50 protein-coding genes (2 of these 50 running past the window's edge) are annotated in these 55,589 nt (G+C 71.3%); 31 read left to right on the top strand and 19 right to left on the bottom strand.

Annotated elements, in window-relative coordinates:
- Together ACGFWE_RS24395 and ACGFWE_RS24390 are read right to left on the bottom strand one after the other, a co-directional pair.
- Nucleotides 1-1,548: the 5' portion of an FAD-binding dehydrogenase gene (locus tag ACGFWE_RS24395; protein ID WP_393601688.1), read on the bottom strand. 126 nt of this gene lie to the left of the window's left edge; the window shows 1,548 of its 1,674 coding nt (coding positions 1-1,548); the start codon lies at nt 1,546-1,548; its stop codon lies beyond the left edge, outside the window.
- Nucleotides 1,549-1,565: 17 nt separating this feature from the next.
- The gene (locus ACGFWE_RS24390; protein ID WP_352385886.1) at nt 1,566-2,192 is read right to left on the bottom strand and encodes a TetR/AcrR family transcriptional regulator; all 627 of its coding nucleotides are present in this window, start codon (nt 2,190-2,192) and stop codon (nt 1,566-1,568) included.
- Between the two features lie 120 nt (nt 2,193-2,312).
- Here ACGFWE_RS24390 and ACGFWE_RS24385 point away from each other — a divergent pair, with 120 nt between their 5' ends.
- The 3 genes from ACGFWE_RS24385 to ACGFWE_RS24375 all read left to right on the top strand — a co-directional run bounded on the left by ACGFWE_RS24385 (nt 2,313) and on the right by ACGFWE_RS24375 (nt 5,146).
- Complete coding sequence (locus ACGFWE_RS24385; protein WP_352385888.1) at nt 2,313-2,942, top strand: alpha-ketoglutarate-dependent dioxygenase AlkB; 630 nt, start codon at nt 2,313-2,315, stop codon at nt 2,940-2,942.
- Nucleotides 2,943-3,117: 175 nt separating this feature from the next.
- Complete coding sequence (locus tag ACGFWE_RS24380; RefSeq protein WP_393601686.1) at nt 3,118-3,864, top strand: MBL fold metallo-hydrolase; 747 nt, start codon at nt 3,118-3,120, stop codon at nt 3,862-3,864.
- 40 nt (nt 3,865-3,904) lie between these two features.
- Nucleotides 3,905-5,146 carry a DUF4032 domain-containing protein gene (locus tag ACGFWE_RS24375; protein ID WP_352385892.1) on the top strand — a complete coding sequence of 414 codons (1,242 nt, stop codon included), beginning with the start codon at nt 3,905-3,907 and terminating at the stop codon, nt 5,144-5,146.
- Nucleotides 5,147-5,148: 2 nt separating this feature from the next.
- Here ACGFWE_RS24375 and ACGFWE_RS24370 read toward each other — a convergent pair whose 3' ends face one another.
- The gene (locus ACGFWE_RS24370; protein WP_352385894.1) at nt 5,149-6,021 is read right to left on the bottom strand and encodes a universal stress protein; all 873 of its coding nucleotides are present in this window, start codon (nt 6,019-6,021) and stop codon (nt 5,149-5,151) included.
- A gap of 59 nt (nt 6,022-6,080) precedes the next feature.
- On the opposite strand from ACGFWE_RS24370, the gene ACGFWE_RS24365 reads away from it, so the two are divergent.
- From ACGFWE_RS24365 to ACGFWE_RS24345, 5 genes are all read left to right on the top strand, one after another.
- Complete coding sequence (locus tag ACGFWE_RS24365) at nt 6,081-6,434, top strand: VOC family protein (RefSeq protein ID WP_352385896.1); 354 nt, start codon at nt 6,081-6,083, stop codon at nt 6,432-6,434.
- Between the two features lie 119 nt (nt 6,435-6,553).
- On the top strand, nt 6,554-8,230 hold the full coding sequence (locus ACGFWE_RS24360; protein ID WP_393601683.1) for an FAD-dependent oxidoreductase: 1,677 nt from the start codon (nt 6,554-6,556) through the stop codon (nt 8,228-8,230).
- A complete protein-coding gene (locus tag ACGFWE_RS24355; protein ID WP_393601681.1) occupies nt 8,227-9,684 on the top strand; it encodes an ATP-binding protein in 1,458 nt (485 codons plus the stop codon). Before ACGFWE_RS24360 ends, ACGFWE_RS24355 begins: the two co-directional genes overlap by 4 nt.
- A complete protein-coding gene (locus ACGFWE_RS24350) occupies nt 9,681-10,034 on the top strand; it encodes a UBP-type zinc finger domain-containing protein (RefSeq protein ID WP_352385902.1) in 354 nt (117 codons plus the stop codon). The genes ACGFWE_RS24355 and ACGFWE_RS24350 overlap by 4 nt, the downstream gene beginning before the upstream one ends.
- A gap of 129 nt (nt 10,035-10,163) precedes the next feature.
- A complete protein-coding gene (locus ACGFWE_RS24345; RefSeq protein ID WP_393601679.1) occupies nt 10,164-13,109 on the top strand; it encodes a helix-turn-helix transcriptional regulator in 2,946 nt (981 codons plus the stop codon).
- Nucleotides 13,110-13,116: 7 nt separating this feature from the next.
- On the opposite strand, the gene ACGFWE_RS24340 is transcribed toward ACGFWE_RS24345, so the two are convergent.
- From ACGFWE_RS24340 to ACGFWE_RS24325, 4 genes are read right to left on the bottom strand one after another with little or no spacing between them, the layout of a single operon-like run.
- Entirely contained in the window at nt 13,117-14,322 is a 1,206-nt protein-coding gene (locus ACGFWE_RS24340) for an SGNH/GDSL hydrolase family protein (protein WP_393601677.1), read from the bottom strand.
- Nucleotides 14,319-16,661, bottom strand: a complete 2,343-nt coding sequence (locus tag ACGFWE_RS24335) for a glycoside hydrolase N-terminal domain-containing protein (protein ID WP_393601675.1) — start codon at nt 16,659-16,661, stop codon at nt 14,319-14,321. The genes ACGFWE_RS24340 and ACGFWE_RS24335 overlap by 4 nt, the downstream gene beginning before the upstream one ends.
- A gap of 49 nt (nt 16,662-16,710) precedes the next feature.
- Complete coding sequence (locus tag ACGFWE_RS24330; RefSeq protein ID WP_393601673.1) at nt 16,711-18,489, bottom strand: alpha-galactosidase D; 1,779 nt, start codon at nt 18,487-18,489, stop codon at nt 16,711-16,713.
- A 40-nt stretch (nt 18,490-18,529) separates the two neighbouring features.
- Nucleotides 18,530-19,708, bottom strand: coding sequence for an ROK family protein (locus tag ACGFWE_RS24325; RefSeq protein ID WP_393601671.1), 1,179 nt, complete (start codon nt 19,706-19,708; stop codon nt 18,530-18,532).
- A gap of 92 nt (nt 19,709-19,800) precedes the next feature.
- Between ACGFWE_RS24325 and ACGFWE_RS24320 the strand changes: the two genes are divergently transcribed.
- From ACGFWE_RS24320 to ACGFWE_RS24290, 7 genes are all read left to right on the top strand, one after another.
- Nucleotides 19,801-21,006, top strand: coding sequence for a serine hydrolase domain-containing protein (locus ACGFWE_RS24320; RefSeq protein WP_393601669.1), 1,206 nt, complete (start codon nt 19,801-19,803; stop codon nt 21,004-21,006).
- A 68-nt stretch (nt 21,007-21,074) separates the two neighbouring features.
- The gene (locus ACGFWE_RS24315; protein ID WP_393601667.1) at nt 21,075-22,538 is read left to right on the top strand and encodes a CAP domain-containing protein; all 1,464 of its coding nucleotides are present in this window, start codon (nt 21,075-21,077) and stop codon (nt 22,536-22,538) included.
- Nucleotides 22,539-22,594: 56 nt separating this feature from the next.
- Nucleotides 22,595-23,272 (top strand): AIM24 family protein, encoded by a 678-nt coding sequence (locus ACGFWE_RS24310; protein ID WP_352385918.1) that lies wholly within the window; start codon nt 22,595-22,597, stop codon nt 23,270-23,272.
- Between the two features lie 170 nt (nt 23,273-23,442).
- Complete coding sequence (locus ACGFWE_RS24305; protein WP_393601665.1) at nt 23,443-24,483, top strand: tetratricopeptide repeat protein; 1,041 nt, start codon at nt 23,443-23,445, stop codon at nt 24,481-24,483.
- Nucleotides 24,480-25,454, top strand: coding sequence for a polyprenyl synthetase family protein (locus tag ACGFWE_RS24300; RefSeq protein WP_393601663.1), 975 nt, complete (start codon nt 24,480-24,482; stop codon nt 25,452-25,454). Before ACGFWE_RS24305 ends, ACGFWE_RS24300 begins: the two co-directional genes overlap by 4 nt.
- Nucleotides 25,455-25,524: 70 nt before the next feature.
- Nucleotides 25,525-26,484 carry a threonine/serine dehydratase gene (locus ACGFWE_RS24295; RefSeq protein ID WP_393601661.1) on the top strand — a complete coding sequence of 320 codons (960 nt, stop codon included), beginning with the start codon at nt 25,525-25,527 and terminating at the stop codon, nt 26,482-26,484.
- 171 nt (nt 26,485-26,655) lie between these two features.
- Nucleotides 26,656-28,290, top strand: coding sequence for a serine/threonine-protein kinase (locus ACGFWE_RS24290; RefSeq protein WP_352385925.1), 1,635 nt, complete (start codon nt 26,656-26,658; stop codon nt 28,288-28,290).
- Here the strand turns inward: ACGFWE_RS24290 and ACGFWE_RS24285 are convergent.
- Nucleotides 28,282-29,700 (bottom strand): serine hydrolase domain-containing protein, encoded by a 1,419-nt coding sequence (locus ACGFWE_RS24285; protein WP_393601659.1) that lies wholly within the window; start codon nt 29,698-29,700, stop codon nt 28,282-28,284. The two genes, ACGFWE_RS24290 and ACGFWE_RS24285, sit on opposite strands and share 9 nt — an antisense overlap.
- 87 nt (nt 29,701-29,787) lie before the next feature.
- Here ACGFWE_RS24285 and ACGFWE_RS24280 point away from each other — a divergent pair, with 87 nt between their 5' ends.
- From ACGFWE_RS24280 to ACGFWE_RS24270, 3 genes are all read left to right on the top strand, one after another.
- Nucleotides 29,788-30,759, top strand: a complete 972-nt coding sequence (locus ACGFWE_RS24280; RefSeq protein WP_393601657.1) for an LLM class F420-dependent oxidoreductase — start codon at nt 29,788-29,790, stop codon at nt 30,757-30,759.
- Between the two features lie 94 nt (nt 30,760-30,853).
- Nucleotides 30,854-31,909, top strand: a complete 1,056-nt coding sequence (locus ACGFWE_RS24275) for a hypothetical protein (protein WP_352385931.1) — start codon at nt 30,854-30,856, stop codon at nt 31,907-31,909.
- Nucleotides 31,910-31,970: 61 nt separating this feature from the next.
- Nucleotides 31,971-32,408: an SsgA family sporulation/cell division regulator gene (locus ACGFWE_RS24270; protein ID WP_352385932.1), complete on the top strand. Its 438-nt coding sequence runs from the start codon at nt 31,971-31,973 to the stop codon at nt 32,406-32,408.
- Nucleotides 32,409-32,470: 62 nt separating this feature from the next.
- Here the strand turns inward: ACGFWE_RS24270 and ACGFWE_RS24265 are convergent, their stop codons facing one another.
- The gene (locus tag ACGFWE_RS24265) at nt 32,471-32,956 is read right to left on the bottom strand and encodes a DUF6328 family protein (RefSeq protein ID WP_352385934.1); all 486 of its coding nucleotides are present in this window, start codon (nt 32,954-32,956) and stop codon (nt 32,471-32,473) included.
- Nucleotides 32,957-33,039: 83 nt separating this feature from the next.
- Nucleotides 33,040-34,023, bottom strand: coding sequence for an aldo/keto reductase (locus tag ACGFWE_RS24260; protein ID WP_352385936.1), 984 nt, complete (start codon nt 34,021-34,023; stop codon nt 33,040-33,042).
- A 136-nt stretch (nt 34,024-34,159) separates the two neighbouring features.
- Between ACGFWE_RS24260 and ACGFWE_RS24255 the strand changes: the two genes are divergently transcribed.
- Nucleotides 34,160-35,881, top strand: coding sequence for a cholesterol oxidase substrate-binding domain-containing protein (locus ACGFWE_RS24255; protein ID WP_393601654.1), 1,722 nt, complete (start codon nt 34,160-34,162; stop codon nt 35,879-35,881).
- Here ACGFWE_RS24255 and ACGFWE_RS24250 read toward each other — a convergent pair.
- From ACGFWE_RS24250 to ACGFWE_RS24240, 3 genes are all read right to left on the bottom strand, one after another.
- Nucleotides 35,878-36,471 (bottom strand): TetR family transcriptional regulator, encoded by a 594-nt coding sequence (locus tag ACGFWE_RS24250; protein WP_352385940.1) that lies wholly within the window; start codon nt 36,469-36,471, stop codon nt 35,878-35,880. The genes ACGFWE_RS24255 and ACGFWE_RS24250 overlap by 4 nt on opposite strands.
- Nucleotides 36,468-37,958 carry an MFS transporter gene (locus ACGFWE_RS24245; protein ID WP_393601652.1) on the bottom strand — a complete coding sequence of 497 codons (1,491 nt, stop codon included), beginning with the start codon at nt 37,956-37,958 and terminating at the stop codon, nt 36,468-36,470. Before ACGFWE_RS24245 ends, ACGFWE_RS24250 begins: the two co-directional genes overlap by 4 nt.
- Nucleotides 37,959-38,051: 93 nt before the next feature.
- Nucleotides 38,052-39,269 carry an FAD-dependent monooxygenase gene (locus ACGFWE_RS24240; RefSeq protein WP_393601650.1) on the bottom strand — a complete coding sequence of 406 codons (1,218 nt, stop codon included), beginning with the start codon at nt 39,267-39,269 and terminating at the stop codon, nt 38,052-38,054.
- Nucleotides 39,270-39,603: 334 nt separating this feature from the next.
- On the opposite strand from ACGFWE_RS24240, the gene ACGFWE_RS24235 reads away from it, so the two are divergent.
- The 3 genes from ACGFWE_RS24235 to ACGFWE_RS24225 all read left to right on the top strand — a co-directional run bounded on the left by ACGFWE_RS24235 (nt 39,604) and on the right by ACGFWE_RS24225 (nt 41,352).
- Nucleotides 39,604-39,948, top strand: a complete 345-nt coding sequence (locus ACGFWE_RS24235) for a tyrosinase cofactor (protein WP_352385946.1) — start codon at nt 39,604-39,606, stop codon at nt 39,946-39,948.
- 44 nt (nt 39,949-39,992) lie between these two features.
- Entirely contained in the window at nt 39,993-40,817 is an 825-nt protein-coding gene (locus ACGFWE_RS24230; protein ID WP_393601648.1) for a tyrosinase family protein, read from the top strand.
- A gap of 82 nt (nt 40,818-40,899) precedes the next feature.
- Entirely contained in the window at nt 40,900-41,352 is a 453-nt protein-coding gene (locus ACGFWE_RS24225; protein ID WP_007379788.1) for an SRPBCC family protein, read from the top strand.
- Nucleotides 41,353-41,373: 21 nt separating this feature from the next.
- Here the strand turns inward: ACGFWE_RS24225 and ACGFWE_RS24220 are convergent, their stop codons facing one another.
- Nucleotides 41,374-42,072 (bottom strand): ribonuclease H, encoded by a 699-nt coding sequence (locus ACGFWE_RS24220; RefSeq protein WP_393601646.1) that lies wholly within the window; start codon nt 42,070-42,072, stop codon nt 41,374-41,376.
- A gap of 405 nt (nt 42,073-42,477) precedes the next feature.
- Nucleotides 42,478-43,278, bottom strand: a complete 801-nt coding sequence (locus ACGFWE_RS24215; protein WP_352385953.1) for a VOC family protein — start codon at nt 43,276-43,278, stop codon at nt 42,478-42,480.
- Between the two features lie 597 nt (nt 43,279-43,875).
- Here ACGFWE_RS24215 and ACGFWE_RS24210 point away from each other — a divergent pair.
- From ACGFWE_RS24210 to ACGFWE_RS24195, 4 genes are all read left to right on the top strand, one after another.
- Nucleotides 43,876-45,312, top strand: a complete 1,437-nt coding sequence (locus ACGFWE_RS24210; protein WP_393601643.1) for a family 2B encapsulin nanocompartment shell protein — start codon at nt 43,876-43,878, stop codon at nt 45,310-45,312.
- Nucleotides 45,309-46,358, top strand: coding sequence for a family 2 encapsulin nanocompartment cargo protein terpene cyclase (locus ACGFWE_RS24205; RefSeq protein WP_393601641.1), 1,050 nt, complete (start codon nt 45,309-45,311; stop codon nt 46,356-46,358). Before ACGFWE_RS24210 ends, ACGFWE_RS24205 begins: the two co-directional genes overlap by 4 nt.
- 49 nt (nt 46,359-46,407) lie before the next feature.
- A complete protein-coding gene (locus ACGFWE_RS24200; protein WP_393601639.1) occupies nt 46,408-47,283 on the top strand; it encodes a geranyl diphosphate 2-C-methyltransferase in 876 nt (291 codons plus the stop codon).
- A 124-nt stretch (nt 47,284-47,407) separates the two neighbouring features.
- Entirely contained in the window at nt 47,408-48,307 is a 900-nt protein-coding gene (locus tag ACGFWE_RS24195; protein WP_393601637.1) for an SGNH/GDSL hydrolase family protein, read from the top strand.
- A 39-nt stretch (nt 48,308-48,346) separates the two neighbouring features.
- Here the strand turns inward: ACGFWE_RS24195 and ACGFWE_RS24190 are convergent, their stop codons facing one another.
- Nucleotides 48,347-48,826 carry a VOC family protein gene (locus ACGFWE_RS24190; protein ID WP_393601636.1) on the bottom strand — a complete coding sequence of 160 codons (480 nt, stop codon included), beginning with the start codon at nt 48,824-48,826 and terminating at the stop codon, nt 48,347-48,349.
- A 124-nt stretch (nt 48,827-48,950) separates the two neighbouring features.
- Here ACGFWE_RS24190 and ACGFWE_RS24185 point away from each other — a divergent pair, with 124 nt between their 5' ends.
- The 3 genes from ACGFWE_RS24185 to ACGFWE_RS24175 all read left to right on the top strand — a co-directional run bounded on the left by ACGFWE_RS24185 (nt 48,951) and on the right by ACGFWE_RS24175 (nt 51,536).
- Nucleotides 48,951-50,162 carry an epoxide hydrolase family protein gene (locus ACGFWE_RS24185; RefSeq protein ID WP_393601634.1) on the top strand — a complete coding sequence of 404 codons (1,212 nt, stop codon included), beginning with the start codon at nt 48,951-48,953 and terminating at the stop codon, nt 50,160-50,162.
- 146 nt (nt 50,163-50,308) lie between these two features.
- Entirely contained in the window at nt 50,309-50,932 is a 624-nt protein-coding gene (locus ACGFWE_RS24180; RefSeq protein WP_352385966.1) for an ATP-dependent Clp protease proteolytic subunit, read from the top strand.
- 1 nt (nt 50,933) lies between these two features.
- Complete coding sequence (locus tag ACGFWE_RS24175) at nt 50,934-51,536, top strand: ATP-dependent Clp protease proteolytic subunit (RefSeq protein WP_352385968.1); 603 nt, start codon at nt 50,934-50,936, stop codon at nt 51,534-51,536.
- A gap of 18 nt (nt 51,537-51,554) precedes the next feature.
- On the opposite strand, the gene ACGFWE_RS24170 is transcribed toward ACGFWE_RS24175, so the two are convergent.
- On the bottom strand, nt 51,555-51,992 hold the full coding sequence (locus tag ACGFWE_RS24170) for a helix-turn-helix domain-containing protein (RefSeq protein ID WP_393601631.1): 438 nt from the start codon (nt 51,990-51,992) through the stop codon (nt 51,555-51,557).
- Nucleotides 51,993-52,056: 64 nt separating this feature from the next.
- On the opposite strand from ACGFWE_RS24170, the gene ACGFWE_RS24165 reads away from it, so the two are divergent.
- Both ACGFWE_RS24165 and ACGFWE_RS24160 read left to right on the top strand, forming a co-directional pair.
- Nucleotides 52,057-52,857, top strand: a complete 801-nt coding sequence (locus tag ACGFWE_RS24165) for a class I SAM-dependent methyltransferase (RefSeq protein WP_393601629.1) — start codon at nt 52,057-52,059, stop codon at nt 52,855-52,857.
- Between the two features lie 218 nt (nt 52,858-53,075).
- Nucleotides 53,076-53,972, top strand: coding sequence for an RNA polymerase sigma factor SigF (locus ACGFWE_RS24160; RefSeq protein WP_352385974.1), 897 nt, complete (start codon nt 53,076-53,078; stop codon nt 53,970-53,972).
- A 72-nt stretch (nt 53,973-54,044) separates the two neighbouring features.
- Here ACGFWE_RS24160 and ACGFWE_RS24155 read toward each other — a convergent pair whose 3' ends face one another.
- Nucleotides 54,045-54,503, bottom strand: a complete 459-nt coding sequence (locus ACGFWE_RS24155; RefSeq protein ID WP_352385976.1) for an ATP-binding protein — start codon at nt 54,501-54,503, stop codon at nt 54,045-54,047.
- An 87-nt stretch (nt 54,504-54,590) separates the two neighbouring features.
- Nucleotides 54,591-55,589, bottom strand: partial view of a DUF6777 domain-containing protein gene (locus tag ACGFWE_RS24150; RefSeq protein ID WP_393601627.1) — the 3' portion only. The gene runs 240 nt beyond the window's last position; only the last 999 of its 1,239 coding nucleotides appear in the window; its start codon lies beyond the right edge, outside the window; it ends in the stop codon at nt 54,591-54,593.

The raw sequence follows: 55,589 nt of genomic DNA, 5'->3' as shown, positions 1-55,589 counted from the left end.
CGCCGCGTACAGCCCTTCGAGGGGTTTGCCGTCGGTGCCCAGGGCGCGGGAGTCGAGGTCGGTCTGGATGCCGCCGAGGGTCTTGCGGGTCAGGATGTGCAGCTTGACGCCGATCAGGGGTCCTGCGGCCGGGTCGAGGAGGCGGTGCGGGGTGGCGACCCGGCTCAGGCGGTCGCCGATGTAGCGGCGGGCGTTGCGGATGCCCTGCACTTGGGCGTCCTTGCTGTAGGAGTTGGCGATCTGGAGGTCGCGGGCCTCGATCTGGCGGCGGAGCGAGGCGGCGTCCAGGAGGGGCTTGTCGGTGAGCCCGTTCATCTTCTCGACGAGCTGCTCCAGGTTCGGGGCGCTCACGAAGTCCGCGCCCTTGCGCAGGAACGCGTCCACCGGTCCGGGCGCGCCCTTGCCGAGGAGGCGCTCCTTGAGGAAGCCCACGCGGTCCTTGGCGGTGATGTCGGGGTTCTGCTCGGAGCCCGAGAGCGCGAACTCCTTCTCGATGATCTTCTGGGTGAGGATGAACCAGGAGTGGTCGTGCTCCGCGATGTCCTCGGTGGTGCGCAGGTGCTCAAGGGTGCCGAGGGTGTCGTAGCCGGGCAGGTACGGCTCGGGCAGCCGGCGGCCGAGGGCGTCGAACCACATGGAGGACGGGCCGGCCAGGATGCGGATGCCGTGGCCGGGCCAGATCGGGTCCCAGTTCTGGATGCCCTCGGTGTAGTGCCACATGCGGTCGCGGTTGACCAGGCGGACGCCCGCGTCCGCGCTGATGTCGAGCATCCGGCCGTCGACGTAGGCGGGGACCCCGCTGATCATCTCGGCGGGCGGGGTGCCGAGCCGCTCGGGCCAGTAGCGGCGGACGATGTCGTGGTTGGCGCCGATGCCGCCGGTAGTGACGACGACGGCGTGGGCGGTGAGCTCGAAGTCGCCGATCCGGTCCCGGTTGGAGGCGACACCGCGCGCGGAGTTGTCCTCGGCAAGGACCGTGCCGCGCACCCCGCGGGCAGCCCCCTCCTCGACGACCAGTTCGTCGACCTGGTGGCGGTGGTAGAAGGTCAGCAGTCCGTCCCGCGCGGCCTGCTTGGCGTATCCGACGAAGGGCTCGACCACTCCGGTGCCGGTGCCCCAGGCGATATGGAAGCGGGGCACGGAGTTGCCGTGTCCGTGGGCGGTGAGGTCGCCGCGCTCGGGCCAGCCCACGGTGGGCAGGAACTTGATGCCGTGCCCCTCCAGCCAGGACCGCTTCTCGCCCGCCGCGAACTCGACGTAGGCGCGCGCCCAGCGCACCGCCCAGGAGTCCTCGTCCTCGACGCGGTCGAACTGCGCGCTGCCCTGCCAGTCGCTCCAGGCAAGGTCGAAGGAGTCCTTGATGCCGAGGCGGCGCTGCTCCGGGGAGTCGACCAGGAAGAGCCCGCCGAAGGACCAGAAGGCCTGGCCGCCGAGATTGGCGGCGTTCTCCTGGTCGACCAGCGCGACCCTTTTGCCGCGGCTGGTGAGCTCGTGCGCGGCGACCAGGCCCGCGAGCCCCGCTCCGACGACGATGACGTCTGCATCCATGGCGACCGTCTCTTCCCTCATGCGGTGGTGTCGCTGCCGTCGGTGAGCAGCGCGGTGAGCAGTTGCTTGAGCCAGACACGGGCGCGCTCGACGTCCGCGTCCAGCAGCAGTTGGACGGTGACCCCGTCGTACGCGGCGACCACGGCGTGGGCGGCGCCCTCGACGTCGACCAGCACGGCGGGCAGCTCGGCGTGTCCACGCGCGCGTGCCAGCCGGTCGGCGACGGCGCGCCTGAGCCGGGCCCGGTGTTCGAGCAGGGTCCGGGCGACCTCGGGCGTGCGGGCGGCGTACACCAGGAAGTCGGTCTTGACGAGGAGCCAGTCCCGGTCCAGGAGCAGCACCTCGGTGACGCGGTCGACGGCGGCCGGTACGTCGAGGCCGGGTCCGTCGAGAGCGAGGGCCCCGGCGACCTGGTCCGCGATCAGGTCGGCGCGCTGCCGGTAGAGCGCGAAGAAGAGCTCGTCGAGGCTGTCGAAGTTCGAGTAGAAGGCGCCCCGGCTGTATCCGGCGGCCTCGCAGACCTCCTCGATCGACACCCGTCCGAAGCCCTTGGCGGCGAACACCGCGAAGGCCGCGTCCAGGAGGTTGGCACGCGTGCGGACCCGGCGCCTGGTCACACGCCTGGTCGTCTCCTCCACCGCCATGTCGGCCCTCCGTTCGATACAGGAATGTATCCGATACAGCGATGTATCGAAAGGTCGAACCTTTCGACAGATCCCCCTTCTCAATGGAACATATTTTCGATTAGGGAGTACGCTGGATCCATGACCGCGCACCTCCAGGGCTCCCTCTTCGACCAGACCGACCAGCTCCGGCTCGGCCCGCTCGACGGGATCCGCCGTACCGAGCTGGCCTTCGGCGCCTGGATCGACGTACTGCCCGGCTGGCTCGGCGGCTCGGACGCCCTGTTCGAAGAGCTGGCCACCGAGGTTCCCTGGCGTGCCGAGCGCCGCAAGATGTACGACCACGTCGTCGACGTCCCGCGTCTGCTCGCCTTCTACGGCGTGGACGACGCGCTGCCGCATCCCGTGCTCACCGAGGCCCGCGAGGCGCTCACCGCGCACTACGCCGACGAGCTCGGCGAGCCGTTCACCACGGCGGGGCTCTGTTACTACCGCGACGGCCGGGACAGCGTCGCCTGGCACGGCGACCGGGGCGGGCGAGGGGGCAGCCACGACACCATGGTCGCGATCCTCTCCGTGGGCGCCCCGCGCGACCTCGTACTGCGGCCGGCGCACGGCCACGCGGAGACGGTCCGGCGGCCGCTGGGCCACGGCGACCTGATCGTGATGGGCGGCTCCTGTCAGCGCACTTGGGAGCACGCCGTACCGAAGTCCACGCGCGCGACAGGACCGCGCATCAGCATCCAGTTCCGCCCGCACGGCGTGCACTGAGACAGAGAGGCGGCTGCCCCGGCTGCACGCGTGGGCTGCCTCCGGCGGACGGCGCCGGAGGCAGCCTGTCACCACGGAAGTTGACCGCTGGAGGACCGGTACCCGCCGCTCCGGATCGCCTGAGCGTCTGCTTTGCTGTGTGCCGTCGGGCAGGGACTCACCGGGTGGGGCGATCATGAGCGCAGGCGTGCAGCAAGTCGCGGACGGCACCTACCTGGTGCACGGCAGCAACACCAACTGGGTGATCCTGACCGAGGGGAGCTCGGCGACGCTCGTGGACACCGGCTACCCCGGGGACCGGGAGCAGGTGCTCGCCTCCCTCGCCGAGGTGGGGAGCGCACCGGAGGCGGTGACCGCCGTGCTCATCACGCACGCCCACAACGACCACCTCGGGTCCGCCGAGTACCTGCGCTCCGCCTACGGCACGCCGGTCTATCTGCACGAGGCCGAAGTGCCGCACGCGCGGCGGGAGTTCCTGCACCAGGTCTCCGTCGGCACGGTCCTGAAGAACGGCTGGCGGCCCGGTGTGCTGCCGTGGGCGGTGCACGCGATCCGGGTGGGCGGCACGGCCCATGTGCCGGTCGCCTCCCCGCAGCCGTTCCCGGCCGCGGGCGCCCTCGATCTGCCGGGCCGCCCCGTGCCCGTGTTCACGCCGGGCCACACCGACGGGCACTGCGCCTTCCACCTCCCCGAGCGCGGTGTGGTGATCTCGGGCGACGGCCTGGTGAGCGGTCACCCCACCTCGCGGGTGAAGGGGCCCCAGCTGCTGCCGGACATGTTCCACCACGAGCGCGCGCGTGCCGTGGCGTCACTGGACGTGTTCACGGAACTGGAGGGCGAGGTGCTGCTGCCGGGGCACGGGCCGGTGCACCGCGGTCCGGTCCGTGAAGCGGCACTTCAGGCCAAAGGCCGCGCGCTCTAAGGTGAGGTGACGATCACCGACCAGGCGAGGACAGAGCACGATGGCACTGCAGATCAGCGCGACGAATCCGGAGCATCCCGCGCTCCTGCTCGAACTGCCGTGGCACCTGCCGCTGGAGCAGTGGCCGGAGGAGGTCCTGGTCCCGCTGCCGCGCGGCATATCCCGCCACGTGGTCCGCTACGCCCGCGCCGGTGACGAGGTCATCGCCGTGAAGGAGCTCGCCGAGCGCCCGGCGCTGCGCGAGTACGAGCTGCTGCGCGACCTGGACCGGCTCGGCATCCCCGCCGTCGACCCGCTCGCCGTGGTCACCGGGCGCACCGACGCCGAGGAGGCCCCGCTGGAGCCGGTGCTGGTCACCCGGCATCTGGGCGGCTCGATGCCGTACCGCTCGATGTTCGAGACCACCATGCGGCCCGCCACCATGCACCGCCTGATGGACGCCCTGGCCGTCCTCCTGGTACGGCTGCACCTGGCCGGGTTCGCCTGGGGCGACTGCTCCCTGTCCAACACCCTGTTCCGGCGCGACGCGGGCGCCTACGCCGCCTACCTCGTCGACGCCGAGACCGGCGACCTGCATCCGCAGCTCAGCCCCGGGCAGCGGGACTACGACCTCGACCTCGCCCGCGTGAACATCAGCGGCGAACTGCTCGACCTGGAGGCCTCCGGGGCGCTGCACCCCTCGGTGGACGCGATCGAGTTCGGCATGGAGATCTGCTCGCGCTACGGCAGCCTGTGGGAGGAACTGACCCGCAGGTCCGTCTACCCGGCGGGCAAGTACCACTACATCGAGCGCCGGATACGCCGGCTCAACGACCTCGGTTTCGACGTGGCCGAGATGCAGATCGAGCACGCGCCGAACGGCGACGAGGTCACGTTCGTCCCGAAGGTCGTGGACGCCGGTCACCACCAGCGTCAGCTCCTGCGCCTGACGGGCCTGGACGCCGAGGAGAACCAGGCCCGGCGGCTGCTGAACGACCTGGAGAGCTGGATGGCCACCCAGGAGGACTACGCTCCGGGCGATCCGCTCGGCGCCCGCCCGGAGGTGCTCGCCCACCGCTGGGTGCGGGACGTCTTCCGGCCCACGGTGCGGGCCGTGCCGCTGGAGATGCGCGGGTCGATGGACCCGGCCGAGATCTACCACGAGCTCCTCGAGCACCGCTGGTACCTGTCGGAGCGGGCCCAGCACGACATCGGCCTGGACACGGCGGTGGACGACTACATCACGAACATCCTCCCCAAGGCGCGGGAGACGCTCCAGCCCACTCCGGCCACCGCCGACTGACCTCAGGCGTGCGGCACCACGGCCACCGGGCAGTCCGCGTGGTGCAGCACGCCGTGCGCGACCGAGCCGATCCGGGCACCCACGGCGGTACGACGGGCCCGACGGCCCACGACCATCAGCTGAGCCCGGGCGGTCATCGACAGCAGCACCTCGCCCGCGCTGCCCATCTCCACGTGCTCGGCGACCGGCACGTCCGGGAAGCGCTCCCGCCACGGCTGGAGCGCCGAGGCCAGGGCCTTCTTCTCGTACGGCTCCAGCCCGCCGGCCTCGTCGAGGAGCTTCAGCGAACCCGGGCTGTACGCGAACACCGGCGGCAGCGTCCAGGCCCGTACGGCACGCACGGCCGCTCCCCGTGCCGCCGCCGTCTCGAAGGCGAACCTCAGGACCTCGGCGCTGTCCTCCGGGTCCCCCTCCTGGCCCACCACGATCTCGCGCCCGGAGACCTCCGCGGTGGCCTGGTCCCCGGCACGCACCAGGATCACGGGGCGCGTCGCCTCGGCGATCACCTGCTGGCCCACCGAGCCCAGCAGGAAGCCCACCACCGGACCGTGCCCGCGGGAGCCCAGGACCAGCGACTCGGAGTCGGCGGCCGCCGCGATCAGCACGTCGACGCTGCCGCCCTCCACCAGGTCGGTGTCCACGTCGAGCCCGATGTGCCGCCCGGTGACGGTCCGGACAGCCTCGGCCATGGCCTCCCGCGCCCAGCCCGCCTGGGTGTCGCGGTCCCCCGCGTCGATCCCCTCGTACGGCTGGAACCGCCACGCGTGCACCACCCGGAGGGCCACGCCGCGCCGGACGGCCTCTCGCGCGGCCCAGCCCAGCGCGGCAAGGCTCTCCTCGGTTCCGTCGATCCCTGCGGTGATCGGGCGGGTCATGCGGGGGCCTCCCTCAAATTGCGGTGACGTCGGAGCCCAGTCTTCACTACGCTGCCGAAATGACCTTGGAATGGGAACAAGTCATCGTGGATGCCGCCGACCCCGCCGCCCTCGGGCGCTGGTGGGCCGAGGCGCTGGGCTGGGTGGTGGTCGAGGACTCCCCCGACGAGTTCGAGATCCGCCCCGAGAAGGACCGGTTGCCGGGGCTGCTCTTCGTGCCGGTGCCGGAGCCGAAGACCGTCAAGAACCGGCTGCATCTGGACTTCCGGCCGGACGACCGGGACGCCGAGGTCACCCGCCTCCTCGCCCTGGGCGCGCGGCACACGGACATCGGGCAGGGCGAGCAGTCCTGGGTGACTCTCGTGGACCCCGAGGGCAACGAGTTCTGTGTGCTGGGGCAGCGCCGAGCCTGACACCGGCAGGGTCAGGGACGCCTGCGCACAGCGGGGCGATCGAACATACGATGGGCGGGACCGGGCCGGTGACCACGGGGGGCGCCGTGCCCTGACCGACCGCTCGGGGTGGGAGACGTATGGCACAGGCCGCCGAATCGGCGCGGACCGTCATCCTGACCGTGGACGACGACCCGGGGGTCTCCCGTGCCGTCGCCCGCGATCTGCGGCGGCGCTACGGCGAGTCGTACCGGATCGTGCGCGCGGAGTCCGGCGAGTCCGCGCTGGAGGCGCTGCGGGAACTGAAGCTGCGCGGTGACCTCGTGGCGGTGATCCTGGCCGACTACCGCATGCCGCAGATGAACGGCATCGAGTTCCTCGAACAGGCCCTGGACGTGTATCCGGGCGCCCGCCGTGTGCTGCTGACGGCGTACGCGGACACCAGCGCGGCGATCGACGCGATCAACGTCGTCGACCTCGACCACTACCTCCTCAAGCCCTGGGACCCGCCCGAGGAGAAGCTCTACCCGGTCCTCGACGACCTCCTGGAGGCGTGGCGCAGCAGCGACTACCGGCCCGTGCCCGCCACCAAGGTGATCGGACACCGCTGGTCGGCGCGCTCCTCGGACGTGCGGGAGTTCCTGGCCCGCAACCAGGTGCCGTACCGCTGGTACTCCACGGACGAGCCCGAGGGGCAGCGGCTGCTGGCCGCCGCGGGGCAGGACGGGCAGCGGCTGCCGGTGGTGATCACCCCGGACGGCACTCCCCTGGTCAAGCCCGAGGCACCCGACCTGGCCGCCCACGTGGGTCTCGCCACGACGCCGACCGCCGACTTCTACGACCTCGTCGTCATCGGCGGCGGCCCGGCGGGGCTCGGCGCGGCGGTGTACGGGGCCTCGGAGGGGCTGCGGACCGTGCTCGTGGAGCGCTCGGCGACCGGCGGGCAGGCCGGCCAGAGCTCACGGATCGAGAACTACCTGGGGTTCCCGGACGGTGTGTCGGGCGCCCAGCTCACCGACCGGGCCCGGCGACAGGCGACGAAGTTCGGCGCGGAGATCCTCACCGCCCGTGAGGTGGCGGGGCTGGAGGTCAACGGCGCGGCCCGCACCGTGCGGTTCTCGGACGGGTCGGCGGTGGCCGCGCACAGCGTGATCCTGGCGACCGGTGTGTCGTACCGGCAGCTGGAGGCGCCGGGCTGCACGGACCTGACCGGGTGCGGGGTGTACTACGGCTCGGCGCTGACCGAGGCGGCCTCCTGCCAGGGGCAGGACATCTACATCGTCGGCGGCGCCAACTCCGCGGGACAGGCGGCCATGTACCTGTCCCGGGGTGCCAAGTCGGTGACCCTGCTGGTGCGCGGCCCCGATCTCTCCGCGTCGATGTCGCACTATCTGATCCAGCAGATCGAGGAGGCTCCCAACATCTCGGTCCGCGCGCGTACCGTCGTCGAGGCCGCGCACGGCTCCGACCATCTGGAGCAGCTGACCCTGCGCGACACCGAGACCGGTGAGACCGAACTGGTCGACGCACAATGGATGTTCGTGTTCATCGGCGCGGCCCCGCTGACCAGTTGGCTGGACGGCACGGTGCTGCGGGACGAGCACGGTTTCATCCTGGCAGGGCCCGACCTCACCCCGGACGGACGGCCGCCGGCGGACTGGGAGCTGGACCGGCCGCCGTACCACCTGGAGACCAACATTCCGGGCGTGTTCGTCGCGGGCGACGCGCGCGCCGAGTCCGCGAAGCGGGTCGCGTCCGCCGTCGGAGAGGGAGCCATGGCCGTGATGCTCGTCCACCGGTACCTGGAGCAGTCATGAGCGGGCAGCTGATGCCGTGCAGCCCCGGGGAGATCGGGTCGCTGTTCCTGTTCGAGAAGCTCTCCCCCGAGCAATTGGGGCAGTTGTGCGCCGCGGGGCGGGTCGAGAAGTTCGAGCCGGGTCCGGTGTACACCGAGGGTGAGCCCGCCACCTGCTTCTACGTGATGATCGAGGGCACGGTCGTGCTCTCGCGCCGGGTCGGCGGCGACGACGTGGAGATCAACCGCACCTCCCAGAGCGGGGTGTACGCGGGATCCATGCAGGCGTACCTCGGTGACCGGGTGCAGCAGACCTACAACGGCTCCATGCGGGTCACCGAGCCCTCGCGGTTCTTCGTGCTGCCCGCGGAGACGTTCTCGGCCTTCATGCAGGAGTGGTTCCCGATGGCGGTCCATCTGCTGGAGGGGCTGTTCTTCGGTTCGAAGAACACCCAGCGGGCCATCGGACAACGTGAACGGCTGCTGGCGCTCGGCTCGTTGTCCGCCGGTCTCACGCACGAGCTCAACAACCCGGCCGCGGCCGCCGTACGGGCCACGGCGACGCTGCGCGAGCGGGTCGGCAAGATGCGGCACAAGCTCGCCGTCATCGCGCAGGGCTCCTACAGCCCCGAGGTGATGGCGAACCTCATCGACATCCAGGAGCGCACGGCCGAACGGGTCGCCAAGGCGCCGACGTTGAGCCCGCTGGAGGCCTCCGACCGGGAGGACGCGCTCAGCGACTGGCTCGACGACCACGGCATCCAGGAGGGCTGGCGGATCGCGCCCACCTTCGTGCAGGCCGGCCTCGACGCCGACTGGCTGGACCAGATCGCGGCGGCCGTGGACGAGGAGATCCTGCCGAACGCGATCGGCTGGCTCAACTACACCGTCGAGACCGAGCTGTTGATGGACGAGATCAACGACTCCACGAACCGGATCTCCCATCTCGTCGACGCGGCCAAGCAGTACTCCCAGCTGGACCGGGCGCCCTTCCAGGTGGCCGACGTGCACGAACTCCTCGACAGCACGCTGCTGATGCTGTCCGGGAAGATCGGGCAGCAGATCAAGGTCGTCAAGGACTACGACCGGACACTGCCGCGGATCCCGGCCTACCCGGCCGAGCTCAACCAGGTATGGACCAACCTGATCGACAACGCGGTGCAGGCCATCAACAGCGCCGGCGGGGAAGGGACGTTGACCGTCCGGACCGCGCTCGAACACGACCGGCTGCTGGTGGAGTTCCGGGACACCGGGCCCGGGGTGCCGCCGGACATCCGCGGGCGGATCTTCGATCCCTTCTTCACCACCAAGCCGGTGGGTGAGGGGACGGGGCTCGGGCTCGACATCTCCTGGCGGATCGTGGTCAACAAGCACCACGGGACGCTGCAGGTGGAGTCGTCGCCGGGCGACACCCGCTTCCAGGTGCTGCTTCCCCTGACCGCCGTGGACAACGACACGACCGAGGAGCCGGAATGACCGACGTCAAGGGCATCGACCCGAGCGTGCCGCCCAGCGGGGACGGGTGCGTGGAGTGCGATGCGTCGGGTGGCTGGTGGTTCCATCTGCGGCGGTGTGCGCAGTGCGGGCACGTGGGGTGCTGTGACTCCTCGCCCGGGCAGCACGCGACGGGGCACTTCCGGGACTCGGGGCATCCTCTGGTGCGGAGTTTCGAGCCGGGTGAGGAGTGGTTCTGGAACTTCGAGACGAACGAGATGTTCGAGGCGGGGCCGGAATTGGCGGGGCCGGTGAGTCATCCGGAATCGCAGCCGGCGCCGGGCCCTGCGGGGCGGGTGCCGGCGGATTGGGCTCGGACATTGCGCAGGTGAGCTCGGGGCTACCTGTCTGATGGCGGCTGCGGGTTGATGGTGGCTGGTCGCGCAGTTCCCCGCGCCCCTTGGTCGTCACCGCGCCCTCGGATCAAATGCGCTGTCAGTGTCGCGTGCCAGGATGTATGCGTGTCGCAGATCTCCATCAGTACTCCACTCATCGGGCGGGAAGACGAGCTCGACCGGCTTTCCGCCGTGCTGGAGCGTGCCCGCGGCGGGGAAGCTCGGGCGGTGCTCGTCGCCGGGGACGCCGGGGTCGGCAAGACACGGTTGCTGGACGAGGTCACGGGGCGGGCCGCGGCGGCCGGGATGACCGTGCTCACCGGGCACTGTGTCGATCTCGGTGATGTCGGGTTGCCGTATCTGCCGTTCACCGAGGTCCTGGGAGCGCTCGCGCAGGACGAGCGGTTCGCCGGTGTTCTGGCCGGCTACCCCGTGGTGGAGCGGCTGTTGGGCGGCGGCTCTGCCGGGGACTCCGGTGGGCGGCTTCGGCTGTTCGAGGGGATCGCCGGGCTGCTGGCCGATCTCTCGGACGTCGCTCCCCTGCTGCTGGTGCTGGAGGATCTGCACTGGGCCGATCAGTCGTCCCGGGATCTGCTGCGGTTCCTGCTCAGCCGGGGCATCCTCCAGCGGTCGGCAGGTGGGGCGCCCACGCATCGGCTGGCCGTTCTCGCTTCGTACCGGGCGGACGATCTGCACCGGCGTCATCCGCTGCGGCCACTGCTCGCCGAACTCGTGCGGCTGCCCGCCGTCGAGCGGCTGGAGTTGCGGCCGATGGCCGACGGGGAGGTGGCCCGGCTGGTGCGGGCCCTGCGCGAGCGGCCGCTGCCGGACACCACCGTGCGGCGGATCGTCGAGCGGGCCGAGGGCAACGCCTTCTACGCCGAGGAGCTGCTCGCCGCCACGGGGAGTGGCGAGGGCGGAGTGCCCAGTGGGCTCGCCGATGTGCTGCTGATCCGGTTCGAGCAGCTGTCCGACACCGCTCAGCAGGTGCTGCGCACCGCCGCAGTGGCCGGGCGGCGCGTCGAGCACGACCTGCTGCGGGATGCCGTACGACTGCCCGAGGAGGAGCTGGAAGCGGCCCTGCGCGAGGCCATCGGGCGCCAGCTGCTGGTGTCCGGCGAGCAGGACACGTACGCGTTCCGGCACGCCCTCGCCCGTGAGGCGGTGTACGGCGATCTGCTGCCGGGTGAGCGGGCGCGGCTGCACGGGGCGTTCGCCCGGCTGCTCGACGGGCGCGGGCGCCGGGCCGAGAGCGCGGCGGAGCGGGCCCATCACTACCGCGAGAGCCATGACCTCGCCCCCGCGCTCGCCGCCTCCCTGGAAGCCGCGGACCACGCCCAGCGGGTGGGAGCGCCCGCCGAGGAGCTACGGCATCTGGAAGCGGCCCTCGACCTGTGGTCCGCGGTGGAGCCGTCCGCGCGGCCCGCTGCCGAGGGGGTCGACCGGGTACGGCTGATGCTGCGGGCCTCGGCGGCGGCCGCGCACGCCGGCGAACTGCACCGGGCGGTCTCCCTCACCCGCGCCGCGCTCGCCGGTGTCGGCCAGGAGGCGGACTCCGAACTCGCCGCCCGGGTGCGCTACACCCTCGCCGGGAACCTGATGAGCGTCGACAACCTCACCGCGGCCTTCGCCTACAGCAGCGAGGCGCTCGCCATGATCCCCGCCGATCCCCCGTCCCGTACCTGGGTGTGGGCCGCGGCCACCCATGTGATGGCGGCCCGGCACGTCGGGGAGAACGAGGTCGCGCTGCGGGTCGCCCGGCAGGCCCTCGGCATCTCCGAGCAGTTGGGCGTGCCGGACGCCCAGGCGGATCTGCTGATCTCCCTGGCCGTCCTGGAAGGCGGCGGCCGCCGCACCAAGGCGGGGCGGGAGCGGTTGCGGCAGGCCCGCGAACTGGCCCGGAGTGCGGGCAGCACGCCCGTGGAGATGCGCGCGCTGTTCAATCTCGCCGTCGGCTGCTTCGAGTCCGGGCACCTCGACGAGTGTCTGCCCTGGCTCACAGAGGGCCTGGACCGCGCCCGTCGCGCCGGGCTGCTGTCGTCGCCGTATCCGATGGAGATGCGCTATCTGCACCTGCTGGTGCTGTACACGCTGGGCCGCTGGGACGACTGTGTCCGCGCGGCGCACGCCGATGCCGAGGTGCTGCCCGCGGCCGGTGGGTACACGATGGCGCCCGCACTGTACGTCGGACTGGCACGCGGCGACCGCAGGGCCGCCGACCGCGCCCGGGCGCTGCTGGAGGGGCCGTTCGACTGGATGGCCACACTCGTCGCGGGCATCGCGCTGACCGACGCGGCGGCGCTGCGGGGCGATGCGGAGGACGCCGTGGAGCGGATGCGGTCCACCGTCGCGGCGCTGACCGACGACACGGGCGCGCTCCCGCACGTCACTGTCCGGCTGGCCACCCTCGCCCTGTCCGCGGTCGCCGACCGGGCCGACGATCTGCGCCGCAAAGGGGACCCGGCCGGGGCGCATCGCTGGGCGGAGACCGCGACCGAGCTGGTCGAACTGGCCAGGACCACCGCCGCGCACGGCGAGCGCGGGATACCGCAGGGCCCGGAGGGACAGGCCTGGCTGGCGCGGGCCGAGGCGGAGTGGACACGGGCCGCTTCGGGACCGGATGCAGAGGCCTGGGCTAAGGCGGTCGCCGCGTTCGGCTTCGGTGACGTGTACGAACCGGCGCGCTGCCGGCTGCGGTACGCCGAGGCGCTGCTCGCCGCCGACCGGCGTGAGGAGGCCGCGGCCGAGGCCCGTGCGGCTCGTGAGGTGTTCGCCCGGCTCGGTGCCACGGTCCTGCTGCAGCAGGTGGACGAGTTGATGCGGCGCGGCAGGCTGACGGAGGCCCCGCCCACCGCGTCGCCGCTCACGGCCCGCGAGCAGGACGTGCTGCGGCTGCTCGCCCGGGGGCGGAGCAACCGCCAGATCGGCGAGGAGCTGTTCATCACCGGCAAGACGGCCAGTGTGCACGTGTCCAACATCCTGGCCAAGCTGGGCGCGGCGAGCCGCACCGAGGCCGTGGCCGTCGCCTACCGCGAGGGGCTGATCGTCCCGGAGACGACGGTCCACGACTGACGGCCGCTCAGTGGCGTGCGCAGCCCAGGCTGTTCAGGTCGACGGAGTCCGCCATGGCCTGCATCCCCTTGTCGTTGGGGTGGATGTGGTCCCCGCCGTCGAAGACGGGGAGCATCCGCTCGTGGTCGTAGGGGCTGCGCAGGATGCGGTCGAAGTCGGTGACCGCGTCGAACTCGTCGCGGTGGCTCCTGATGAAGTCGTTGACGTCCTGTCGTACGGCCTCGGCGGCCGGGTCCCATTCCGGCCAGCCCTTGAAGGGGGCGATGGTGGAGACGACCACGCATGTGCCGGCGTCGTGGGCCCGGTCGACGATCTCGCGGTACCCGGCGATCAGATCCGGCGCGGTGACGCCGCTGTGGGCCTTGAGGTCGTTGACGCCTTCGAAGAGGAACACGGTCCGCACGCCCGGCTGGGAGAGCACGTCCCGGTCCAGCCGGTTCAGGGCGCTCGGTCCGGCCCCGTCGGCCAGCACCTTGTTGCCGGAGATCCCTTCGTCGGCCACACCCTTGACCGTGCTGTGCGCTTTCTGCAGCCGGCGGGCGAGGTAGTCGGGCCAGCGGCGGTTCAGGTCGGACGTGGACTGCCAGCCGTCGGTGATGGAGTCGCCGAGCGCGACCACGGCACCGGTGTCGGCGGGCGTGCGCACGGAGACCGCGTCGAGGTAGAACCACGACCCGATGCGCTCGGTCCAGTGGGCGCCGCTCTCCTCGGCGGTGTGGTCGCCCCGGGTGGCGTACGACGTCTGCAGGGCCATCGAGTGGCCGGTGACCGGGCCCGCCGCATCCGGGGTGTGGAGGCTGACGACGAGGTTCGAGCCGGCGGCCAGTGTGCCGGGCAGCGGGTCGCTGTAGACCGTGGCGCCGGGCTCCACGGTGACGGAGGACGAGCCGTCGAAGGTGAGCCGCCGGTTGGTGCCGCGCACCAGCGTGGCGTCCTTCAGCTGGAGGCCGGCGTAGACGCTGTCGAAGGTGACCGGCTGGTGGCCGAACGCGTTGGAGAGCCGGATGCGGGGGTCCCGGCCGCCGACGCTGGTGTGGACGACCATGCGGTAGCCGCGGTCGGCGGCCGAGTCGCCGATGGCGTAGGCGCTCGCACCCCAGGTGATCACCCCGTCGGGCGGGCCGACGGCGGCCGGTGCGGGCGTGGACTGGAGGGCCGCGGCCGCGACCGTGACGGCGACGAACCGGGCCCCACGGGCCGTCCGGCACCTCATCGGTCGAAGCCCTTCAGGGTGACCGTGGCTCCCGGCTTGAGTGTCACCGTGCGGACGCTTCCCGCGTGGGCGACCGTCGTGGTGCGGCCGCCGGTGCTGCGGATCCGTGTTTCGGTCGGTTTACCGTCCCGCCAGCGCAGGTCGACGACGAAGCCGCCGCGGGCGTGCGCTCCGCTGAGGGAGCCGGAGGCGGCCCAGGCCTCGGGCAGGGCGGGCAGGAGTTCCAGGTGGCCGGGGCGGGAGTAGAGCAGCATCTCGATCATTGCCGCAGGGGTACCCAGATTCGCGTCGATCTGAAAGATTCCGCGGCCCTGTTCCACCTGATAGATGTCGAAGAGGTTGAAGGCGGTGCCGTTGCTGCCCCCGTCGGAGGGGCGGAGGTTGTTGACGACGAGCCGGTAGGCGTTGTCGGCGTTCTTCAGGCGGGCCCAGCACAGGGCGCGCCAGGCGTTGGCCCAGCCGAAGCTCTCCATACCGCGTGCGGTGAGCAGAGCGGTGGCGCCCTCGACGATGTCGGCCGGGGTGGAGCCGTCTGGGCGGATGCGGTCGCCGGGGAAGAGCCCGACGAGCGGGGACAGGTGGCGGTGGGTGGTCTCGCCGAGGTTGTCGGGGGACATCCACTCCTCCAGCCATCCCGTGGTGGGGCTGACCTGCGGGAGGTAGAGGCGTTTGCGCAGGCCGGCGATCGTGGCGGCGAACTCCGTGTCCTTCTTCAACTGGGCCGCGGCCGTGCAGTAGTTGCCGAACAGGGCCCACACGAGTTCCTGGGCGTAGGTGATGCCCTTGGCGTCGAGGGGGCCGTGTTCGGGCGACCAGTCGCTGTCGGCGACCAGGACCTCCCGTGAGGTGCCCGGGAGGGTCATGGTCAGCAGCCGTGCCTCCCAGAACTCGCAGGCGCCCCTCAGGAGGGGGTAGATCTTCTCCAGATGGGCCCGCGAGGCGGTGAACTCGTAATGCTCCCAGAGGGAGTTGCACAGCCAGGCGTTGCCCGCCGGGTGCCACCACCAGCCGCCCCCGCCGAAGGGGTTGGTGGAGATGGCCACCGTCCAGCCGGCGTTCTTCCCGGTGGAGTTGCGGTAGCGGTTGCGGGGGTCGTTGAACAGTCTGCGGGTGAGGTCGGTCCAGGACGGCAGCTGGGCGACGCAGTAGTCCGTGAACGCGTCGAAGCACTGGGGCAGACCGGCCCGGTCGGCCGCCCAGTAGTTCATCTGGATGTTGATGTCGGTGTGGTAGTCGCCCATCCAGTCCGGGTCGTTGCCGTCGAGCCACAGTCCCTGGAGGCCCAGCGGGAGGCTGCCGCGGGAGGCCGCGATCATCAGGTAGCGGCCGAACTGGAGGTACTGGGCCTCCAGTTCGGGGTCGGGAGCCCCGTCCCGGGCGCGGGCGCGCAGGCGCTCCCAGGTGTCGAGGGAGCGCTGCTCGGCGGAGGAGGTGCCGAGCGAGACGTCCAACTGCCCGAACAGGGCGTGGTGGTCGGCGGTGTGGGTGCGGAGCAGGGTGGTCGCCGAGTGGCGGGCGGCCGTGCGGACCTTGGTGCGGGCGAGCTTGTGCGGGTCGAGGGAGGGGTCTCGGTAGTGGGCGGCGGCGTCGGGCGTGTAGTTGGTGCCCCCGCTCAGGACGACGGTGAGTTCCCCGCACCCGGTGAAGCCGATGTGCGGGCCCTCGACGGTGACGCGCCCGCCGGAGCCGTACGCCGCGATCGCGGCCCCGTATCTCAGGCCGTTGGGAAGGGCGGCCCCGAAGGAGACCGCGGACTCCTCGCCATGGGTTCCCTCCAGCGTGATCGTGCCGGTGTAGCGGCCTCCTCCGCTCTGGGTGAAGTGCAGCACGATGACGTCGTCGGGGTGGCTGGCGAAGATCTGACGCCGGTAGGTGACGCCGGAGCGGACGTACGAGGTCTCGTTCACGCCCCGTGCGAGGTCGAGGGTGCGGCGGTAGCCGGAGACGGCGGACAGGTCGTGGTCGGGGATGTCCACGGTGAGCCGGGCCAGCAGGGTGAAGGAGCCGAAGTCCTGGCGGCCGTAGGGGAACTGGCCGTCGCCGTCGAGGGTGTCGTTCGGGCCGCCGGTCCACATCGTGGCGTCGGTGACGAGGAGGAGTTCGCGGCCGGGGTCGTTGCTCACGAGGGCACCGAGGCGGCCGTTGCCGACGGGCAGGCCCTGTTCGATCATCGAGTGCTCGTCGGCGGGGGCCTGCCACCAGAGCCGGTGGCGCGGGTCGGTGTCGAGGGCGGGTGAGTCGGCGGGTCGCTGCGGTGCCGCGGTCGCCGTGAACGTGGGCAGGGCGGCGAGCGCGGCGGTCAGCGCGAGGACACCGCGTCTGGAGGGGGCGGGGGTCATGGCGGCTCCTGGAGGCTCGGTCGGGACTTCGGTATGTCGGTCCGCTTGATCAGGACTTCGGTACGTCGATCCGGTCGATGTCCGGCGCGTAGCCGGTGCCGCTGTCGAAGGTGATCGTGTTGGCGCCGGCCTTGAGTGTCACGGGCACGTACACGCTCGACACGGTGCCCCAGTCGCCGGTGGCGGGGAGCTTGTGGCGGGTGGCGCCGCCGCCGTTCGCCGAGATGTCCACCGAGCGGGCGTCACCGCTGATGTAGGAGACCTTGATCTGGTAGGTGCCGGCCTTGGCGACGACGACGTCGTTGAAGGTCAGGGCGCCGCCGAGGTACAGGTTGCCGACCTTCTTCCCGTTCGAGCAGGCGGAGCAGTCGGCCACGGAGGCGTTGCCCTTGAGGGTGTTCGCGGCGGACTCGGCCTCAAGTCCCGTGAGGGCGACCGCGGTGCCGCGCGGGGTGACCGTGAACAGGCGCGAGCCGTGGGCGGGCAGGGCCTGGGTGACCTTGTTCGTGTAGGTGCCGAGGTTCTCGTGGTTCCACAGGTCACGGACGGACGCCTTGCCGGTGAAGCCGAGGGTGGTCCAGTCGGCGGTGACGGCGGCGGGGGCGTCGGCGAGGTTGAACAAGGCGACGGTGTAGGTGCCGTCGGTGTTCTTGGCCGCCCAGACCTGCTGCGGGTCGGAGGGAGTGACCGGCTGGGCGGGCGGGTTGGGGCCCTGGTCGATCGCGATGACCTCGCGGTTGGTCAGCAGGGACAGGCCGTAGGAGTCGAGGCGGGTGAGGTCGTCGCCGGTGTAGAGGGGGGACTTGGCGATGGCCCACAGGGTGGCGTAGCTCTGCCGTTCGGCCTTGGTGAGGCCGTCCATCTGTCCGTTGCCGACATCGAGGGAGTCGAGGTCGTTCCAGCCGCCGGGTCCGGCGTGCCGGGTCCAGGCGGGGGTGTCGTCCCAGCGGTCGTCGACCGAGTTCTCCCAGCTGACCAGGGTGTTGCAGTAGCACTCCACGTCGGTGTCGATGCGCCAGCCCTGCGAGTACTTCTTCCAGTCGGCGGCGTGTCCGATGTCGAGGGACCAGGAGAGTTCGAAGTGGATCGGACGGCCGGTGCCGGCTATCGCCCGGTGCCAGGCGGCCACGTCGGCAACGTTGTCGTACTGGTCACCGCTCTTCCCGGAGCCGGGGCCGACGCCGTCGAGCTTGAGGAAGTCGTAGCCCCAGCCGGCGATCAACTGGGCCTGGGAGTCGATGTACTTGCTCGTGCACGGCTTGGAGAAGTCGAGTTTGTAGGAGCTGTCCCAGCCGTTGGTGGTGCGCAGGTCGTCGTAGACGATGTCGGAGGTGGTGCAGCCCTCGGCGTTCCAGACCGGTGTCTTCCCATCGCCGTAGGCCCCCTTCTCCAGGCCGGCCGGGAGATAGATGCCGGCCTTGAGGCCCTTGGCGTGGATGCGGTCGGTGACGGCCTTCATGCCGTGCGGGAAGCGGACCGGGTCGGGCTTCTGGCGGCCGTACTGGTCGAACCCGGACTTCCAGGTCTTGTCCATCCACCAGCCGGCGTCGATGTTGACGTATTCGTAGCCGTACTTCTTCAGCTTGGCGGCCAGGGCGTCGGTCTGCTTCAGGACGTTGGCCTCGGTGAGGTAGCTGTAGTCGCCGTCGGGGTTGAGGCCGGGGTATTTGGAGGACTGCATGCTCCAGCTGGACCAGCCCATGTAAGGCTTGGCGGCGTGGGCGGGCGCCGGGGTGTCGGCGGCGTGCCCGGTGGGGACGGCGACCGCGGTGAGCGCGAGCACCAGCAGGGCTCTGGCGGGCATGGCGAAGTACGAGGATGACCGCATGGGTCGTACCTCCAATGGGGTGCGGGTGGGGTGCGGGTTGCTATCGGCTCGGGTCCGGGCTGATGAACGACTGGATGGCGGTGGCGGCGGCGCCGCGCGCCCACTCCTCGAAGGGCAGTGGGTGGGTGCGGACGTCGCAGCGGGCGGCGGAGCCGAAGGCGGCCGCGACGAAGGCGTCGCGGATCTGCTCGGCGAACAGGTCGTAGGCGGCGAGTCCCTCGCCGGAGATGATCACGCGTTCGGGGCCGAGGAGGTTGGCGACGGTGGCGATGCCCCGGCCGATCGCCTCGCCGGCACGCGCGTACACGTCCCGGGCCCCGGTGACTCCCTCGCGGGCCAGGGCGAGGGCCGCTCGGGCGTCGGGGAGTTCGGCTCCGGTGGCCTCGCGGACCTGCCGGACGATCGCGGCCTCTCCCGCGATCGCCTCGACGCAGCCGCGGTTGCCGCAGTGGCAGAGCGGACCGGACGGATCGACGGTCACATGACCGATCTCCCCGGCCACCCCGTGCGCCCCGGCGACCACCCGCCCGTGCACCACCAGGCCGCAGCCGATGCCGGCGCCCACGGTGACCACGGCGAAGTCGGACAGGCCCGCCCCGGCGCCGAACCACTGCTCGGCGACCGTCAGGGCGCGTACGTCGTTGTCGACGGTGACCGGCAACCCCGTGGTCATGGCGGCGAGTTCGGCGAGCGGGACCTCGCGCCACTCCAGGAACGGTGAGTAGCGGACGGTGCCCTCGGCCCTGTCGACGTCGCCGGAGACGGCTATGCCGAGGCCCAGGACGGGGGTGGTCGCACCGTCCGTCTCGGCCAGGAGCTTCTGGGTGAGCTCCGCGATGCTCGCGAGCACCGTCCTCGGGTCGCGGTCGGGCAGGGGCACGTGCCGGGCGACTCGGATACGGCAGCACAGGTCGGTGACAACGCCGATGATCTCGTCGCCGGTGACCTTGACGCCGATGAAGAGGGCCCGTCCGCCGTCGACCCGGACGAGGTTCGCGGGTCGGCCGAGAGCGGGCCGGGCCTCCTCGTCCGCGCCCTCCACCAGATACCCGGCCTCGATGAGGGGGCGGACCGCCTTGGTGACGGCGGCCGGTGACAGTCCGACACGCCGGGCCACCTCCAGACGGGTGAGCGGACCGTGGGACAGGACGGTCGTGAACACCTGTGAGGCGGCAGGGGTGTTGGCGGGGAACGTCTCGGCGCGGGTGGCGGGGCGCATGACCGGGAACCTAGGGGGATTCTTTTCCGACGTCAATAAAAGAAGCAGGATTGGCTGTGCCGTTGCTGTGACCAGTGAAGGAGAAGAGCCGTATGACATCAGCACGAGTGGTGGTCGGGACGGTGGCCGGAGCGGTTCTGCTGCCCCTTCTCACGGTCCCCGCCCACGCCGAGTCACCCGGCGCCCCCGCGGTGGACCTCGCGGGTGTGCGGAGTGTGTTGAGTGCGGCTCAGGCGCAGGGCGCGCCGGGGTCCATGGCCCGGATCGACGACGGAGGCACGGTGTTCCGGGCCGCGGTCGGCGTCGCGGACCGCTCGAGCGCGCGGGCGATGGGCGACGCCGACCGGTTCCGCATCGGCAGCGTCACCAAGACCTTCACCGCCGTCGTCCTGCTCCAACTGGTGGAGGAGAACAAGCTGAAGCTCGACGCGCCGGTCAACCGGTACCTGCCCGGGCTGCTGCCGGACGACCGGATCACGGTGCGGCACGTCCTGGGCCATCGCAGCGGCCTGTACGACTACACGAACGACATGTTCGCCAAGACGGTCCCGGGCTTCGAGGCGGTCCGCAAGAAGGTCTTCACCCCCGGGGAACTGGTGAACCTCTCACTGCAGCACCCGCGCACCAACGCGCCGGGCGCGGTGTACGCGTACTCGAACACCAACTTCGTCGTCGCCGGGATGCTCATCGAGAGGCTGACAGGGAACCCGGTGCGGACGGAGTACGAGCACCGGATCATCGAGCCGCTGAAGCTGCGCGACACGTTCTACGTCCACCCCGGCATGACGATCCCCGGCCCTCACACGCGCGGCTATCTGACCCCGGACCAGGCGGGCGCCCCGCTCGTCGACGCGACCGAACAGACCGTGTCGTGGGCGCAGAGCGCGGGCGCGCTCATCTCCAGCACCCGGGACCTGAACACCTTCCTGTCCGCCCTGCTCGGCGGCCGGCTCACCTCGGCCGCGCAACTGGCCCAGATGGAACGGTGGATGCCGTCGGGAAGCAGCCAGGCGTACGGCCTCGGGCTGCGCCGTCGCGATCTGTCGTGCGGGGTCTCGGTGTACGGGCACACCGGTGCCGTGCAGGGCTTCTACACGTACGCCTTCGCCTCGAAGGACGGCAGGCGCACGCTCGCGGCGGTCGCCAACACGTCCAACAACGGCACGGTCCTCAACACGATGCTGCGCACCCTGGACTCCGCGTTCTGCGGCAAGGCGGCCAAGACGGTCAAGGCTCCGCGCGGCAAGGCTCCGGTGGAGCGGCACGAGGACATGGCGCCGGCGCTCACGCTGGACTGAGCACACTCCGGGAACCCCTGTGCCCCGGTGTGCGTTCTCCCGGCGAACGACGACATCAGGGCGGCACGATGAGCGAGTTGGTCCCCGGGGGCAATCTGCCCCTCCCCGAGGGGGCCGTCACCGTGCGGGTGTCCGGCCCCTTCGACGTCTCCGCCCTCGTCACGGACGAGGGCGGCAAGGTTCGGGGTGACGCGGATTTCGTGTTCTACAACCAGCCCGTCGCGCCCGGCGCCCGGCTCTCCCGTGACGCGCTGACCGTCGATCCCCGGCGACTGCGCGCGGGCGCCACCAGGGTCACGGTGGTCGTCAGCCCGGCCGACCCCGGCACTCCCCTGGGCCGGCTGCCCGCCCCGGTCCTCCAGGTCACGGGCCCCGGCGGTCGCCCGCTGGCCCGGTTCGCGCCACCACGGCCCCGGGAGGAGACCGTGCTGCTGCTCGCGGAGATCTACCGGCGGGGCGACGGCTGGAAGCTGCGGGCGCTGGGACAGGGGTACGCGGACGGGCTCGCGGGGTTGGCGCGGGATTTCGGGGTGGACGTCGTCGACGACACACCGACGCCCGCGACGCCTTACGCGTCACTGACGGCACCGGGGACACGGCGGGCCACCGCACCCCCGGCCGCTGCGGGAGCACACCCTGACACCGTGCCCCCTGCCCGGTCACCCTCGGCATCGAGGACCGGCCCTGCCGCTCCTGCCCCTGCGCGGGCGACGTCCACGGCACCGGGAGCACCGCCTGCCGCCGCGCCCGCCCCCGATCTGGCGACCTTCCTCGCACTCGTCAACTCCGCCCGCTCCACGGCCGGTTCACCCCCGGTCACGCTCGACCCCCGGCTCACCGAAGCCGCCCGGCACCACGCCTCGGCCATGGCCGCCGCGGGCCGGCTCGGCGTCGAGGGCCCCGACGGTGTCTCCGTCTTCCAGCGGCTCACCGCCACCGGATACGCGTACGTCACCGTCGGCGAGCACCTCGTCTCCGGCCCCCGCAACCCGTCCGAGCTCGTCGAGTACTGTCTGCGCACCGAGCAGCCCCGGCGGACCCTGCACGACCCGGCATTCAGCCACGTCGGACTGGCGCACGCCACCAAAGGGCGCTCCGGCGACACGTACTGGACAGCCCTGTGGGCCAGGCCGCTCAGCCCCGCCGACCTGGCGCGGACCTGCGAGGAGGTCGTCGGCCTCACCAACCGCGAGCGGGCCCGCGCCGGTCTGCCGCCGCTCGCCGTCGATCCCCTGCTGGCCCGTGCCGCACAGGCGTACAGCACCGACATGGCGGTCCGCGCCTTCTACTCCCACAGCTCGCCGGAGGGCAGCCGGCCCTGGGACCGGGCCGCCGCCGCGGGCTCCAACCGCCGCTCGATCGGGGAGAACATCGCGTGCGGCCAGCGTTCCGCCGGCGAGGTCGTCGAGGGCTGGATGAACAGCCCCGGCCACCGCGCCAACATCCTCAAGCCCGGCTTCACCCACATCGGGATCGGGTTCGCGGGCGGCGGCCCGGCGGGCACGTACTGGACCCAGCTGTTCGGCGCCTGACTCCCCTACCGGTCGGGATCTTGGCGGAGGGGATCCCTCCGGGCCAGGATGCCCCCATGAAGGGTGACCTCTTTTCCAGTGAGCACATGGTGCAACCGGCCACCGCGCCGGGCATGACGGTCGAGAACGCCAAGTGCATCCGGTACGCGGTGCACGGCGAGATGCTCGCCCGTCAGGGGGCGATGGTCGCCTACCGCGGCAATCTCCAGTTCGAACGCAAGGGCCAGGGCGTGGGCGGCATGCTCAAGCGGGCCATGACCGGCGAGGGGCTGCCGCTGATGGCGGTGCGCGGACAGGGCGAGGCCTGGTTCGCGCACGAGGCACAGAACTGTTTCGTCGTCGAGGTGGAACAGGGCGACGAGTTCACCGTCAACGGCCGCAACGTCCTGTGCTTCGACGCCTCGCTGGCGTACCGGATCTCGACCGTCAAGGGCGCCGGCATCGCCGGCGGCGGTCTGTTCAACAGCGTCTTCACGGGCCACGGCAGGCTCGGTCTCGTCTGCGAGGGCAACCCGCTGGTGATCCCGGTCTCGCCGGAGTTCCCCGTGTACGTCGACACCGACGCGGTGGTCGGCTGGACGGCGGGCCTCAACACCTCGCTGCACCGCTCGCAGTCCATCGGCTCGATGCTGCGCGGCGGTTCGGGCGAGGCGGTGCAGCTGATGCTGCAGGGTTCGGGCTATGTCGTCGTACGGCCGAGCGAGGTGACCCCGCAGAAGGCGCAGCAACACTGAGGCCCGGGCAGTGATCTGCGCCTCACAGGCAACCCGTCCGGCTCCGTCCACGTCTTGACCGGCAACGAACGACGCCCCGGCCTCCGGGTCGGGGCTCATTTTCACGGCGCTATACGCACCATGTATACATCGCATGTAGAGATGGGGTGTATACGGACGGAAAGGCATACATGTACGGCAAGGCATTCGCCCCGGAGTACCAGGGCGCGCTCACCGCTCTCTCCGTGAACTCCTCGCTGGACGACGTCCTCGCCGCCGGCACCGAGCAGTTGAGAGCGGCCGAGCGGGCCGGACGGCACGGGGAGGCGGCCCGGTCCGGACTCGCGATCGCCGAGGCGCAGCGCAGGCTCGGCCGGGTCGCCGACGCCGACCGGGCCTGGAAGGCGAGTTACCGGGCCGCCCGCCGGGCCGGGGACACCGCGGGCATGGCCTGGGCGCTGTGGAGCGGCGGCACGCTGGCCCGGCAGCGGGGCGGATTCGCCCTGGCGCGGCGGCTGCTGGGGCTCGCGGCCGAGCTCGGCGAGCGGGGCGGGGATGTCGTGGTGCGCGGTTATTCGCTGGCGGGTCTTGCCGAGACCGGCCGTATCCAGGGCGACTACGAGGCTGTCGGCCGGCTGCACGAGCAGTTGCTGGCCGAGGCCAGGCGGCGCGGCGAGGCACGGCACACGGTGTGGGCGCTGTCCGGCATCGCGCAGATGCACCGCAACACCGGCTCGTACGACACCGCGTTCGCCATGTTCGAGGAGGCGGCGCAGATCGCCGCGGGCGCCGACGACCGGCGCGGTCACGCCTGGGCGCTGCGCGGGCTCGCCGACCTCGCCTCGGTGCGCGACGGCGACACCGACCGGGCCCTCGCGCTGCTGTCCGAGGCGGAGGCGACGTGCCGGGAGATGAACCTGTCCAGCGCGCTGGCCTACAACCACAAGATGCGCGGCAACGTCTTCTATCGGGCGGGGCGTTACCCGGAGGCCCGCGACCTGTACGAGCAGGCACTCGCCGAGTTCCGTGCCATGAGCGAACCTCGCGGGGAGGCTTTGGCCCGGCTGGGGCTCGCCAAGGCACTGGCCCGCCTGGGCCGCGACCGCGCCGAGACCGCGGCCGAACTGGACGACCTGGCCCGCGTGCTGGAGCGGACCGGACTGCGGCACGCGCGGGAGATGGTGACGCGGGCCCAGGAGGAGTTCGGCGTGCGGACGGAGGCGGTTCTGTGACGACCGTCGCCGTCCCCGAAGTCCTCACCCGCTGCCGCGAGTTGGTGCAACCGGCGCTCCAGGAGGCGGTCGGCCGGCTGCACCCCTGGGTGAGCGAGATGGCCGCCTACTCCTTCGGCTGGTGCGAGGTCGGCGGCGCCCCGGCCGTGGCCTCCGGCGGCAAGGGGGTACGGCAGGCGCTCGCCGTGCTGGGTGCCGAGGCGGCCGGCGCGCCCGGGCGGGCCGGGGTGCCCGCGGCGGTCGCGGTGGAGCTGGTGCACGTCTTCTCGCTGCTCCACGACGACATCATGGACGGCGACCCGGCCCGGCGCGGCCGCCCCACGGTGTGGAAGGCCTACGGCACCGGACCCGCCGTTCTCGCGGGAGACGCCCTGTTCGCGCTCGCCGTCGAGATCCTCGCCGACGCCGGCTCCGACGCCGTACGTCTGCTGTCCGCTGCCCTGTCCGACCTGGTGCGGGGGCAGGCGGACGATCTCCTGTTCGCCTCGCGCCCCTGGACGGGACCGGAGCGGGTGCGCCCGGCGGAGTACCGGGCCATGGCCGAGCACAAGACCGGGGCGCTGCTGGGCTGCGCGGCGGCGCTGGGCGCCCTGCTCGGCGGGGCGCCCCCGGCCGAGGTGGCCGCCCTGGACCGGGCGGGACGGCATCTGGGGGTCGCCTTCCAGATCGTCGACGACGTCCTGGGCATCTGGGGCGATCCCCTGGTCACGGGCAAGCCCGTGCACGGTGATCTGCGGGAACGGAAGAAGACATTCCCGGTGCTGGCCGCGCTCGACTCGCCGACTCCTGCGGCGGCGCGGCTGGGGCGGCTCCTGGAGTCGGACGGGCCCCTGCCCGAGATCGCGGCCCTGGTCGAGCAGTGCGGCGGCAGATCGGCCGCGCTCGCCGAGTCACGCCGTCACCTCGCGGCCGCGGAGACGGCGTACCAGCTGCGTCCTTTGCTGGACTACCTGCTCCGGCGCGATCTCTGAGGGCCGGTTGACCTGCGCCGCCCGCGGGGACAGGGTGCGAGAAGAGCTCTCCCCGCCGGAAGGAACCGTCTTGATCGGGATCACGGACATCGAGCGGCAGGCCGGGCTGATCGCCGGACACGTCGTACGTACTCCCACCCTGCCCAGCCCCGGTCTGTCCGCGCTGCTCGGCGCTCCGGTCACCGTCAACCTCGAACTGCTCCAGCGCACCGGCTCGTTCAAGGCGCGCGGGGCTACGGCCAAGCTGCTGTCGCTGAGCGAGGCGGAGCGGGCGGCCGGGGTCGTGGCGGTCAGCGGCGGCAACCACGGGATCGCCCTGGCCCACATGGCGGCGGCGCTCGACGTCAAGGCGACGGTGGTCATGCCGCGTTCGGCGCCCGCCCGGTCCGTGGAGATCGTCGAGGCGGCCGGGGCCTCGCTGCGGCTGACCGACGACATGGACGGCGCCTTCTCGCTCGTGAACCGGCTGCGGGACGAGGGACTGACGCTGGTCCACCCCTTCGACGACCCGCTGGTGATCGCGGGGCAGGGGACGGTGGGACTGGAGTTCGCCGAGGACGCGGGCGAGCTCACCGACGTCCTCGTCAGCGTCGGGGGCGGTGGCCTGATCGCCGGGGTCGCGGCGGCGCTGCGGGCGCGTCGTCCGGGTGTCAGGGTCTGGGGCGTGGAGACCGAGGGCGCCGAGGCCATGTCCCGGGCGCTCGCCGCGGGCGGCCCGGTGCCGGTGGCGCTGTCCTCCGTCGTGTCCACGCTGAGCGCGCCGTCCGTCTCCCAGTTGACGTACGACCATGTGGCGGCTCTGGTCACCGAGGTCCTCGTGGTCCCGGACCGGGAGGCGGTACGGGGCTGCCTCGACCTCGCCGACCACGCCAAGGTGTGGGGCGAACCTGCGGCGGGGTGCCTCCTGCCCGCCGCCCGCAAGGTGCTGGAGCGGGTCGGGGAGGACTGCCGGCTGGGTCTCGTCGTGTGCGGCGGCAACGCGACGACCGCCGACGTGATGGCCTGGGCCGGGCGGTTCGGGCTGCGGTGAGAGCGGTGCGGTGAGAGAGGTGCTCGACTGCGTTCGTTCTACTGACTTGTGAGTCAGAAATCGAGCATACGGAAAGCGGATTCCCTCGGTTGCCGATTTGATTGAACGCACCCCGCCGCACCCGCCGTACCTCTGTGAAAGGTGAGAGCCAGGGGTTCAGCGAGGGATGACATGGTCAAGGCGCACGTCTCCACACACGAGTTGGTCGCAGGACGGTACCGGCCCCTGGACGTCCTGCACCGCGAGACCAATCGGACCTGCTGGTACGGCGAGGACGTCTCGGCCGAACGCCCCTGCCTGCTCACCGAGATCGGGCTGCCGGCCGGCACGGACGAGGAGACCTCGCTGCGCACCGCCGCGGGAGTCGTCCGGATGTCCAAGACCATGCGGATCCTGTCCCCCGGCCGGATCGCCGCGGTCGTGGACGCCTTCACTCAGGAGGGCAGCCTGTGGACCGTCACCGAGCCGGTCGACGGCATCCCGCTGGGCGAACTCCTCGGGCGGCAGGGGACGTTCGACCATGTGCGGGCGGCCCGCATCGGCCTGGAAGTGCTGGAGGTGCTGGATGCGGCACACAGCGAGGGCATCACCCACGGTGAGCTCAGTCCGGGCCAGGTGTTCGTGCACCATCAGGGTTCCGTCGTCGTCACCGGCTTCGGTCTGGCCGGCGCGACCCTCGCCCCGCGGCTCTCGGCACCGTCCTACGCCTCCCCGGAACAGGCCCGTGACGAGCGCATCGGGCCGGCCGCCGACCTGTGGGCGCTCGGCGCGATCCTCTACACGCTGGTCGAGGGACGTCCGCCGTTCCGTGACCGCGACCGTCCCGCGGCCACCCTGAAGGGGGTCGACCGGCTGCCGCTCAGGGCCCCGGTGCGGGCCGGGCCGCTCACCCCGACCGTGCAGGGGCTGCTGCGCAAGAACTCCCAGGAACGGCTGAGCCGCACGGCCGTACGGGGCGCCCTCCTCAGGGTCCTCGACGAGGATCCCGAAGCGGCCCCTGCGGAGGAGCCCAGGTCCCGGCTGCGCGTACTGCCGGTCGTGGCCCCGGGGCGCGGCAGTCGGCTCCTCATCGCGGGGACCGCTCTGGCCGTCGTCACGGTGGCCGCCGCCGTCCTCACGGTCACCAAGGCACTGCCCGACGGCGACAGCGGGACGACCGGCGAGGCGCCCGCCCCGTCCGCGTCGGCCTCCGCTTCTGCGCCCGCCCCGGCGCCCGAGCTCCCCTCCCCGTCGTTCTCCGCCCCCGGAAACCGCACCGACGAGAACTCCGGCCCGCCCGCGTCGCCGACGCCCACCCCGAGCCCGAGCAGGACGGCCACCGCCACCGCGGGCACGGGGCTGCCGCCCGGGTACAGCGAGTACCGCTCCCCCGAGGGCTTCTCCCTCGCCCTGCCCAAGGGCTGGAAACCGCTGGAGACCTCGCGCCAGGAGAACCTGGCGTACCGCGTCACCTTCGGCGCCCCCGGTGACCCGCGCACGCTCGCCGTCACCTACAGCAAGGCCGTCGGCACCGATGCCGTGGTGGTGTGGCGCGACGACGTGGAGCCGGGGCTGAAGGACCACCCCGGCTACGAGCGCCTCGGTGACATCCGCGCGACGACGTACCAGGACCGCGAGGCCGCCGACATGCAGTGGGTCGAGGACGTCGACGGCACCCGGGTGCGCACCTTCGGCCGCGGTTTCCTCATCGGCGGGGGCCGCGGCTACTCACTGCGCTGGACGACCCCGGCGGCCGACTGGAACGACGACGCGAACCAGGAGGCGCTGGACACCTTCCTGAGCACCCTCCACGTGCCCTCAGACTGAGCGCGGCGCCCGCATCCGCCGCAGCAGCGGACCGCCGTGCAGGGGCTGGGTGCGCCAGCGCGCGGTGAACGTCCGGTCGCCGAGCGCGCACGTCACCAGCAGGTGGTGCGGTGTCTCCAGGAACGCCAGGTCGAGGGCGAGGGTCTGCGCGTCGGTCCAGCCGCCGCTCACCGCGACGGGCACGGGCTCGTCGACGACCGTCCAGCCGCTCTCCCCGGCTCCGAGCCCCAGTTCCAGCCGCTCACCGTCGTCGACGAGGGTGACCCGGCCGCCCGGGTCCACCTCGATCGCGGTCAGAGTCGGCTGGTCGGCGCACGTACCACCGGCGGGCGTGAACACGCCGGTGCTCCCCGCAGGGGCGGTCTTGCCCTCCGCTGGGGGCAGGGCCAGTCCTGCCAGCCGGTCGGCCAGGGCCGCGTCCGCCTCGCCACCGCCGGGCAGCGGGCCGACGCCGAAGGCGGGGAGCAGGTGCTCCCAGACCAGGTCCAGGACCTTCTGCATGTCCAGGGTCTCGGAGGTGATCGCGAGCACCGCGTCCTGCTCGGGCAGCACCACACAGAACTGCCCGTACGCCCCGTCCCCGCGGTAGCCGTGCCGGGCCATCCAGAACTGGAAGCCGTAGCCCTGCTGCCAGTCCGCCCAGTCGCCCAGCGGCGGTGCCTCGTGCGCGATCTGGACCCGGGTCGCCTCTGCCACCCACGACGCGGGCAGCAGCCGCTCGCCCTCCCACACCCCGCCCCGCAGATACAGCAGGCCGAGCCGGGCGATGGCGTCGGTCGTGGCGTGCAGCCCGCTGAAGCCGAGCTCGCGGCCGCTGCGGTCGGCGATCCAGGCCACCTCTCCGATGCCGAGCGGCTCGAAGAGCCGGGGGCGCAGGTAGTCGGTGAGCTTCTGGCCCGTGACCCGCTGGACGATCGCGGCGAGGGTGTAGGTGGCGGGCTGGTTGTAGGCGAAGACGGTGCCCGGGTCCTTGTCCGGCGGGACCAGCAGGAAGCCCCGGACGAGCTCGTCGCGGTCCTGTGCGCGCGCCCGGTCCAGCGTCTCCTCCACATGGCCGCTGGCCATCGACGCCACGTGCCGGACGAGCATCGCGCGGCTGCGCGGGTCGGTGATGTCGGCCTCGAACTCCGGGAAGTACGAGATCACCGGGTCGTCCAGCCGGATCAGCCCCTCGGCGACGGCGAACCCGGCGGCCGTGGCCGTGAAGCTCTTGCTGAGCGAGTAGAGGAGCTGGGGCCGGTCCGGGGCGTACGGCGCCCACCAGCCGGAGGCGACGACCTGCCCGTGGCGCAGCAGCATCAGGCTGTGCGGCTCGAGGTGCGGTTCGGCTTCGAGGGCGTCGAGGAAGGCCTGGATGCCGGCCGCGTCGACGCCCTGGGCGGCGGGGGTGCTCGTGGGCAGGGAACTCATGGGCACATCCTCTCCCCGTTCACCGGTCTTGATCGAGAGGGCCTCGGAAGCCCGTTTTCCCCTCCGGTCACCGGGGACTCGGATCCCATGGTGCAAATCGGATACACGATGATGACCGAGCAGGCCGGCCCCCGTGAGCTGGTGGGCCATGTGGTGCGGGCCGAGGAGGTGGGTTACGACTTCTCAGTGACCTCGGACCACTATTTCCCGTGGCTGCGGACGCAGGGACACTCGCCGTACGCGTGGAGTGTGCTCGGGGCGGCCGCCCAGGCGACCTCGCGCATTCCGCTGATGACGTACGTGACCTGTCCCTCCTTCCGCTATCACCCGGCGGTGGTGGCGCAGAAGGCGGCGACCATGCAGCTGCTGTCGGAGGGCCGGTTCCGGCTGGGACTGGGCTCGGGCGAGAACCTCAACGAGCATGTGGTGGGCGGCGGCTGGCCGTCGGCCGACGTGCGGCACGAGATGCTGGAAGAGGCGGTGGAGATCATCCGCGCGCTGTTCGAGGGCGGTCATGTCAACCACCGGGGAAAACACTTCGACGTGGAGTCGGCCCGGCTGTGGGACCTGCCGGACGAGCCGCCGCAGATCGGACTGGCCGTCTCCGGCGAGCAGTCGTGCAAGTTGGCCGGCCGTCTCGCCGACCTCGTCATCGCCACGGAGCCCAAGGCGGGCCTTCTCGACGCGTTCGACCGCAACGGCGGCGAGGGCAAGCCGCGGGTGGGGCAGCTGCCCGTCTGCTACGACCCCGACCGGGACACGGCGATCAAGCGGGCACACTCCCAGTTCCGCTGGTTCGGCAACGGCTGGAAGGTCAACTCGGAGCTGCCGCACCCGGACGCGTTCGAGTCGGCCACCCAGTTCGTCACGCCCGACGACGTCGCGGCGTCGATCCCGTGCGGTGACGACCCCGACGCCTTCGTCGAGGCCGTACGGCCGTACGCGGAGGCGGGTTTCACCGAGGTCGCGCTGGTGCAGATCGGCGGCGACTCGCAGCCGGAGTTCCTCGACTGGTCGGAGAAGACGCTGCTGCCCGCGCTGCGCGACGCGTTCGCCTGAGCGGGTCGGCCGCCGGGGTGGTGCCTGGGGAGTGCAATAGGCTTCCGACCCGCACATCGTGCGGTCCGAACGAGCCTGCCCAGGAGAAACACCCGTGACCCTAGCGATCGACCCGTCCGAGACGTCCTCCGAAGCCCCGGCCGAGACGTCCGGCGCGCCCCTGTCCGACCTCGTCGCGCGCGACGCCCGCGAGTTCGGGGTCTACGCGCGGACCGGCGGATGGGCCTTCGCCCTGATGGTGGCGCGCAGCGTGCGGCCCGGCGGCCAGAGCGCGGACGAGACGCCGAAGGTGTCCGCGAAGGAGTTCGCCGAGCTCGCCGGCTGCTCGCCCGAGCGCGTCATGCGCTACTACAAGGCCTGGGACCGGGCCGCCGACGACGGCATGGTCCCGCACTTCGAGGCGCTGGCGCCGGGCCAGGAGGTGGAGCTGCCGGACGCGGACGTGTGGCTCGACTACTACGTCTCCCGCAACAGCGCGACCTCCGAGCGCGGCACCGCCATCGCCGAGGCCGCTCAGGCCGAGGGCATCCGGCCGACGAAGGCCCTGGAGGTCGCCGAGAACCCGACCGCGCTGCGTGCCGCGATCCTCGCGGACCCCTCCACCGCCCGGGCCGCGCGCAGCGCGCTCCTCGACCGGATCAAGGAGGACCCGGAGCTCCAGGCCTCGCTGGCCCGTGACGTGGTGCGCACGGACGACCTGAAGAAGGCCGTGGCCACCGAGAGCAGGGCGGCCGACCGGATCGGATACGTGCGCCAGATCGCCGAGTCCGGACAGGTCAGGACGCCGGCCGGGCAGACCATCGACGCGCCGGTGGACCTGCGCCAGGAGGCCGAGCGGCACCTGTCGCTCCTCGAGGAGCTGGAGGAGGACGAGGACACCGGCGAGTGGGCGGCCGAGGCCTTCGACACCATGAAGTCCCTCGTCGCCGAGGCCGTGGAGGCCGATCCCGAGCTCCGGGTCCAGGAGCGGCGGACGAAGTTCTACAACAGCCTCCAGAAGGCCACCAAGGTGTTCGAGGAGCTGACCTTCGACGACGCCCAGGACTTCTACGAGGACGACATGGTCCAGCAGCTGGAGGAACTCCAGCAGGCCATCGCCTCGTGCATCACGGCCTTGCGCGGTGCGAAGGCAAATCACCCGGACGGCTGAGCATCTTGGGCGCAGGAGGGGTACTAGAGGGCTCTACGTCGTTCTTCCCGGAGGCCTCCAGGTGAACTCCTTCGTCCACAGAACCGCGCACAAGACTCTGGTCGTGCAACTGCAGGCGGGCGGCACGGGCCGGTGCCCCGTGCTCGTCCACCTGGGCTACGACGCGGCGGACCCGTTCGCCGTCACCGCGGTGTTCAGCCATGACGGCCGGGTGCTGGCGCGGTGGCGGCTGGACCGGGAAATGCTCGCCGAGGGCCTGTGCGGTCCGGTCGGGGTCGGGGACGTGCGGCTCAGCCCCGTCTCGACCGGTGTCTGGGAGGAGCTGCGCATGGAGTTCTTCGGCGACGCCCGCCCCGACGGCGGCCGCCAGCACGCCGTGGTCTTCGCGTGGGCCCCGGCCCTGGCGTCCTTCCTGCGCGAGACCCGCGAGATCGTGCCGCCGGGACAGGAAGAGGTCAGAGTGGACGACTTCCTGGCCTCGGTCATCGCGGGCGGCTGAACCGGAGGGGGGCCGCCGTGGCGGCCCCCCTCCGGTTCAGCCCGAGCCTGACGGGCCGCGCGTCACTTCGTCGTGTAGCGGCGCCGGGTCCACAGGGGCACGCCGAACCAGCACACCAAGTACCAGGCCACTACCGCCGTGACGAGCCAGGGCACCCAACCGTCGTGGGTCGCCACCCGCAGGATCAGCAGCAGGGCGCACGTCATGGTCGTCAGCAGGAGGATCAGCCCCACGAAGGTCAGCCGGGAGGCGATCCGCACGGCCTGGGGTTTGATGCGTCGCCCCGAGACCAGGCGGTGCAGGGAGACCGGCCCTATGAGGGCTCCGGTGGCGCACGAGCCGAGGACGACGGTCACGATGTAGATGACCTGGTCGGTGTGGGCCAGATCGTCGTATTTCGGAGTGAACACCACGGTCAGCAGAAAGCCGAACAGGATCTGCACGCCTGTCTGCGCTACGCGGATCTCCTGGATGAGTTCGCCCCACATGCGGTCCGCGCGCTCTTCCTCGGTTTCGTCGCGGCCCGTCCGTCTCACCGTCTCCACCATGCGGAACGGGTATCCGGTGACTGATCTTTCAAACAGCGCGGCTCCGGGAGCGGCGGGCCGCCGGGTCCCGGAGCCGGGCGGGTTCACCAGCGGTGCTCGACCTGGTCCTTGATACGGCGGTCGTAGAGGTCGCGGACGGCCGCGAGGGTGTCCTCGGACAGCGGCGGCAGCTTGGCGGCGGCCGCGTTGGCGCGGGCCTGCTCGGGGCTGCGGGCGCCGGGGATGACGGTGGTGACGCCGGGCTGCTCGATGATCCACCGCAGGGCGAGCTGGGCCGGGGTGTAGCCCTCGGGCGCCAGTGCGGAGAACTCGGCGGCGGCCTCGACACCGGTCGTGTAGTCGACGCCGGAGAAGGTCTCGCCGACGTCGAAGGCCTCGCCGTGCCGGTTGTAGGCGCGGTGGTCGTTCTCCGGGAAGACCGTGTCCTTGGTGTACTTGCCGGACAGCAGGCCCGAGGCCAGCGGGACCCGGGCGATGATGCCGACGCCCGCCTCCCGCGCGGCGGGCAGGACCTCGCGCAGCGGCTTCATGCGGAAGGCGTTGAGGATGATCTGCACGCTCGCCACACCGGGCCGGGCGATGGCGGTCAGCGCCTCCTGGCAGGTCTCCACGCTGACGCCGTAGTGGGCGATGCGCTCCTCCTCGACCAGGGTGTCGAGGGCGTCGAACACCTCGTCCGTGGAGTACACGGGCGTCGGCGGGCAGTGCAGCTGGACCAGGTCGATGCGGTCGACGCCGAGGTTGCGGCGGGAACGGTCGTTCCAGGCGCGGAAGTTGTCGAGGACGTAGTTCTCGGGGATCTGGTCGACGCGGCGGCCCATCTTGGTCGCGACCAGCACATGCAGGTCGGGCCTGCCGCTCAGGAACGCGGCGATGGTCTGCTCGCTGCGTCCGTCGCCGTACACGTCCGCGGTGTCGAAGAAGGTGACTCCCGACTCGGCTGCCGCCTCCAGCACCGAGAGGGCTTCCTTGTCGTCGACGTCTCCCCAGTCGGCCCCCAGCTGCCAGGTGCCGAGTCCGATCACGGATGCGTGCTGCTGCGACCTGCCGAATGTGCGCTCGTCCATGGTGTCAGTCTGTCATCCGTCGCCGACCTGCGCGGAACGAGTCGCTCCGGGTCGGGGCCTGCGAATTGTTCACTCACATGGGTGACACGTTTCGACACAGGGCATGCACGTGTCAACATCCGCCTAGCGTGACCCCGTGACTGATCGTTCTTTGAGCAACCACCCCAACCACCCGCAGGAGACACCGTCCTGGACCCGTCGCGGCTTCCTCGCGAGCGCCGCCGCCCTCGCGGCCGTACCGATTCTGCTGCCGGCCGATCCGGCGGCCGCGGCCGAGGAGCTGCCCGATTTCCCGGCGGGCGTGGCCCTGCACCGCTCGGCGTACCGGAACTGGGTCGGCGAGATCACCGCCGACGGGCTGTGGGCCTGCGCTCCGACCGGCCCGGACCAGGTGGTGGAGGTCGTCAACTGGGCCTGGCGGCACGGCTGGCGGGTCCGCGCGCGGGGCTCCTCGCACGGCTGGTCGCCCCTGACCATCACCGAGGGCACCGGGTCCGACGCGCCCGTCCTCCTCGTCGACACCGCCTCCCACCTCACCGGCCTGTCCCTGGACTCCGCCTCCGCGGTGCGGGCCGGCACCGGCGTCACGCTGGAGGCGCTGCTCACCTATCTGGAGGGGCACGGGCTCGGCGTCACGGCCGCGCCCGCGCCCGGTGACCTCACCCTGGGCGGCGCGCTGGCGATCGACGCGCACGGCACCGCCGTCCCGGCCGACGGGGAGCAACGGCTGCCCGGGCAGACGTACGGCTCGCTCAGCAATCGCATCCTGTCGCTGACGGCGGTGGTGTGGGACGAGGACAGCGGGGCGTACGGGCTGCGCACCTTCAGCCGCGCCGAGGCCGACAGCGCGGCCCTGCTCACGCATCTCGGGCGGACGTTCGTCACCGAGGTCGTGCTGCGGGTGGGCGCCGACAGCAATCTGCGGTGTGTCAGCCGGGTCGACATCCCGGCGGCCGAGCTCTTCGCCGCGCCCGGCGGTGAGGGGCGGACCTTCGCGAGTTTCCTGGAGGAGGCCGGGCGGGTAGAGGCGATCTGGTTCGCCTACACGGAGTTCCCGTGGCTGAAGGTGTGGAGCGTGGCGCCGCGCAAGCCGCTGACCTCGCGGCGGGTGACCTCGCCGTACAACTACCCCTTCTCCGACAACGTTCCGACGCTGGTGGCGGATCTGGCCGGGCGGATGGTGTCGGACGCGGCCTGGTATCTGGCACCGGTGCTCGGCAACGCCCAGCTCGACGTGGCGACCGTGGGGCTCACCGCGACGCTGTCGGCGGACATCTGGGGGCCGTCCAAGAACACGCTGCTGTACATCAGACCGACGACGCTCAGGGTGACCGCGAACGGGTACGCGGTCCTGACGAGCCGGGACCAGGTGCAGCGGGTCGTCTCCGAGTTCACGGACTTGTACCGGGAGAGGCTCGCCGCGTACACGGCGCAGGGGCGGTTCCCGGTCAACGGGACGGTGGAGATCAGGGTGACCGGGCTCGACGATCCGGCGGAGGCCGAGGTGATGGGGGCGCGGGCCCCGCTGCTGTCGGCGCTGCGGGCGGACCAGGCGCATCCCGAGTGGGACACGGCGGTGTGGCTGGACATCCTGACGCTGCCGGGGACGCCGTACGCGGAGGCCTTTCTGCGGGAGATCGAGCAGTTCCTGTTCGACGGCTACCAGGGGACGCGTGTCGAGTGGTCCAAGGGCTGGGCCTACACGGACGACGCCGTGTGGGCGGACGAGGAGGTGCTGGGGACGACGATCCCCGGGTCGTTCGGTGAGGCGGTGTGGGGGAAGGCAGCGGGAGTGCTGGACCGGCTCGATCCGCACGGCGTGTTCGGCAACGCGTTCCTGGACCGGCTGTTCCGCTAGGGCCCTTCTGGCGTCAAGTGGGCCTGCACGGTGGGGGCGTAGCGGTCCACGACGTCTTCCACGGCGCTCGCCCTCAGCTCGGTGCCCCGGGCGATGCCGTACATCACGCCCAGGCCCAGGAGGGTGCCGACGGCCAGTTCGGCGCGCAGGCCGGCGTCGGGGCCCCGCAGGCGCTCCGCGAGGCGTTCGACCACCTGGGCGCGGAAGTTGACGCGCAGGATGTCGCCGTGTTCGCCCTGGACGGGGGCGAAGGCGATGCGGAGCAGGGGGTCGGCGCCGCGTTCGATCTGGCCGGTGAGGACATGGCGGACCATGTGGCGGCCCAGGTCGTCGACGGGGGCGTCGAGCAGGGCCGTCGCGTCGGACTCGAAGGACATGACGCGGGCGAGGAGGGCGTCCTTGTTGCCGAAGTACTTCACGATCAACGGCGGGCTGACACCGGCGCGTTCGGCGACCGCCTTGAGGGTGATGTCGGCGTAAGGGGTGCGGGCCAGGAGATAGCGGGCCGCCCTGAGGATGGCGGCCTTGGTCGACTCGGCGTCGCGGCGGGCGGTCGTGGTGGTGGGGGGCGGTGTGCTCACGGCACTCATGCTCCCTCCATCGCCCCGTCCCGCGCGCCCCGGGTGCGGCCCTTCGTCCGGCGGGTCCCCTCGGGCGCGGAGTCGCCGGGGATGGTCAGCGCCGCCGCGCAGGCCGCGAGGGCTATCGCGCCCGCCATGGCGAAGGCCATCAGGTAGCCGTGCAGGGTGGGCACGAGGACGCCGCCGACCGGGCTGGTGTGGTGGACCAGTACCGCCGCGACCGCCGCGCTGGAGGTGGCCTGGCCGATGGTGCGCATCAGGACGTTGACGCCGTTGGCGGAGGCGGTCTGCTCGGCCGGGACGGCACGCAGGATCAGGGTGGGCAGGGCCGAGTAGGCGAGGGTGGTGCCGGTGGCCACCACGGTCGCACCGAGGATGATCATCCACAGGTCGCGGCTGTCCGCGATGCGTACGGCGTAGCCGCACGCGATGACCGCGGCGCCGAGGGCGAGCGTGATGCGCGGGCCGCGGGTGGCGGAGATCCGGGCCGACAGCGGTGAGAACAGCAGCATGGTCACTCCGCCAGGCAGCAGGCACAGGCCGGTGGCCACGATCGACAGACCGAGTCCGTAACCGGTGGCCTTCGGTGCCTGGACCAGCTGGGCCGTCACCAGGGAGTTGGCGTAGAACGCGAAGCCGGTGAGCAGGGCGGCCACGTGGGACAGGCCCACCCGCGGCCGGGTGACGAGCCGCAGGTCGACCAGGGGCTGCTCGGTGCGCAGTTGGCGCCACCACCACAGGGCGAGGACGCCGACGGAGACCAGGAACAGGCTGAGGACCCGCGGGCTGCCCCAGCCCCACTGCCCGCCCTGGGACACCCCGAGCAGCAGGCTGACCAGGCCGACGGCCAGTCCCAGGGCGCCCGGCACGTCGAAGCGGCCCGGCTGTCGTACCGGCGACTCGCGCACGGCCCACGACACGGCCGTGACCCCGAGGGCGCCGAGGGCGCTGGTCATCCAGAACATGGTGTGCCAGTCGGCGTACTGGACGACCATGGCGGCCAGCGGCAGACCGAGCGCGGCGCCGATGCCGACCGTGGAACTCATCATCGCGACCGCGGAACCCCGGCGCTCGGGCGGCAGTTCGTCGCGCAGGATACTGATCGACAGCGGCACCACGGCGGCGGCGGCACCCTGGAGGGCGCGGGCCGCGATGAGCACGGTGATGTCGGACGACAGGGCGCACATCACCGAGCCGAGCGTCATCAGGGCGAGGGCGCCGGTCAGCACCCGGCGCTTGCCGTACATGTCGCCGGCGCGGCCGAGCACGGGGGTGAGGACGGCACCGGCCAGCAGGGTCGCCGTGACCATCCAGGAGACGGCGCCGGGCGAGGAGTGCGTCAGCCGGGGCAGGTCCGGCAGCAGCGGGACGACCACGGTCTGCATGACGGCCATGAGCGTGCCGCACATCGCCAGCACCGGGACGGTGAGCCGGGCCCGCAGGCCGGTTTTGCCGACTGCTCCGCGGGACGGGGATATCGGGCCCTGCTGGTCCATCGGCGCTCCGGAATCGACAGGGAAAACAGTGGGTGAATGACAATTCACTCTAGCGGTGAATCGTCATTCACCCAACCGTTTCCAGGGCCGCGGTTACTTGCGCGAGGCCAGCTCCCGCGCGTGCACGCCGCGTGCGACCTTCGGTCCGAGCCAGCGCTTGAACCTGCGCAGGGCCTCCAGCTGCCCGGCGGCCTTGTCGATCCGGTAGTACAGCTGGGGCGGGACATGGGGCAGCAGCGGCGAGTGACGCTGGCCGAGCAGGGCGAACATCTGCTCCGGCGGCAGGTCGATGTAGCGGGACAGGTTCTCGTACCACTGGGCGCTGTAGCGGGCGGCGCTCTGGATGGAGAGCAGCTCCGACTTGCGCTGCCGCTCGTAGCGCGCGAGTGCCTGCGGAAGCTCGGTGTGCGCATGCAGGGCGTCGGCGAGGGCGATGGCGTCCTCCAGGGCGAGGGTGGTGCCGGCGCCGATGGAGTAGTGGGTGGTGTGGGCGGCGTCGCCGAGCAGGACGAGGTTGTCGTGGCGCCAGGTCCGGTTGGTGAGGGTGCGGAAGTTCAGCCACTGGGCGCTGCCCGAGCCGGTGGAGCGGCCGATCAGCGGATGGCCGTCGAGGACGTCGGCGAACAGCTTCTCCAGCAGGGCGAGTCCGTCGGCGTCGCCGGCGCTGTCCAGTCCGAGGCCGGTCCAGGTCCGCGGTGCGCACTCGACGACGACGGTGCTGCGCTCGGGGCTGAAGGCGTAGCCGTAGCACCAGATCCAGCCGTGGTCGGTCTCGACGAAGGCGAAGGTGAAGGAGTCGAAGACCTTGCTGGTGCCGAGCCAGATGTAGTGGTTGCGGCCCTCCGTGGTCTCGGCTCCGAAGTGGTCGGCGTGCCCGGTGCGCAGGGCGCTGCGCACGCCGTCGCCGGCCACGACGAGCTCGGCCGCGGGGAGGTTGTCGTGGGTGATCTCGTGCTCGAACTCGAGCCGTACGCCCAGGGAGCGGGCCCGCGTGGCGAGGATCTCCAGCAGGCGGTGGCGGCCGATGCCGAAGCCCTCGTCGCTCGGGCGCCGGGTGACCAGGTCGCGCACTCGGGCCTCGCCCTGGTTCCAGGTGACCGACGCCTCCTCGATCGCGCGGGCGGACTCGGGGTCGTGGACGTGGAGCTTGTCGAGCAGTCCGCGCCAGTAGGTGACGCCCCAGCCGTAGGTCGAGCCCTCCGGGTCGCGCTCGTGGACAGTGATGTCGTGGGACGGGTCCTGCCGTTTCAGCAGGATCGAGAGATACAGGCCGGCGGGCCCGCCGCCGACGCAGGCGACCTTCACACGCACCCCTAGAAATTACCCAAAGCGGTCAATTGGCAACGCAGAGTAGCAGCCAGAGGGTGCGTGACCCTCGCTCCGGTTCACGCCACTTTCAGCGCGTGAGGAGGGCCACTGCCAGCGGGTTCACCCGCAAAGGATCATCGGATTCACGGCTCGCGAGAGGAGGAATTCCTCCGTCCGGGTTCCCGAAAGCCCTCTCTACAGCAAGATCATCTTCGTTCAACGCTGTACGACATGTAGGTAATTGTCTGGATCGGAGCCAACCGGCCTCAAGCGATTTCTCCCGCTCTCGACCGGGCGGATAGGCATGCGGAGTCCGTCAACCCAGGAGGCACACCGCATGCCGGAACTCACCCGCCGTACCGCGCTCACCGCGACGGCCGCCCTCGCCGCAGGAGCGGCCGCCGCCCCGCGCGCATCCGCCGAAGACCACCATCACGGGTCACCGGAGGTCTTCGACGAGGTCTACAAGGGCCGCCGGATACGGGGCCGGTCCACCGGCGGCCACCACGGCGGCTACCGGGTGACGGTCGACGGCGTGGAGCTGCACATGATGCGCAACGCCGACGGCACCTGGATCAGTGTCGTCAGCCACTACGACCCGGTGCCCACGCCGCGCGCCGCCGCGCGGGCCGCCGTCGACGAGCTCCAGGGCGCGCGGCTGCTGCCGCTCCCCGCCAACTGACCGCCGCCGCCCCGCCCCCGCACGCCCTTTTGGAGCACCCGCACATGACCGTCCGCAAGAACCAGGCCACCCTGTCCGCCGACGAGAAGCGGCGGTTCGTCGCCGCCGTTCTGGAACTGAAGCGCAGCGGCCGCTACGACGCGTTCGTCACCACGCACAACGGCTTCATCATGGCCGACACCGACAACGGCGAGCGCACCGGCCACCGTTCGCCCTCCTTCCTGCCCTGGCACCGCAGATTCCTGCTCGACTTCGAGCGGGCCCTGCAGTCGGTGGACGCCTCGGTGGCACTCCCCTACTGGGACTGGAGCGCCGACCGCTCCCCGCGCGCCTCGCTGTGGGGTCCCGACTTCCTCGGCGGCACCGGGCGCAGCCGGGACGGTCGGGTGATGGACGGCCCGTTCGCCGCGGACACCGGCGCGTGGCCGATCAACGTGCGGGTCGACGGCCGTACGTATCTCAGACGCGCCCTCGGCGTCGGCGTACGGGAGTTGCCGACCCGGGGCGAGGTGGAGTCGGTGCTGTCCATGGCGACGTACGACATGGCTCCCTGGAACAGCTCGTCGAACGGTTTCCGCAACCATCTGGAGGGCTGGCGCGGGGTCAATCTGCACAACCGGGTCCATGTCTGGGTGGGCGGGCAGATGGCGACCGGGGTCTCCCCCAACGATCCGGTGTTCTGGCTCCACCACGCCTACGTGGACAAGCTGTGGGCCCAGTGGCAGCGGCGGCATCCGGACTCCCGCTACGTCCCGGCCGCCGGAACGCCCGAGGTCGTCGACCTCGACGAGACCATGCGGCCGTGGAACGACGTGCGCCCCGCGGACCTGCTGGACCACACGCGCCACTACACCTTCGACACGGCATGACATTCGTCTTGCGGCGGTTTGCCCTCCGGATCACGCGGTACCCGCGCCACACACACCGAGAAGACGAAGGAGGGATTCACCCGTGTCGCAGGTCGAGGAGTCCATCGAGGTCGGCGTGCCGGTGCACACCGCCTACAACCAGTGGACGCAGTTCGAGACCTTCCCCGAGTTCATGAGCGGGGTCGAGCGCATCGAACAGCGCACCGACACGCTCACGCACTGGGTGACCAACGTCAACGGAGTGCACAGGGAGTTCGACGCGGAGATCACCGAGCAGATCCCGGACGAGCGGGTCGCCTGGACCACCATCGCCGGCGAGGCCAAGCAGGCCGGTGCGGTGACCTTCCACCGGCTCGACGAGGGCCACACCAAGGTGATGCTCCAGATGGACTTCCATCCGGACAGCATCACCGAGAAGGTGGGCGACAAGCTCGGCTTCGTGAAGCGGCAGACCAAGGGCGACCTGGAGCGCTTCAAGACGTTCATCGAGGAGCGCGGTCAGGAGACCGGTGAGTGGCGCGGCGCGGTCATCTGACCCTCGCGCTCCGGCCGGCCCCTAACCGGCCGCTTCCGTACGGCACTCCGGGTGCCCCCAGCCCTGGGCGTTCTTCGCGATGGGCTCGCCCGCCGCGTAGGAACGTCCGCACAGACACCGGCCGGGGAACTTGGCCTTGATCGTACGAGAAGACGAACCGCCGCTCCGCTTGGGCGACTTGGCCCGGGCGGGGCGGTCGGCTTTTTGCGGGGTGTCCGGCGACGGCGGCGGCTGCGGAGAGCCGAGTTCGCTGCTCGCGGGCTCCTGGACGATGGCCGCCTGGCTGGCCGCGCGGTCGGCGAAGTCGTTGAGCGGGTCGCCGTCGACCTGGTGGGCGGGGACGTAACGGAACTCGACCGAACGCCCGTCGAGCAGTTCGTCGATCCGCACGACGAGGTCCTGGTTGGCGACCGGCTTGCCCGCGGAGGTCTTCCAGCCGTTGCGCTTCCAGCCCGGCAGCCAGGTGGTGACGGCCTTCATGGCGTACTGGGAGTCCATCCGGATCTCCAGCGGCACGTCCGGGTCGGTCGCGGCGAGCAGCCGCTCCAGTGCGGTGAGTTCGGCGACGTTGTTGGTGGCCTTGCCGAGCGGCCCTGCCTCCCAGCGGGACGGTGTCTCCGACTCGTCGGCGATGACCCAGGCCCAGGCCGCGGGCCCCGGATTTCCCTTCGAAGCCCCGTCGCACGCGGCCACCAGTCGTTCACGCATGCGCTCGATCATGCCATGAGCGGAGGGGCCCCCGTTCACCCCGCCGGGACGACCGCGGCCACGGCCCTGCGGACCTCCTCGCCCTCGGGTACCGCTCCCTCCGTCCGCGTCGGCGAAGAGCAGATGCGCGGCCCCGATCAGCGTGGAGGCGAGCAGGCCCACGTCGGCGTCGCCCGGGACCCGCCCCGTTCACCCCGCGGCCACCACCCAGCGGACCACCTCGCCCTCGGGCGCCGCCCCGTCCGCGTCTCGCAGCGCAGGTGCGCGCCCCAGATCAACGGGAGGGCGAGCAGATCCACGTCCGCGTCGGCCGGGACCTGCCCCCGTTCACCCCGCCGGGACGACCGCGGTCACGACCCTCGCAGCGCGACGCGAGGGGTGGGAGCTGCTCGATGACTGCACCGGCACCGGCACCGGCTAGGGCACGTCGGAGATCTGGGGGATGTCGCCCTGGGTCGTCGTCACGTCGATGACCGAGAAGCTCGCGCCCTGCGGGTCACTGAGGGCCGCGAACCGGCCGAAGGGCGAGTCCATCGGCCCGAACCGCAGGACACCGCCGAGCTTGGTGGCGCGGGCCACGGCGTCGTCGCAGTCGGGGACCGAGAAGTAGACGTTGATGTACGCCGGTACCTCGGGCGGGAAGTCGTCGGTCATCTTCATCCGGCCGAGGACCGTCTTGTCGTCGAGGTTGAACATGTGGAAGTCGATGGCCTCGTCCTCCATCCGCTGGGCGCGGTAGCCGAAGACGGCCGGGAAGAACGCGTCGGACTTCTCGGGTTCGCGAGTGTAGATCTCGGCCCAGCAGAACGCGCCGGGCTGCTCGGGCGGCGCCTCGAAGCCCTCGTGGGTGCCCGCCTGCCACACGCCGAAGACGACTCCGCTCGGGTCGCGCGCCAGGCACATCGTGCCGAAGTCGCCGACCTGCATCGGTTCCATGAGCACCTCGCCGCCGTTGTCACGGATCTTGCCGGCGGTGGCGGCGGCGTCCGGCGACGCGAGGTACAGACACCACTGCGAGTGCCCTTCCTGCCCCGGCATCGGCGGCACGACGGCGGCGACGGCCTTGCCGTCCGAGTAGGCCTGCGTGTAGTTGCCGTACTCCGACGACGACTCGCCGAAGGTCCAGCCGAGGACGTCGCCGTAGAAGCTCTTGGCTCCCTCGACGTCGCTGAACATCGCATCGGCCCAGCAGGGGGTTCCCTCAGGTTGTACGGCCATGATCGCGGCCCTTCCCGAATCGGTGGTCGGTCCGTCTTCACACGCTAGCCACGGGGACGCCCGACCGCGCGCCGAACGGACGATTCGCCACCAGAAGGGACAGAAGGGACGCGCTCCAGGGGCGTGCGGGGTGCGTGGCTTCGGGGGCGATGAGCGGGGGCGGGTGGGGCCTGGCGGCGGCGGACCGGCGGGACGTGCGCCTGCTCCGTGCGCGGGTCCGAGGATCCGTGTCCCGCCTCCCCGTACCGGACTGAGACGCCGACGGGGCTACGGGGCTACGGGGCTACGGGGAGTACACGAGCGTACCGGCCGCGTGCACTCTTCGGCCTCCCGGCGGGCTCGACGACGGACAGCGTGTTCCGCTTCGCAGAGGTGGCCTCGGCGACGTACCTCCCGCCGCGCCACGACAAGGAAGTGCACACCGTGAACTCCCACACCAGGAGCGCGGAGGCACTCATCGCGCCCCGACTGCCTCACCAGCGATGTTTACACCTTCCCTGCCGCGAAGACGCCCCCTTCACGCCCTGCTCGGACGGCCGCCCCGCCTGTTTGGCTGGTGCCGCGCTCGGTCATCCCGCTCACCTGCCAGGAGGGAATGTGTCCACACCGGACAGCGCCGCCGGCCCCGCCGTCGACGAACCCGATCCCCCGTCCGAAACCCAGCTCACCAGCCTCAGCACCACCGCGGCCCGACAACTCGCCACCACCACCAAGTCCGAACCCCAGATGCAGGCCATCAGCTCCCGCTGGCTGCTGCGCATGCTGCCGTGGGTGGACGTGAAAGGCGGCACCTACCGCGTCAACCGGCGCCTCCAGCTCCGGGTGGGCCGGGGCCGGGTGCAGTTCGAGCAGAACGGCGCCGACGACATCCGGGTCATCCCCCAGACCCTCACCGAACTCCCCACTCTGCGCGGCTACTCGGACACCGAGGTCCTCAAAGAACTCGCGACCCGCTTCCGGGTCCGGGAGATCCGCGCCGGCCAGATCCTCGTCGAGGCCGGGCAGCCGGTCACCGAGGCCTACCTCGTGGTGCACGGCCGCTTCACCCGCTTCGCCGAGGGCAAGTACGGCGAGGAGGAGATCGTCGGCGTGGTCACCGACGGCGACCAGATGGGCGACGAGGCGATCGGCCGGCCCGACCCGTTGTGGCTGAGCTCGGTACGGGCGGAGACCGCCGGCGTCGTACTGGTCCTGCCCTGGTCGGTGGTCAGGGAGTTCACCGACCGGGTGCCCTCGCTCGCGGCCCATCTGGAGGCCTACGCGCGACGGCAGAGCCTGCCGATGAACCGCAAGGGCGAGGCCGACGTCCCCGTCCAGGCGGGCCATGTCGGGGAGCCGACGATCAACGGCGGCTACGTCGACTACGAACTCGCCCCGCGCGAGTACGAGTTGTCCCTGACCCAGACCGTGCTGCGGGTGCACACCCGGGTCGCCGACCTCTACAACAACCCGATGGACCAGACCGAGCAGCAACTCCGCCTGACCATCGAGGAGATCCGCGAACGCCAGGAGTGGGAGCTGGTCAACAACCGGGAGTTCGGGCTGCTGCACAACGCCGACCACGGCCAGCGCATCAGCACCTTCGCCGGCCCGCCGACCCCGGACGACATGGACGACCTGCTCGCCATGCGCCGCAAGACCAAGCTGTTCCTCGCCCATCCGAAGGCGATCGCGGCGTTCTTCCGGCAGTGCAACCGGCGCGGTCTGGTGCCGGGTACGGCGAGCGTCGAGGGGCACGAGATCCCCGCCTGGCGCGGGGTGCCGATCTTCCCCTGCAACAAGATCCCGGTCAGCCCGCAGCACACCAGCAGCATCATCGCGCTGCGCACCGGGGAGGGCGACCAGGGTGCCATCGGGCTCTACCAGACCGGCATCCCCGAGGAGTACCAGCCGGGCCTCAACGTGCGGTTCATGGGGATCGACACCAACTCGATCATCCGCTACCTCGTCACCGCCTACTACTCGATGGCCATCCTGGTCCCGGACGCGGTCGGGATCCTGGAGAACGCCCAGATCGGCCGGACGGCCGAGTGACCGTGACGAGCACCCCGTCCCTGCCGGGTCCGCCCGACATCGCGAGCAGCCTGCGCACTTCCCGGCGCGGCGGGGCGATCCCCGGCCTCAGACACCGGCAGGTCGCGCCCGCGGATCCGGTGAAAGCCGCGGAGGTAGACCGCAGGCTGGAGGACTGGGCCCGGCGCCTCGACCTGTTCCCGGAGGCGTGGAAGGGGGACTTCTCGGGGTTCCAGTTCGGCCGGGCCGTGGTCCTCCAGCATCCGGAGGCCGTCGACCTCGAACGGCTCACGGTCGCCGGGGAGTTGCTGCTCGCGGAGAACGTCGTCGACTCCTGCTACTGCGAGGAGGACGAGGGCCGCGGCGGAGCACGCCGGGGCCTCGGCGGCCGGCTGATCGTGGCCCAGTCGGCGATCGACCCGTACCACGGCATCCCCGAGCTGGAGGAGGAGTGGCGGGAGGGCGTCAGGGCCGACGGCCCGCTGCGCGCCTACCACTTCGCGCTGACGGACTACGCCGCCCTCGCCACCCCGAGCCAGACCGACCGGTTCGTCCACGACATCGCCCGGCTGCACCTCGGCTACCTCGCCGAGGCCGCCTGGGCGGAGACCCGGTATGTGCCGCGGGTCTGGGAGTACCTGGTGATGCGGCAGTTCAACAACTTCCGGCCCTGTCTGTCGATCGTGGACGCCGTCGACGGCTACGAACTGCCCGAGGCGCTGTACGCCCGGCCCGAGATCCAGCGGGTCACGGCACTCGCCTGCAACGCCACCACGATCGTCAACGACCTCTACTCCTTCACCAAGGAACTGGCGAGCGATCCCACCCACCTCAACCTGCCGCAGGTCGTCGCCGCCAACGACCGGTGCGGGCTCAAGGCCGCCTATCTGAAGTCCGTCGAGATCCACAACCGGATCATGGCGGCCTTCGACGAGGAGTCGGCGCTGCTGTCCGCCATCTCACCGCTCGTGGAGCGCTACACCCGGAGCCTGTCCGACTGGGTGGCCGGCAACCACGAGTGGCACGCCACCAACAGCCACCGCTACCACCTGCCCAACTACTGGTAAGCGCACCCGAATGACAGAACGTCACACGCACCAGCACAAGGAGTCACCGTTGACCATCGCCCCCCACGCCGGCACCGCGGCCCAGGTGCCGACCCAGTCGACGTACCAGAGCCGTGTCGCGGCCTACTGGAACGCCGAGGAGAACCCGGTCAACCTCGAACTCGGAAAGCTCGACGACCTCTACCACCACCACTACGGCATCGGAGAGGCCGACCGCGCCGTGCTCGACGAGCCCGATCCGGTACGGCGGCGTGAGCGGATCACCGCCGAACTGCACCGCCTCGAACACGCGCAGGCCGAAGTCCTCACCGCCCATCTGGGCCCGCTCACCCCCGAGGACCGGGTCTTCGACGCCGGCTGCGGGCGCGGCGGCGGCAGTGTCGTGGCGCATCTGCGCTACGGGTGCCATAGCGACGGCGTCACCATCTCCGAGAAGCAGGCGGAGTTCGCCAACGCCCAGGCCCGCAAGCGGGGCATCGACGACCGGGTGCGCTACCACCACCGCAACATGCTGGACACCGGGCTGCCCTCCGGGGCGTACGCGGCCTCCTGGAACAACGAGTCGAGCATGTACGTCGAGCTGGACCTGCTGTTCGCCGAGCATGCCCGGCTGCTGCGCCGCGGCGGGCGCTATGTGGTCATCACCGGCTGCTACAACGACACCTACGGACAGGCCTCCCGCGAGGTCTCGCTCATCAACGCCCACTACATCTGCGACATCCATCCCCGCTCGGCGTACTTCCGGGCGCTGGCCCGCAACCGGCTGGTGCCGGTGCACGTCGAGGACCTCACCGAGGCGGCGCTGCCCTACTGGGAGCTGCGCAAGGAGGCCGACCATCTGGTGACCGGGATCGAGGAGACCTTTCTGACCGCCTACCGGAACGGCAGTTTTCAGTACCTGCTGATCGCCGCCGACCGGGTGTGAACGCGAGGGCCGGGGCCGTTTCGCGAGCCCCGGTCCTCTCTTGCCACGCCGCGTGTCTTCCCCCTCGGGCCCGGCTGTGCTTGCCTGGGGAACCGTTTTTCGGCGACCGGGGCGGGAGTCGCGCATGCGGACATCGTGGATCGTGGGACTGCTGACCGCAGTCCTGCTGCTCGGCGCCTGCAGCGACCCCTCGGACGGACCGGAGACGGCACCACCGACCCCGGACGTCTCCCGCGGGGCCACCACGCATCAGCGCGCCCAGACCTCCCCGAGCGCCTCCACGGCCGTCGTCGCCCCGCGGGTGCTGTATCTCGGCGACTCGCTCGCCATGGAGGCCCAGCGGGTCCTCGGGCAGGAGCTGCGCCGGAATCTGCGGGCGACGTACACGAGCGCCCCGTACTCGGGGACCACGCCGTGCGACTACCTGGAGGGCACCGGGAAGAAGTCCCTGGTGCCCGACAAGGACAAGGCGGCCGCGCTGGTCCGGGCGCTGCACCCGGACTTCGTGGTGCTGCAGTTCTGGGGCAACGCGTGGTACTACACGTGGTGCATGGACGGGATCAGCCATGCCGCCTCACCACAGAAGTACTTCAGCAGGTACCGGGCGGACCTGAAGAGGCTGACCGATCAGATCGCCGCGGCCGGCGGTGCACGGCGGCCGCGGATCGTGTGGGTGGCCCAGGGCCCGGACCCGATCACCCCCGACCGGGTCCGGCGCGTGAACGAACTGTACGAGGCGCAGGCGGCCGCCTCGGACGATGTCGTCGCCGACGCGGGCGCGACGGTGGCACCCGCCGGATCCCGCTACTCCTGGGCGCAGTACCTGCCCTGCACCGCCTACGAGTACGAGCACCCCGACTACTGCACCCAGCCGGACCGCGACCGCACCGCCCTGCACCTCGACAAGGACTATCTGCACTTCTGCCTGGCGCCCACGACGCCCACGCCCAGGCCGTGCCCGGTCCGCTCCCCCGGCATCCTGCGGATCGCCCAGGAGATCACGCGGGTGATCGGTACGTCCTGAGGTCGTCCTGAGGAGCGCCCGCGCGCGTTCGGGGCGCGCTCACTCGCCCGCGTACGCCCGGTCCAGGGCGGCGAGGTCGAACTTGCTCATCGCCATGAACGCCTTCATGACGCGGGCCGACTTCGCCGGGTCCGGGTCGGTGACCATGGCCTGCAGCCGGTCCGGCACCACCTGCCAGGACAGGCCGTACCGGTCCTTGAGCCAGCCGCAGGGGCCGGGCTCGCCGCCCTCGGTGAGCTTGCTCCAGTAGTAGTCGATCTCCTCCTGGTTCTCGCAGAAGACCATGAAGGAGACCGCCTCGGTGAACTTGAACTCGGGGCCGCCGTTCAGCGCGAGGAACCGGTGGCCGTTCGCCGTGAACTCGACGGTCAGCACACTGCCGGCGGGCTGGGGCGCGCCCTCGGGATAGCGGGCGACCTCGCCGATGCTGGAGTTCTTGAAGACCGAGACGTAGAAGTGGGCGGCCTCCTCGGCCTGGCCGTCGAACCAGAGACAAGTGGTAAAACCGTCGGTGGTCATGGGTACCTCCTGGGTCGTGGGAACGTCCGTCATGTGTGTCGACCGATCCTCGCCGCGGAACTCATCGGTCGGACGGCGGATTAATCCAGGTGGCCGATACACCGGTGCGAACTAGCATCCGGGCATGACGTCTGCGCCCACAGAGCCCACGGACCCGGTCCGGCCCTTCCGCCTCGACATTCCGCAGAGCGACCTCGACGACCTCCACGACCGGCTCGACCGCACCCGCTGGCCCGACGACCTCTCGGCCACGGGCTGGGCATACGGCGTCCCGGCGGCCTACCTGCGCGAACTCGCCCACCACTGGCGGCACTCCTACGACTGGCGGGCGGCCGAGGCACAGCTGAACGAGTGGCCCCAGTTCACGACCGTCATCGACGGCACGACCGTGCACTTCGCCCACATCCGCTCCCCCGAGCCGGACGCCACCCCGCTGATCATCACGCACGGCTGGCCGGGCTCGATCGTCGAGTTCCTGGACGTGGTGGGCCCGTTGACCGATCCGGCGGCCCACGGCGGCGACCGGGCCGACGCCTTCCACGTCGTCGTACCGAGCATCCCCGGGTTCGGGCTGTCCGGGCCGCCCGCCGACACGGGCTGGGAGGCGGGCCGGATCGCCGACGCGTGGGCCGAGCTGATGACACGGCTCGGCTACGAGCGGTTCGGCGCGCAGGGCGGTGACTGGGGCTCGGCGATCTCCCGGGAGCTGGGCCGCGCCCATCCCGAGCGGATCATCGGTGTCCACCTCAACCTGCTGCCGGGCGCGCAGGCGACGCACGGACCGACGGAGGAGGAACTCGCCGCGCTCGGCCCCGGGGAACGGGAGCAGACGCTGGAGTCATGGCGCCGGTGGGGCGCCTGGTCGGCGGAGGGCACCGGGTACGCGGTCCTGCACTCCACCCGGCCGCAGACCCTCGCCTACGCCCTCACCGACTCGCCGGTCGGCCAACTCGCCTGGATCGTCGAGAAGTTCCAGGAGTGGACCGACTCCGCGGAGCTGCCCGAGGAGGCCGTGGACCGGGACCGGCTGCTGACCAACGTGATGCTGTACTGGCTGACCGGCACCGGCGGTTCGGCCGCCCGGATCTACTACGAGCGGGCGCACGCCACGGGCGGGAGGGCGGCCCGGCCCACCGAACCGTCGACCGCGCCGACCGCCCTCGCCGTCTTCCCGGCGGAGCTTCAGCTCCCGCTGCGGCACAAGGCGGAACGCACCGACAACATCGTGCGCTGGACCGAGTTCGACCGGGGCGGCCACTTCGCGGCGATGGAGGAGCCGGACCTGCTGGTCGGCGACGTGCGGGCGTTCTTCCGGCAGCTGCGCGAGAAGGGCTGAGCCCACCGCTGAGCACACCGCTCAGCACACCCCCGGGCCGGCCCTCTGCCGGTGGCGAATCTGCCACCGGCAGAGAAAACGCCGCGGGCCGTCCTGCGAGGTCGACAGTGGAGCCGACGGCATCCCTACGACCACGAGGACCGCCCATGACTTCCCCCCGGGCCGAGGACGGCGACACCCCTCCCACCCGCTTCGACGACCAACTGGCCGCCCAGCTCCTCGCCCAGCGCATCGTCCTGCTGGGCACCCAGGTCGACGAGGTCTCCGCCAACCGGATCTGCTCCCAGCTGCTGGTCCTGTCCGCGGAGGACCCGCGCACCGACATCAGCCTGTACATCAACAGCCCGGGCGGCTCCGTGTACGCGGGCCTCGCCATCTACGACACGATGCGGCTGATTCCCAACGACGTGTCGACGCTCGCCATGGGTTTCGCGGCGAGCATGGGCCAGTTCCTGCTCTGCGGCGGCACACCCGGCAAGCGGTACGCCCTGCCCAACGCCCGGATCATGATGCACCAGGGGTCCGCGGGCATCGGCGGGACCACCGCCGACATCCTGATCCAGGCGGAGAACCTGGATCACAGCAAACAGACCATGGAGCGGCTCCTCGCCGAGAACACGGGCCAGACACCGGAGACCATCGCCCGCGACGGCGACCGCGACCGCTGGTTCACGGCCGAGGAGGCCAAGGAGTACGGCATGGTGGACCGGGTCCTGGAGTCCCTCGCGGACGTCCGCCCGGCCGCCTCGAAGCGACGGATGGGGCTGTGACATGGCGAACTACACGATTCCGTACGTCGTCGAGCGGACCGCGCAGGGCGAGCGGTCCTCCGACGTGTTCAGCCGCCTGCTCTCCGAGCGGATCATCTTCCTCGGCACCGAGATCGACGACGGCGTGGCCAACGTCGTGATCGCACAGCTCCTGCACCTGGAGTCGGCGGCACCGGAGAACGAGATCTCGATCTACATCAACTCCCCCGGCGGATCGTTCACCTCGCTGATGGCGATCTACGACACGATGACCTACGTGCAGGCCCCGATCTCGACGCTGTGCGTGGGACAGGCGGCGTCCACCGCGGCCGTCCTGCTGGCCGGCGGGGACCCCGGGCGGCGGCTCGTGCTGGAGCACGCACGCGTACTGCTCGGCCAGCCCGCCTCCGGCGGCAGCCGCGGCGCCATCTCCGATCTCGCCCTGCAGGCCAAGGAGATGGTCCGCATCCGCTCCCAGGTCGAGGAGGTGCTGGCCCGCCACACCCACCACGACATCGCGACCCTGCGCGCGGACATGGACCGCGACAAGGTGTTCACCGCGCAGGAGGCGGTGGAGTACGGGCTGGCCGACGAGGTGGTGAGCCGGCGCCTCGTGACGGTCTGAGACACCGGCCCCGCCGCCTCAGGCCGCCAGGCACATCCCGTTGTACGGCGATCCCGGCACCGCGCGGCGGCTGCGCGCGGCGTGCCGGGTGAGCTCCCCCTGGGCCAGGGAGAGCAGATCACCGAGGCCGAGACCCAGTGCCTGGGCGGCGGCCGCGAGGACCTCCGAGGAGGCCTCCTTGCGGCCGCGCTCGACTTCGGAGAGGTAGGGCATCGAGATCCGGGCCGCGTCGGCCACGTCCTTGAGCGTGCGCTCCTGGGCGAGGCGCTCGCGGCGCAGGACGTCTCCGACGAGGTCACGCCACAGGGGTTCCCTGGATTGCCTGGTCTCCCTGGCGGCGGGATCCCGCGGCGGTGCCGTGGCGGGGCGTTCGGACACTGGGCGGACGGACCCCGGGCGCGCGGACTGCGGGCGCAGCGGGATCACGCGGGCTTGGTTCGGCGCTTCGTTGCTCACCGGCTCAGCCTAAATTCCCTGGCCGCCAGGGGAAGGGTCCGGCATTCTGCCCTGGGTGGAATCGATGGGAAGGTCGCGGACACCGGTGCTGCGCGAGACGTTCAACGACGCGGCGGAGCTGTACGACAAGGCGCGTCCGAGCTATCCGCCCGCTCTGGTCGGGGAGTTGGCACGGTCGGCGGCCCTCGGCCGACGGAGCCGTGTGCTGGAGATCGGCCCAGGTACGGGTCAGCTGACCCGTGCCCTTGCCGGGTTCGGGTGTCACATCACGGCGGTGGAGCTGGGCGACGCGCTGGCCGCGGTGGCCAGGCGGCGGCTGGCGGGATTCCCGCGGGTCGATGTGCGTACCGCAGAGTTCGAGCGCTGGCCGCTGCCAAAGGAGCGCTTCGACCTGGTCGCCTGCGCCACCGCCTTCCACTGGATCGACCCGGCCGTCCGGGTGGAGAAGGCGGCGGACGCGCTGCGCGCCGGGGGACATCTCGCTGTCGTGGTCACCCACCATGTGGCGGGCGGCACGACCGAGTTCTTCGCCCGGGCCCAGGAGTGCTACGAACGCTGGGATCCGGCCACACCGCCCGGTCTGCGGCTCCGGCCGTCGTCCGAGATCCTCTCGGAGACGGAGGAGTTCGAGACCTGTCCGCGCTTCGCCGACGTCACGGTCACGCGCTTCGAACAGGACATCACCCACACCGCCGACGAGTACATCGACGTCCTCCTCACCTACTCGGGCCACCGGGCGCTCGACTGCACCCGCCGCGAGGGCCTGCTGGCCTGCATCCGGGAACTGATCGACACGCGGTACGGCGGCCGGGTCACCAAGCGCTACCTCCACGAACTGATCGTCGCGACCCGGGTCGCTCTCTGAGGAACGGCGATTTCACGCCACCGGTCAACTTGGGGGGCATGCGTCGTCACTCCCCGGGTAGGCGCAGGGCGAGAGAGCTGCGGGCTGATCGGTCGGCCGGTGGTCCGGGCACGCATATGTTCTTGCGTTCCGGGTACACGGCAGGCCACACCTGCAGCACTCGTGACAACCCAGGCCGAAGAGGCAGACGTCGAGCCGTGACTTTCGTGGGAGAGGTAATGCATACCGCCGTCACCGCCGTGAATCGTTCGGAGGCACACGTCACCGAGCACGCCAGCGGGACCAGGACGGGTGGGACACCCCTGCCGGGAGTCGAGGAACCGCGCTCCGTCGCCCCTCGGGACGCACGCGAGCTGTCCCGCCAGTTCTTCCAGCGCCTGACCGAGCTCGAAGAGGGCACGCACGAGTACCAGTACGCGCGCAACACCCTCATCGAGATGAACATGTCGCTCGTGCGCTTCGCGGCCGGAAGGTTCCGGGGCCGTGGCGACGACATGGAGGACATCGTCCAGACCGGCATGATCGGTCTGATCAAGGCGATCGACCGGTTCGAGATCTCCCGCGAGGTCGAGTTCACGTCGTTCGCGCTCCCCTACATCGTCGGCGAGATCAAGCGCTTCTTCCGTGACACCACCTGGGCGGTGCACGTCCCGCGGCGCCTTCAGGAGCTGCGCGTCGAGCTGGCCAAGGCGCGTGAGGAACTCGGCAGCCGGCTGGACCGCGATCCGACGGTGGCCGAACTCGCCACCCTGATGAACATCTCCGAGAAGGAGGTGATCGAGGCGCAGATCGCCTCGAACGGCTACAACTCCTCGTCCCTGGACGCCGCCCTGACCGGCGACGGCCCCGAGGGCGGCGAAGCCGTGCTCGCCGACTTCATCGGCGTGGAGGAGGACGGGCTGCGGCTCGTCGAGGACTTCCAGTCACTCGCCCCGCTGATGGCCGAGCTCAGCGACCGCGACCGGCAGATCATCCACATGCGGTTCGTGGAGGAGGCCACGCAGTCGGAGATCGGTGAGCGCCTCGGCTGCTCGCAGATGCACGTGTCCCGGCTGATCAAGCGGATCATCACGCGGCTGCGTGAGGGCATGCTCGGGGAGCTGGGCTGCGCCTGACCCACACGGACAGCGAAAAAAGCGGGTGCCGTCTCCGGACGGCACCCGTTGTACGTACGTGAGGCGGGCCGCTCACTCCTTGGCGCCGAAGCCCAGTACGGCCCTCACGCGCTTGCCCACGGGTACGCGTTCCGCCGCGACCTCCCGTGCCAGGACGTGCACGATCTCCAGACCGTGCCGGCCGACGCGCTGAGGATCCCGCGGGAACCTGCGGGGCAGGGCTTCGCTGCTGTCGTAGACCGTGACGGTGACCGTGGCGTCGGTGCCCTCCAGTTCGAGGATGTACGGCCCGTTGCTGTGCCGGTCGGCGTTGGTGACGAGTTCGCTCACCACGAGGAGCACCTCGTCCTCGGCACGGCTGCCGACGTCGGCACACCACTCGGTTCTGAGTCTGTCCAGGAAGTCCGCGGCGAACGACCGCGCATCGGCGATACTTCCCGGCTCGCCCGTGTAGTGCGCTGCCCGCCGCAGGGGTTCCACGGGCACGTCGAAACCAGTCGGTATCACTGCCCCGTCCAGATGATCGATCATGCGTTTCTCTCTCGGAAGCCGGACTGGCCGGACGCTGCTGCACCAGTCCTCGTACCCCGAGTCGCCCGCCGCAGTCCAGGTGATACGTCACACTGCCGGGGACACCGTGGCACTGGACAGGGGCGCGGACTGTGTCGTCTCCGGCGTGGTGGAGGAGGTGAGGGGCGCCGGCGGTGCCGAGGACTCGGGTACGAGGGGCTCACGTGAGGATTCACTGCTGGGCGGCTGTGACGTGGGCGGGCTCGTGGGCGGGGAGGACGGGGCGACCAGGGCCGGCGGGCACGGGCGGTGCGAGCCGGAGGGCGTCGGAGCCCCGCTCGACGTGGAGACGCAGGGCGACGGGGAGGCCGGGGACGTCGATGTGCCGGGTGCCGTCGGCGGGGACACGGTCACCGGCGGGGAGGGCCTGGCCGGCGGGTGGGTCCTGTGGTCCTTGCTCCCGGTGTCGCCGCGGTGCCGGGCGACCCAGTCGTGGTGGTCGGGGTCGTAGATCACGAAGATGTTGATGACCGTCGTCGAGGGCGCCACCACGACCACGTTCGAGGGGTGGTACGACGCCCAGGAGTCGCCGGTGGGCTTCGGCGTGCTCTGCTGGGCGACCGGCGGGGTCAGCGGGTTGCCGCAGGCACAGCGCGTGCGGGGCACTCCGCGGTCGTCGACGAGCACGGCGGTGCCGGCCTGGAGGACGGCCTGGTAGCTGGTGGCGGCGCCGTCACGGTAGCCGTGATTGGTGACGCGGGTGTCCATGCGCAGCTGGACGGGTGTGAGCGAGCGCAGGAAGGCGGGGACCCCGGACGGCTGGACGCCGGCGACCGAGGCGAACACGCTGTTCTTCGCGGGGTCTGCCCCAAGGGCCTTGACCTGCTTCTCGATGTCGCAGCTGGAGACGTTGCGGGTGCCTCCGTAGAGGCCGGGAGCGGCGCCGTCCACGCCGCGCACGGCGTTCGCCGGCTCGGAGGAGGAGCCGGTCGGGGTGGCGGAGACCGGTGGCACCGTGCTGTCCTTCGCGGTCGACTCGGTGAAGGGGTCGGGGCCCGTCTTGGCGGCGGCCTGGAGGAAGACCTCACCGTTGCCGCCGGCCGCGGT

This window comes from Streptomyces sp. NPDC048523 (assembly GCF_043199815.1).
Lineage (GTDB): Bacteria > Actinomycetota > Actinomycetes > Streptomycetales > Streptomycetaceae > Streptomyces.
The sequence above is the reverse complement of the archived record's forward strand: the minus strand, read 5'-3'. Positions and strand labels throughout refer to the sequence as shown.

What these genes read in the sequence shown, in the direction of transcription:
- ACGFWE_RS24230 (WP_393601648.1), top strand. Translation starts at nt 39,993, where the DNA reads ATGACCGTCCGCAAGAACCAGGCCACCCTGTCCGCCGACGAGAAGCGG.
- ACGFWE_RS24310 (WP_352385918.1), top strand. Translation starts at nt 22,595, where the DNA reads ATGAAGGGTGACCTCTTTTCCAGTGAGCACATGGTGCAACCGGCCACC.
- ACGFWE_RS24335 (WP_393601675.1), bottom strand. Translation starts at nt 16,661, where the DNA reads ATGACCCCCGCCCCCTCCAGACGCGGTGTCCTCGCGCTGACCGCCGCG.
- ACGFWE_RS24165 (WP_393601629.1), top strand. Translation starts at nt 52,057, where the DNA reads ATGGGAAGGTCGCGGACACCGGTGCTGCGCGAGACGTTCAACGACGCG.
- ACGFWE_RS24325 (WP_393601671.1), bottom strand. Translation starts at nt 19,708, where the DNA reads ATGCGCCCCGCCACCCGCGCCGAGACGTTCCCCGCCAACACCCCTGCC.
- ACGFWE_RS24185 (WP_393601634.1), top strand. Translation starts at nt 48,951, where the DNA reads ATGACGTCTGCGCCCACAGAGCCCACGGACCCGGTCCGGCCCTTCCGC.
- ACGFWE_RS24155 (WP_352385976.1), bottom strand. Translation starts at nt 54,503, where the DNA reads ATGATCGATCATCTGGACGGGGCAGTGATACCGACTGGTTTCGACGTG.
- ACGFWE_RS24280 (WP_393601657.1), top strand. Translation starts at nt 29,788, where the DNA reads ATGGTGCAAATCGGATACACGATGATGACCGAGCAGGCCGGCCCCCGT.
- ACGFWE_RS24355 (WP_393601681.1), top strand. Translation starts at nt 8,227, where the DNA reads ATGAGCGGGCAGCTGATGCCGTGCAGCCCCGGGGAGATCGGGTCGCTG.
- ACGFWE_RS24340 (WP_393601677.1), bottom strand. Translation starts at nt 14,322, where the DNA reads ATGAGGTGCCGGACGGCCCGTGGGGCCCGGTTCGTCGCCGTCACGGTC.
- ACGFWE_RS24195 (WP_393601637.1), top strand. Translation starts at nt 47,408, where the DNA reads ATGCGGACATCGTGGATCGTGGGACTGCTGACCGCAGTCCTGCTGCTC.
- ACGFWE_RS24245 (WP_393601652.1), bottom strand. Translation starts at nt 37,958, where the DNA reads ATGGACCAGCAGGGCCCGATATCCCCGTCCCGCGGAGCAGTCGGCAAA.
- ACGFWE_RS24180 (WP_352385966.1), top strand. Translation starts at nt 50,309, where the DNA reads ATGACTTCCCCCCGGGCCGAGGACGGCGACACCCCTCCCACCCGCTTC.
- ACGFWE_RS24320 (WP_393601669.1), top strand. Translation starts at nt 19,801, where the DNA reads ATGACATCAGCACGAGTGGTGGTCGGGACGGTGGCCGGAGCGGTTCTG.
- ACGFWE_RS24350 (WP_352385902.1), top strand. Translation starts at nt 9,681, where the DNA reads ATGACCGACGTCAAGGGCATCGACCCGAGCGTGCCGCCCAGCGGGGAC.
- ACGFWE_RS24380 (WP_393601686.1), top strand. Translation starts at nt 3,118, where the DNA reads ATGAGCGCAGGCGTGCAGCAAGTCGCGGACGGCACCTACCTGGTGCAC.
- ACGFWE_RS24220 (WP_393601646.1), bottom strand. Translation starts at nt 42,072, where the DNA reads ATGATCGAGCGCATGCGTGAACGACTGGTGGCCGCGTGCGACGGGGCT.
- ACGFWE_RS24215 (WP_352385953.1), bottom strand. Translation starts at nt 43,278, where the DNA reads ATGGCCGTACAACCTGAGGGAACCCCCTGCTGGGCCGATGCGATGTTC.
- ACGFWE_RS24375 (WP_352385892.1), top strand. Translation starts at nt 3,905, where the DNA reads ATGGCACTGCAGATCAGCGCGACGAATCCGGAGCATCCCGCGCTCCTG.
- ACGFWE_RS24285 (WP_393601659.1), bottom strand. Translation starts at nt 29,700, where the DNA reads ATGAGTTCCCTGCCCACGAGCACCCCCGCCGCCCAGGGCGTCGACGCG.
- ACGFWE_RS24175 (WP_352385968.1), top strand. Translation starts at nt 50,934, where the DNA reads ATGGCGAACTACACGATTCCGTACGTCGTCGAGCGGACCGCGCAGGGC.
- ACGFWE_RS24160 (WP_352385974.1), top strand. Translation starts at nt 53,076, where the DNA reads ATGCATACCGCCGTCACCGCCGTGAATCGTTCGGAGGCACACGTCACC.
- ACGFWE_RS24190 (WP_393601636.1), bottom strand. Translation starts at nt 48,826, where the DNA reads ATGACCACCGACGGTTTTACCACTTGTCTCTGGTTCGACGGCCAGGCC.
- ACGFWE_RS24315 (WP_393601667.1), top strand. Translation starts at nt 21,075, where the DNA reads ATGAGCGAGTTGGTCCCCGGGGGCAATCTGCCCCTCCCCGAGGGGGCC.
- ACGFWE_RS24365 (WP_352385896.1), top strand. Translation starts at nt 6,081, where the DNA reads ATGACCTTGGAATGGGAACAAGTCATCGTGGATGCCGCCGACCCCGCC.
- ACGFWE_RS24360 (WP_393601683.1), top strand. Translation starts at nt 6,554, where the DNA reads ATGGCACAGGCCGCCGAATCGGCGCGGACCGTCATCCTGACCGTGGAC.
- ACGFWE_RS24290 (WP_352385925.1), top strand. Translation starts at nt 26,656, where the DNA reads ATGGTCAAGGCGCACGTCTCCACACACGAGTTGGTCGCAGGACGGTAC.
- ACGFWE_RS24250 (WP_352385940.1), bottom strand. Translation starts at nt 36,471, where the DNA reads ATGAGTGCCGTGAGCACACCGCCCCCCACCACCACGACCGCCCGCCGC.
- ACGFWE_RS24260 (WP_352385936.1), bottom strand. Translation starts at nt 34,023, where the DNA reads ATGGACGAGCGCACATTCGGCAGGTCGCAGCAGCACGCATCCGTGATC.
- ACGFWE_RS24305 (WP_393601665.1), top strand. Translation starts at nt 23,443, where the DNA reads ATGTACGGCAAGGCATTCGCCCCGGAGTACCAGGGCGCGCTCACCGCT.
- ACGFWE_RS24330 (WP_393601673.1), bottom strand. Translation starts at nt 18,489, where the DNA reads ATGCGGTCATCCTCGTACTTCGCCATGCCCGCCAGAGCCCTGCTGGTG.
- ACGFWE_RS24385 (WP_352385888.1), top strand. Translation starts at nt 2,313, where the DNA reads ATGACCGCGCACCTCCAGGGCTCCCTCTTCGACCAGACCGACCAGCTC.
- ACGFWE_RS24235 (WP_352385946.1), top strand. Translation starts at nt 39,604, where the DNA reads ATGCCGGAACTCACCCGCCGTACCGCGCTCACCGCGACGGCCGCCCTC.
- ACGFWE_RS24370 (WP_352385894.1), bottom strand. Translation starts at nt 6,021, where the DNA reads ATGACCCGCCCGATCACCGCAGGGATCGACGGAACCGAGGAGAGCCTT.
- ACGFWE_RS24265 (WP_352385934.1), bottom strand. Translation starts at nt 32,956, where the DNA reads ATGGTGGAGACGGTGAGACGGACGGGCCGCGACGAAACCGAGGAAGAG.
- ACGFWE_RS24390 (WP_352385886.1), bottom strand. Translation starts at nt 2,192, where the DNA reads ATGGCGGTGGAGGAGACGACCAGGCGTGTGACCAGGCGCCGGGTCCGC.